Below are 57,174 nucleotides of genomic sequence, written 5' to 3'. Positions count from 1 at the left end.
CCGTGCCGGAGCGGGTGCTCGGTCAGGAGGCGGCCGTCTCCATGACGTTGGACATCCTCAAGCGGGCCGCGATGGGGCTCTCGGGCGCCCAGGCCACCAGCCCCGGACACCGGCCGCGCGGCGTGCTGTTCTTCGCGGGCCCCACCGGCACGGGCAAGACCGAGCTGGCCAAGGCCGTCGCCTCGGTGCTGTTCGACAGCGACCAGGCGTACCTGCGCTTCGACATGAGCGAGTTCTCCTCCTCGCACTCGGCGGACCGCCTGGTGGGTGCCCCGCCCGGGTACGTGGGGTACGAGGCGGGCGGGGAGCTGACGACGGCGGTGCGCGCCAACCCGTTCCGGGTGATCCTGTTCGACGAGATCGAGAAGGCCGACAAGGGGGTCCTCGACAAGTTCCTCCAGGTGCTGGAGGACGGCAGGCTCACCGACGGGCAGGGCGTCACCACGTACTTCAGCGAGTGCGTGCTGATCTTCACCTCCAACCTGGGGGTGCAGCGCACCGATCCGCAGACCGAGGAGCGGGAGTGGATCGTCCGCCCGGGAACCCCGTACCGGGAACTGGCCCGGACCGTGCGGCTGAACGTGAAGCGCCACTTCGAGCACGTCATCGGCCGGCCCGAGCTGATGAACCGGCTCGGCGGCAACGTGGTGGTCTTCGACTTCATCTCCGGCGAGGTGGCCGAACGGATCATGCGGCTCCAGATCGACAACATCCGGCGCCAGCTGCTGGCCGAGCACGACATCTCGCTCGAACTCTCCCCGCACGCGCGGGCCCAGCTGTCCGAGTACTGCACGCACGACCAGTGGAACGGCGGCCGGGGCATCGGCATGGCGCTGGAGACCCACCTGATCAACCCGCTGGCCCGGGTCCTGTTCGCCGACCCGGCGATCGGCACGGGCTGGACCGTCTCGGTGCGGGAGATCCACGAGCGCGCCGACGGCCTGGTGGAGATCCGTACCGACGCGTCCCCCGCCTTCGTGCCGGAACAGCGATGACCACGGCGCCCCGGTACGACGGGGACGGGGAGGACCCCGGCCGCCGGGACGACCCGGACGACCTGGACGACCTGTACGGCTGGGTGACCGTCTCGGAGGAGGAGGTGCGCGGGCCGGTCCTGGCACCACCGCCCCCGGACGCCGCCGGTGCGCGCTGCCCCGGCTGCGCGGCCCTCGTGCCGTCCGGGACCTCGCGCTGTCCGCGCTGCCTGGCCCCGATCGGGGACGGGAGCGGGGACGGGGGCGAGGGCACGGCGCCGGCCGGGGCCCCGGTGGTGCTGCACTTCGACACCCTGGCCCTGCGCCTGCCCGTGCGCCCCGGGGAACCGCTGCGCCTCGGCCGGGACCCGGACTGGGCCCCCCTCTCGGCCGGTGCGCTCAAGGACCTGTCCACCGTGTCCCGTCGGCACGCCAGTGTGACCGTCGGCCCCGACGGCACGGTCTGGATCGCCGAGGAGGCCGACGGCACCCTGAACGGCACCTGGGTGAACGACGGCCACCTCCTGCCCGGCGAACGGCACCGGCTGCGGCACGGGGACCGTGTCCGGCTGGGCCTCCGGGTCGGCTGCACCGTCCGCATCGCGGGGGACGGGCCCTGCTGACCCCGTCCCGGGCGCGACACCGGGGCGGGGTGCGTCAGGACGTGACGGCGTCGGGCGGCCACGGCGACGAGACGACGGCCCGGAGCGGGTTGAGCAGCCGGTTCGCCTCGGCCACGCCCTCGGGGGAGTCGAGCCGCAGTGCGCGCTCCGGATCGGCGGCCAGCGGCTCCTGCCCGCAGCGGTCGCCGAAGAGCTGCAGCGCGCTCCTGGGCCGGCACCGCTTCGACTCCCAGACCAGGCCGTGCACCCCGGCGGCGTGCTCGCGTATCAGCCGCACCCAGTAACGGGTCTTCGGGTAGTCGGCGGCCTCGGCGTCGACCAGCCAGGAGTCCTGCCAGACGGCGGCCAGCCCCTCGGCCGTGCCCAGTTCGACGAGCGACAGCTCACGGGTCGTGCGCAGCGCCGAGAGCGTGTACCGGGACGCCTGCGCCCACGGGATCAGCCGCACGGCCGTGCGGTCCGCGAAGTCGACCGAGCGCAGCAGGACTTCGCAGAGGGCGGTGACCGGGTCGAGCGCGGCGTAGAGGAAGGGGTAGGGGTCCTGTTCCGTGGCGTCGAAACGGTTGCCGCCGAAGTACGGGTGGGCGGTGTTGGGGTTGAACGACCCGGGGCCGAATTCGTGCTCGTGGCAGCGCCAGAGCTCGGTCCCCTCGGGCAGGACGCGCGGCAGGGGCCGCATGGTGACGCCGGTGGGCGGCATCCGGTCCATCAGCAGCCCCCCACCAGTTCGAGGGCGGCCCGTGCGAGGTCCTCGTCGGGGACGGTGCCGATGAGTTCGGCCGGGACGCCCGCCAGGCGGCCGTTGCCGCCGAGCCACCAGTCCGCGGCACCCCAGGGGTCCTGGTCGGCCATCAGGATGTGATTGACGCGGCGCACCACCGGCCGGGTCTGGGTCGTGCCGGGGACGAACTGGAAGCGGGGGTAACGGTCCCCGGCCCCGGGGTGGCTCAGCCTGATGAGACCGGCGGACGCGGGGTCGTCCGCGGCCTCCGGGCCGAGTTCCGCCCGGTCCAGGGCCGGGGCCCGCCACAGCCGTTCGTGGGCGGTCCGGAGCAGTTCCCCGGGATCGGGCGGGGGATCGGCGAACACGTCGAGGAGTTCGCCGAGCAGGGCCCGGTCGACGGCCGGGGCGGCCGGGGCCGGCGCGTAGCGGACCGTGCCGCTCAGCTCCCGGGAGACCGGGTGGTCGGAGGGCAGGGCCCGCAGTTGCATCCGCAGGGTGCGCAGGGCCCGTTCCACCGACTTGCGGTCACCGGCCCCCGCGAGGTCGCGCAGACCGTCGCGCATCCGTGCGCGCCGGTCGCCGTCGAGGGCGGCGAGGGTCATCGGCCAGTGGGTGTGGATCAGGCCGAGGAACGTATCGGGGGTCATCTCCGGGTTTCTCCTTCCGCGGTGACGGGGGTCTTCCCGCCGTGGGCATCGGCCCGGCGGGACGGCCCGGGATTGCCCTGGTGGATGAAGGCGGCCCAGACGAACGGCACCGAAAGGTCCAACTCCTCCGCCACACGGGACAGTTCGGGCTTCAGGCCGCGCACCGGCGACCGGCTGCCGGGCGGTGCCAGCATCCAGCGCTGGGCGGCCCGCAGCGCGTCCGGCGGGGCCAGTCCGGCGTCGAGCCGGTCGTGGAAGACGGTCATCAGCACCGAGGAGGCCACGTCCGGGACGGTCCAGCGGGAGCCCACCACGTCGGCGGCCAGCCGGTGCGCCAGGGCCGTGGTCAGCGTCAGCGCCTCGTCGTGGTCGCGGGCGCTGAGGTCCGTCTCGCAGGCGCTGAGCACGACCAGCGGGCCGCCCGCCCCCTCCGCGTGGTCGAACGGCGTGTCCAGCAACGCGGTGACCGTGAGGCGGCCCGCCTCCGGTTCGGCGTCCTCCGGCCAGCCGAGCTCCAGCGCGGAGGCCGCGGGGTCGGGCCCCGCCATCCCGTGGCAGGCCAGGTGGACGAGGGCGACGCGCCCGGTGCCGTCCCGGCCGGGGCCCGCCCCCAGCAGCGCCAGCACCTCTTCTGGGGTGCCCTCGGGCGGTTCCGGGACCAGTTCGCGGGTCATCAGGCTTCCGTACAGGGCGGCGTCCGGGTAGTAGGTGTCGGCCAGGGCCAGCACCTCGTCCTCGGCCCCGTCCAGATCCCAGCCCGGTACGCACACCAGCGCCTGCCCCAGGGCCATCGGCAGCCGGTCCCGGCCGGACGACCGGGCGAACTCCCGGCCGGACGCGGCGTACGAGAGGACGGCCACCTCGCACGCCCGGACCGTGGCGGGCCGGCCGGCCGCCCCCGGTTCCGGCCCCGCTCCGGGGGGAACCGTGAGCAGGGCCGCCTGCCAGGGCACCACACCGAGGTTCCCGCAGGCGATCAGGGTCAGCCTGACCGGCTCCGGCACGGGCTCCGCCGGGGCCCCGCCCGTCAGGCCGGACTCCGCGAGCGCCCTTTCCCACAGCCCGAGTTCGTCCAGGACGGGCCCCATCACGGCCTCGCCCGCCCAGGCGCACAGTTCGTCCAGCGCGACCTCCCAGCGCTGCTGCCCCCGCCGTGCGGTGGCGTGCCGGGCGGCGGCGTCCAGATAGCCGTCGAGCGGGAGCCGGCCCCCGGCCGACAGACCGGGCAGCGGCAGCGTCCACGGGTCGCGTCCCGGTGCCAGGAGTACGGCGGAGCCGTCCTCGTCCCCCTGCCCCGGCAGCAGGTACACCAGCGCGTCGATACCCGCCCGCCCGACGGCGGCGGTCAGCTCGGACGCGTCGGGGATCGCTCCATGGGCCCCCGCCCCGTCGGCGGGGCGGAGCAGTTCCAGGGCCCGGCGGCGCAGGGTGCTCGGCAGTTCCGGGGTGCCGAACGACTCGCCGAGCACGACCTCCGCCAGCTCCGACCGGCTGCCTCCCGCACGGGGAACGGTTCCTCCCCGCGCGGTCTCCCGGCGCCACTGGTCGGCCAGTTCGTGCTCGCCGCGCTCCGCCAGCCGGTCGGCGACCGTGGCGGAGGCCGCGGCCGCGCCGAGGACCAGGGCCCGGCCCTCCTCCAGACAGGCCACCGCGTCCGCGGGCCGCCCGGCACGGACCGCCCACCCGGCGGCGGCCAGCGCACGGCGGGCACCGGTCCTGGCGACCTGGAGACCGTGCTGGACGCCCTGCTGGAGCAGTACGTCGTCGGCGATGGTGCGCAGCGACTGCCGGGCCCACTCGACCGCCCTGACCAGGTCGTTCCCCTCGTGCCCGGCCCGCCGCCCGTACGCGTCGGCCAACGCCCAGAGCACCACGGCGACCGATGTCCCGCTCGCCGTCCTCAGCTCCTCCTCGGGGCAGTCCAGCTCGGTGATCATCTCGTCCAGGACGGCCGGGTCGCCGGTCATGCCGTACACCGCGTCCAGCGCCAGCCCGATCGCCTGGCGCGCCCGCACCCGCTGGTCGGCCATGGCGGGCACGCCCCGCAGGGCCGACCGCGCACGCCTGATGGCTTCCTGGAGCCGTTCCACGGAGGGTTCGAGGTAGGAGGCGAGGGTCAGCAGCGGTGCCCAGCTCATGTCGACCATCGGCTGGAGCATCGACTCGATCCCGGGGGTCTCCAGCGCCTGCTCCTGGTAGTGCACCGCGCTGCGCAGCGAGTCGACGCTGCCGGTGAGCCAGGCGAGGGCGAGGTGGACCAGGCCCAGTTCGTACAGCGGGACGAGAGCGGCCACGCCCTCGCCGGTGTCCTCGGCGTCCAGGATGTCGAGGAGGTCTCCCACGAACCCTTCGAGCGCCTCGGCGTCGCGGTCCTCGATCGCCCGGATCGTCTTCGCCTGGATACGCATGCACTGGGTGATCGTCACGATCTCGCTCGCGCCGGGGAGGTCCGGAAGGGCACCGGCGTCCGGACGTTCGCCGGCGGGCAGGAAGTCCTCCATGAGGGACTCCGCCCCCTCCAGGTCCTGGAGGCTGCCGCCGACCAGCATGGCGTTGAGCAGCACGGCGGGCAGCATGCCCCGCACCATCCAGGTCAGCGTCTCGTCCGTGCCCGCCGTCTCCTGGAGCAGCCGCAGCGCCCTCTGCGTCTCCTCCGGCCGGCCGGAGCGCAGGCCGGCCAGCATCGCCCCCATGGCGGCGAAGATCTGCGTACCGGGCTTCGCTCCCGGCGGGGGATTCGACAGCCGGGCCGTCAGCTCGTCGAGTTCCTTCGGCGAGAACAGACCGGGTCGGCTCATCTCGGCGAACAGGGCCACGATCTCGTTCTCGCCCTCGTCCCAGTCGCGCTGCGGCACCACGGCGTCGGCCCCGGTCCTCCCCGACGCCATCTCCTTCTCCGCCCGCTGCATCTGGGGCGCCACCGTTTCGAACACCGACTGGGCGTAGGAGCGCATCGGACCGGCCGGGACCAGGGATTCGAGGCCCTCGGAGTTCATCTTCTGCCACACGCCGGACAGCTTCCGGGGATCGTTGTCGGTGAGCGCCCGGGAGAGCTCGCTCATCAGTGCCATGCGCCGGAGCTGGGCCCGGAGCTCCGGGGTCTCTTCCATGTGTCCGGCGATCTCCTTCATCAGCCGGTAGGTCTCGGGAGCGGCCTCGACGACTCCGGCGCCGCCGTGGCTCTGCGGCCTTCCCATCCGGCTCATGAGCGACAGGCCCTCCAGGCCGATCGCGTTGTCGAACTGCCCGGGAGCGATACGTGCCGCCGGGCCCTGCAGCAGGACGACGAGGTTGCGCGCCGCCGTCAGGTGGTCCTCCGGGGAAAGGAGGCCGGAGGCGCGGACCTCGCGCAGCAGACGTATCGCCTCCTGCCGGTCCGGCTCCTCGTCACCTGCTGCCCAGCGCGAGCCGATCAGTGTCCCGAGCCGGAACCTCGCCTCCTGGAGGAGTTCCCCGTCCGGCTCGCTCTGCGTCAACTCGGATGCCAGTGAAAGGAGTTCGGCTATCAGCCCGTCACGCTCCGCGCCCTGCGGGCCGGTCGGCTCCGCGTGCACGGCGGGCACCGGACGCGCCCCCTCCGACCGCCGGACCGCATCGGCCACCCGTTCCCGCAGATCGGCGTCGCGGCTGTCGCCGGTGTCGTCGATGTCGTTCAACGCCCCTCCCTCCACCGCCCGTTCGGACGGTCATGGTGCCCCCGAGTCGGCGCGAGGCCCTGGTGCGGACATGATGCCCAGGCCCGTCCGCCTTCAGGGCCGTTTCGCGGCAGCCGCCGGAATACGTCCCACAATCGACCGGAAACCGGACAACACTCCTTTGGCCAGCGGCGATTCAGGTGTCGGGCGGCGCCGGGACACCGCCGCGCCACCTGCGGCGCACCGCCCCGCAGCCGCGGGGGCCGGAACACGGCCCGGCCCTCTGGCAGCATCGAAAACCGGACGCGCGTCGCCGACGACCGCCGCCGTCCATCGACATCCGCCGCCGACATCCGCCGCACCCGCCACCCGGGAGACGCCTCGTGCCCGAGCCCGCCCCGCCCCCACGGAACCCCCCGACGAACCCTCCGACGAACCCCGCCCGTGCGGGACGTGGGTCCGCCCTCCCGTACGAGGAGGTCACGGAGCCCGGCTACCCCGCCGCGTACACCGCGGGCCTGCTCATCGAGCCCACCGGGGACGGGGCCGTCCTGACCGGCACCTGCCCGCGCTGCCACTGCGCGACCGTCTACACCTGGACCCGTTCCGTCGTCCGGTCCGCGCCGCGCGTCGTGCGGTCCGGGACCCCCGGCACGGGGCTCGTGCCGGTGCCGGTGCTCTGCGTCTGCCGGACCGAGCACCCGGGCCGGCCCGGCGACGAGGAGGGCTGCGGGGCGTACTGGAACATCCTGCTGGAGAGGGCTCGGCGATGACCTGGCGCGCCGTACCGGGACCGGCCGGGACCCCGGCCGACCGGCTCGCGGCCCGCCACCACCGCACCCTGCTGCGCCGGGAGCTGCCCCGGGTCCGGGAATCGGCGCTGGCCTGGCGCAACGGCCTCGCCGCGCTCCTGGCCGGACTCGTCGGGTTCGGCCTCCTCCGGGGCCGCAGCGACATCGGCTCGCTCGCCGCCCCGTACGCCGTCACCGTCGGCGCCGTGCTGCTCCTCGCGCTGCTGTGCGGCGCCGCGGGGGGCCTGTCCCTGCTGCGCGCCGCCCACGGCAGACCGGCCGCCGCGGGCGACACCGCCGCGCTCCGGCTCGACGGCGTCGCCGCGGACCACGCCGAGGCCCTGCGCGCCGCTCAGGCCCTCGCCCGGGGCGTGCCGCTCACCCTCTGCTGCGCCGCGCTGCTCGTCGCGGCCGTGGGGATCACCTGGTACGGACCGTCGAAGGAGGGGCCGCTCGTCTCGGTCACCACCCCCGACGGCACGGTCTGCGGGAAACCGCTGCGCACCGCCGGGGGCAGGATGACGCTCGGAACCGACGCCGGCCGGGTCACCGCGGACCTCGGCCGGGCCACCGCGGTGCGCGCCGTGACGTCCTGCGCCCCGCTGCCGGCGGGCGGCTGACAGCGGGGCGGAAAAGTACCGGGCAAAGGCACCGGCGGGAGGCGCCGGACGAGGCGCCGGACGGCGCCCGCGCGGCGCCCCCGTTCATCCGACGGGCCTGGTGTCCTCATGGGTGTAGAAGATGTAGAACGCGCTGACGAACATCCCCAGCCCCACCGCGAGCCCGAGCGCCGTGGAACGCAGCACGCTCGAATCGGTCAGGCCGACCAGCAGGCCGATCGCCGCCGCCATCAGCGCGCCGTACGCCACCGCCCGCACCAGGGGCAGCAGCCTGCGCTGGATCCGGCCCAGCCCGTAGCAGAGGACCGTGAGGACCACCGCGGTGATCAGGCCGTACCAGAACTGCCGGGTGCCGCTCGCGCCGTTGTTGCGGAGGATGAAGGACGCGTAGAGGCCGTACGCCGCGCCCAGCGTGACGGGAATGGCCCAGGAGAGCACGCTGCGCCCGCGCGCGTGCGCCCTCCGTCCGCGGGCCGGCATCGCTGCATGTGTGGCCATGGCGGAGATCTCCTTCCGTCGCCCCTTGTTCCCTCCAGGGCACACCCGGCCGGGCCGACCGGCAACTCGGATGGCGTACGGGCCGGGGCGCGGCGCCCGCGCACGCGATTCCCTGGAGGGATGCGGACGCACCTGTCGACGGCCCTCTCGGTGGTACTGGTGGTGGTCCTGGCCGTCCTCGTACCGGTCGGGGCCCTGTCCGCCTGGGTCGATCTGGAGATCGACGACACCGACCGCTACGTCGAGGCGGTCGCGCCGCTCGCCTCCGACCCCGTGGTGCGCGAGACCGTCAGCGATCTCATCACCGACGGGGCGATGAAGCAGATCGACGCCGGACCGCTCCAGAGCACCGTGCGCGACTTCCTGCGCCGGGCGGTGCTGTCGTTCACCACCACCGACGCCTTCCGCACCGCGTGGAACACCGCCAACCGCACCGCCCACGAGGCCGTCACCGCCGCCCTGGACGGCGGCACCGGGGAGGCCGTGACCATCGATCTGGCGCCCGTGACCGCGCAGATCCGGCAGAACCTGGTGGACAACGGGGTGCCGTTCGCCGACCGCATCCCCGTCCAGCACACCGACATCACGCTCGTCTCCGCCGACCGCGCCGACCAGTTGCGCCAGTCCTTCCGGCTGCTGCGGGCCGGCGGTGTCCGGCCCGCCGTGGGCACGCTGGTGCTCGCCGCCCTGGCCGTGGCCGCGGCCAGGGCGCGCGGCGGCGGTCCGGGGCACCGGCGTTCCGGGGCCGCCGCGCTCTCGGCCGCGGCGGTGGCCGGGCTGGGCTTCGCGCTCGGGGCGCTCGTGCTGCGCGCGGTGCTCGCGGTCGCCCGCGGCCGGGTGCTGTCCGAGGTGCCGGACGGCGAGGCGGACGGGGCGGCGGCGGTGTACGACGCGTTGACCGCCTCGCTGCGCACGACGGTGTGGGTCGTGTTCGCCGCCGGGCTCGCGGTGGCGGTGTGCGCGGTGCTCGCCCGGCTCCTGGCCGCCCGGCACCGCACCGCCCCGCGACCGGAACGACCGGGACCGCCGGAGGAGAAGGGCTGAGCCCGGACGGCCGGGCGGGCCCGGAACACGAGGCCCGCCCGGGGCCGGGCGGGTTCGAAGTGCGGGGCCGGGCGGGCCGAAAAACAATGGTTCCCATGACTGCCGGATCGGGGGCGACTGAGAGGTCTTCCGCATGCGAGCCATAGCCGTCGGCGCGTTCCGGGCCGACCCCGCGCTGGTGGAGATGCCCAAGCCCGAGCCGGGCACCGGTGAGGTACGGGTCAGGGTCGAGTACGCCGCGCTCAATCCCCGCGACTGGCAGATCGTGCGGGGCGCCCCCGGGGCCCCGGCCACCGCCCGCGTCTTCCCCCTGGTCGTCGGCGTGGACTTCGCCGGCCGGGTGGACATGATCGGCCCCGGCGACAACCGCTTCCGGGTCGGCGACCAGGTCTTCGGCCGGGTCGCCGGGGACGCGTCCGGCAGCGGCACGTACTGCGACTACGTGGCCGTGCCGCAGGACTCCGCGATCACCCTCGTCCCGCCCGGCCTCCCCCTCCGGACCGCGGCCGCCCTGCCGACCGCCGGGATGGCCGCCGCCCAGATCCTGGAGGGCGCGGCGCTCCGCGGCCACGAGAGCCTGCTGGTCATCGGGGCCGCGGGCGGCGTCGGCAGCTGTCTGACCCAGCTCGCGTCGGCCCGCGACATCCGGGTGATCGCCGCCGTGCGCGGTGCCGAGCACGAGCGGATGGCGGCCCTGGGCGCCGCCGCCACCATCGACGTCACCGACCGCCCCCTCGACGAGGCCGTGCGCGAGACCTGCCCGGACGGCGTCGACGCACTCGTCGACCTGGTCTCCACCACGCCGGACGCCTTCGCCGCCCATGCCGCGCGGGTGCGCCCCGGCGGCATCGCCCTCACCACGCACGGCGTCGCCACCGGAGCCGCCCTGCCCCCGGGCGTGACCGGCGTCGACTTCCGGCTCGAACCCACCCCGGTCCTGCTCGACGTCCTGGCGGCGGGCGCCGCCGAGGGCATCCTGCGCGTGCCCATCGACATCGAACTCCCGCTGGAGAAGGCCCCGCAGGCCCTCGACCGGAACCGGACGGGCGGCGCCCGCGGCAAGACCCTCATCGTGATCTGAATTCCCCGCCCCGGACCGACCCGAAGGGCTCTCCCGCCCCCGGCCGGACGAAAAAGCCTGGCTGCGCGCTGTTGAGGTCCGGCCCGATCAGTGCTGGGATCTGCTGCAACAGCACCGCGCACCGAACGCGTCCGACGAGGCCGAGGGCCTCCGGTGCCGGAAGCGGAACCCAGGGGGACGCATTGACCGAGGCGGAGACCGGGAACGGGCGCAGGCGCACGGCCCCGCCCCCCTGGCTGCTGAGCGGACTGCGCCCCCAGCAGTCCACCCCCGTTCCCTGGGCCGCGGTCCTCCGCGCCTCCCTCGCGCTGGCGACGCCGCTCGCCGTCGGCTTCGCGCTCGACCGCCCGGCGTACGGGGCGCTCGCCTCCATGGGCGCGCTCTCCGGCGTCATCGGCGACACCGCCGACGCGTACCGCATGCGCATCCTCAACATCGCGGTGCCGCAGCTGTTCGGCGCGCTCGGCGTGATGCTCGGCACCCTGGTGTACGGGACCGGCTGGGCGGCCGTCGTCGCGCTGACACTGGTCGGCCTGGTCTCCGGGATGATGTCGACGATCGGCGCCGTCGCCTCCGTGTCCGGGCTGCTGCTCCTGCTCAACGCGATCGTCGGGGCCGGGCTCCCGCTGCCGGACCCCTGGTGGGTGGCGCCGCTGCTGCTCACGGTCGGCGGCCTGTTCGTCCTCGCCCTGACCCTGCTGGCCTGGCCGCTGCGGCGGGCGCTGCCGGAACGGGTCGCGGTCGCGAACACCTATCTCGCCGTCGCCGACCTGCTCGCCGCCGCGGGCGGCCCCGACTACGAGGAACGGCGCCAGGCCGTCACCCAGTCCCTCAACACCTCGTACGACCTGATCCTGGCCCGCCGGGCCCGCTACCACGGCCGCAACAACGCCATGGTGCGGCTGCTCGCCCAGCTCAACGTCGTGATCCCGCTCGTGGAGGCGGCCCCGGCGGTCCATGTGCGCCGGCTCACGCTCCCGGACGAGATCCCGGCGGCGGTGCGCGACCTGGCCGTCGCCGTCGAGGAGAGCCGCACCGGCCGCCCCGGACTCGCCCTGCCCGCCCCCGACTCGCCCGCGACCCGGGCCGTGGACAGCGCGCTGCGGCACGCCGCGGTCGTCGTGCACAAGGCCGACCCCGACCCGTACAACGTCGACGACCGGCTCGGCCGGCCCGCCGCGCTCGGGGTGCGGGTCCGGCGGACCGCCCGCGACGTGCTGTTCTCCGGGGCGTCCTGGCGGTACGGGCTGCGGCTCGCCCTGTGCGTCGGCCTGGCCCAGGCGCTGACCTCGCTGGTCCCGGTGCCCCGCTCCTACTGGGTGGCGCTGACCGTCACGTTCGTCCTCAAACCGGACTTCGGTTCGGTGTTCTCCCGGGCCGTGCTGCGCTCGGTGGGCACGGCGGCCGGTCTCGTGATCGCCGCACCGGTGCTGGCCGCGGTGCCGATCGGCTGGTGGGACGTGCCGGTGATGGTGGTGCTCGCGGCGCTGATCCCGGCGCTCACGGCGAAGGGGTACGCGTTCCAGACGGCGGCCATCACCCCGGTCATCCTGCTCCTGTCCGACCTGCTGAACCACCAGGGCTTCCACCTGGTCTGGCCGCGTTTCCTGGACAGCCTGATCGGCTGCGCCATCGTGCTGGTGGCGGGCTACCTGCTGTGGCCGGAGAGCTGGCACGTCCGGGTCGGCCACCGGCTCGCGGACGCGGTGACGGACATCGCCGACTACGTGGCGTGCGCGTTCGAACCGGGCAGCTCCGGCGACCGGGCGGAACGGCTGCGGGCCCGTCGCCGCATCTACCGCGACCTGTCGGTCGTACGGTCCGAGTTCCAGCGCGCGCTGACCGAACCGCCCCCGGTCGGCGCCCGGGCCGCCGCCTGGTGGCCGCTGGTCGTCGCGGTCGAACGCATCGTGGACGCGGCGACGGCGGCCCGGGTCCGGGTCAACCACGGGGCGCCTGCGCCGCCGCGGGAAGAAGTGGCCGAGATCCGTCGGCAGCTGCTGGAACTGGCCGACGGAATCCGGTCGAGCGAGGTCCTGGTGGAGGTGCGCACCGAGCTGCCGGGCGACGAGGAAGGCGTACTCGCCCCGCTGCGCCAGGAGGTGGCGGCGGCCCGGGCGATCGCCTCGCCCCAGCCGTAGCGACCGCCGGAGCGACCGCCCCGGCGGCAGGGCGGTCAGCCGCCGGTGGGGCCGCTGCCCCGCAGCCGTTCCATCTCGCGCCGGTCCCGCTTCGTCGGCCGCCCCGCGCCCCGGTCCCGTACCGGAACCTGGATCGCCACCTCGCGCGGCGGCAGGGGCGGGCTGTTGTCGACGAAGCACTCCACCGCCACCGGTGGGCCGACCCGCTTCTTCACGATCTTCGACACGACCACGATCCGGTCCCGGCCCGCGTGCCGGAGCCGCACCTCGTCGCCGACGCGCACCGTCTGAGCGGGCTTGGCGCGCTCACCGGCGACCTTCACATGACCCGCGCGGCAGGCGGCAGCGGCCTGCGACCGGGTCTTCGTCAGCCGGACCGACCAGATCCAGACATCGACCCGAACGCTGCCCTCCGCCTGCGGCGCCTCACCGGAAACCATGGGTCCGACTGTAGTGCGGCGACACGGGGGCGGGGCGGGCCGGATCGTTCACCGGCCCGCCCCGCCCCGTCCCCTGCCCGCTTCGGGCCCGTGCCTCAGCCGAAGCCGTTGATGACGTCGGACATGCTGTAGCCGTACAGCTCGCGCTCGCACGCCCCGCACTTGCTCGGCGCGTGCTCGCTCAGCGACCACAGCTTCGGCGCGAAGCCGTCACCGCGCCCGTGCGCGAGGTAGAGGTCCTCGGGCCCGAACGACGACTCCAGGACCTTCGTGTTGCCGACGAGCTGGTCGACCCCGTCGACCGTGCCCGGCGTGGCCTGGAGCAGCCGCCCGTTGTCGTAGCCGTTGCTGCGGTGGAAGTACCACTTGCCCTCGTACCGCATGACGCCCTGGATCTTGTGCCACAGCGCCTCGTCGCCGAACTTGGCACCGGTCGGCAGACCGTAGGCCAGGTCGGCGGAGGCGGTCTTGCCGGTGTCGCCCTCGACCGCGGCCACCAGATCGGCCATCGGGTACGTGCCGACCCGGCCGGGGCTCGTCCCGCCGTTGTTGGTGTTGCAGTACTCGCCGAGGACCATGTGGTCGGTGCCGGTGCGGTCCAGCGAGATGTACGAGGCCTTCGGGCGCCCGGTGGCGTAGCACTGGTTCTTGCTGGTGCTGCCGCCGTTCTTCGCCGTGGTGAACTTCAGCGTGGCGACCTGCGGCATGACGTAGCGGTAGCCGTAGCCGTACCAGACGTTGTTCTGCCGGCCGACCCGCCGCTTGTCCGTGACGTTGCTGGTCAGGCCGTCCGGCGTCGGGTCGTCGACGTCGGTCTTGTTGTCCGGGTTGAGGTCCATGATCTTGCGCAGGTCGAAGACCCGCATGCCGTTGGCGGTGTCGGCGACGTACAGGTAGTTGCCGTACCAGACCATGCCACCGGCGTGGATGCCGTTCTGCGCGGCGCAGGAGGACGTCACCTCGCCGATGCACTTGCCCTCGCGCGCGTGCAGCGCGTCGAAGGAGATGTGGTCCTTGGAGTTCATGTACGGCCAGACCAGCAGCACGTGACGGTACATCTTGGTCGCCTGGTTGAAGAAGCTGACCCGGATGCCCTTCTCGTTGCAGGCGTCACTGGTCGGGCTCAGCAGACAGTTGTCCTTGCCCGACAGGTAGTCGCTGCGGCCCGGGTTCTCCGCGTCGTAGCCGGCCACGGCGATCGGCTCGGCGTTGGACGTGCCCCAGTCCTCGTCCTCCTGCGCGTCCGAGACACCGGTGATGGCCTGCGGGACCCACTCCGAGGAGATGGCGTCGTCGCTCTTCCAGCAGACCCGGGGGGCGGCGGTCAGATCGGGGCCGTAGATGCCGGTGTCCCCGCAGTCGCTCCCCCAGCCGGCGGGCCGGTTGGCCTGTTCCATCAGCTCGGTGAGGCCCTGCGTGGGCAGCCCGGCGTACAGCTTTCCGACAAGGGCGGAGATGTCGGTGCCCTTGGCCAGCTTGAAGTCGGCGGCCCGGCCGGGAACGGGGGCCGCGGCGAGCGACGCCCGCGGGGCGGCCGAGGCCGTTCCGGCCTCCGTCCCCGCGAAGTCGTCCTGCTCGCCCTCGTCCTCGTTGTCGAAGCCGTCGTCCGGCATGCCCTCGTTGCCCGGTACGGGCTCGTCCGCCGCCGGTGCGACGGACGGCCGGGAGGCCGTCGGGACGGCGGTGGCGCCGGCCGCCGGAACGAGTACGGAAATCAGCGCACCGGTCGCGACGGCACAGGCCGCAAGACGTGTTCGACGAGAGGGTTTCCCCATGTGAAGGCCCTTCCTGGCAATGCTGGTGAATAACGGACAACGGTGCGCCTGACTTCACGTCAAGCGCACCGGCCGATCACGTTAACAAGGCAATGAGACGCTTTGTCAGTACGTTTGGACGAAGCACATCAGGCCCGCACGACATGCGCACAGGACCCGGCGGAGACTCCCCCAGGACTCGGCGGGGAATCGTTCGCCGCTCGTTCGCGCATCGGTTTTCCCCAGGGCGGGCCGTGCCGACGAGGGGCCGGATCCGGCCGCTAACCTTACGTATCCGCCCTGGCCAGGGATCAATTCCCACAGGTCGGACATTTATCGCACCCAACTCACGCGAAAGGCCTCGCCCATGGGCATTCGGAGCTTGCTGCGCAAGGTGTTCGGCCGTGACCGCGCGGAGCAGGACGCGCCGACGGCCACGGTCCCGCCCCAGACCGAACGCACCGCGCCCGCGGAGTCGGAGCCGGCCGCGGAGTCGAAGCCGGTCGCGGAACCGGCGGCCGAACCGGAAGCGGCGGCGGCCCCGGTGAGCGACCCCGCCCCGGCCACCGGGGTCACGATCCCGGCCCCCGCCTCGCCCCGGTCCACCGAGAACGACGGCAGCACCGGTCTGGCCTCGGACCTGGTGGCGGCCGCCTTCGACAAGCCTTCCGTCCCCACGGTGCCGGCACAGGGTTCGGCCCCGGACGAGAAGACGGACGAGCCGAAGCCCGAAGCCGAACCGGAACCGGTCGCGGCGACGGAGCCCGAACCGGAACCGGAACCGGCCCCCGAGCCGAAGCCCGCAGAGGCAGAGGCTCCTGAGGTCGCCGAGGCCACTGAGGTCACCGAGGTCACCGAGGTCACCGAGCCGAAGGCCGCCGAGACCGAAACTCCCGTCAAGACCGAGGTCGAGCCCGAGATCGAGGTCAAGGCCGAGACCGAGACGCAGGCCGAGCCCGAGACCGCTCCTGAGCCCGAGGCGACGTCCGTACAGCCGGAGCCGGAGGCGGAGTCGGCACCGGAGCCCGAGCCGGCACCGGTGGCCGAAACCGCAACCGAACCCGCCGCGACCGAGCCTGCCGCCGCGCCCGCCGAGCTCACCGAGCCCGAGGCCACCGAGACCCCCGAGCCCGAACCGGCCGCCGAAACCCCGGCCCCCGAAGCCGCCTCCCCGGCCCCGGCGATCGAAACCCCGGCCGCCGAAGCCCCGGCCCCCAAGCCCGCCCTCTCCCTCGCCCGGGTCAAGTCACGCGCTCCCGGCCTCGTCGCCCCGTACAAGGCCGCCCAGGCCGGGCTGAAGGCGCACGGCCTGACCGGGCTGCGCGCCACCGTCTACCTGGTCCTCGACCGCTCCGGCTCCATGCGGCCGTTCTACAAGGACGGCAGCGCCCAGCACCTGGGCGACCGCGCCGTGGCGCTCGCCGCACACCTCGACGAGGAGGCGACCGTTCCCGTCGTCTTCTTCTCGACGGAGATCGACGGCACCGGCACGGTCGGCCTCGCCGACCACGAGGGCCGGATCGACGAACTGAACGCGGGCCTCGGCCGCCTCGGCCGGACGAACTACCAGGCCGCCGTCGAAGCGGTCGTCGCGCACCACGAGGGCTCCGGGGCCACCGGTCCCGCCCTGGTGATCTTCCAGACGGACGGCCCGCCGGACGCCAAGCAGCCCGCCAGGCAGGCACTGGCCGACGCGGCCCGGCTGCCGCTGTTCTTCCAGTTCGTCGCGTTCGGCGAGCAGGACGCCAAGGGCTTCGACTTCCTGCGGAAGCTGGACGCCCCGAACGCCGGGTTCTTCCACGCCGGCCCCGCTCCCCGCGAGGTCCCGGACAGCACGTTCTACCGCGAGGTGCTCGCCGCGCTCCCCGCCTGGCTCGCCGCCCGCGAGACGGCGCCCGACGCCTGATCCACCGGCAGCCGTACGGTCACGGCGAGCCCGCCCCCGGGGCCCGGCACCGCCGTGACCGTACCGCCGTGCGCCAGCGCGATGGACCGCACGATCGACAGGCCGAGGCCGGAACCGCGCCCCATCCGGTCCCGGCCCTCGCCCCGCCGGAACGGTTCGAACAGCCCCGGGATGTCCGCCGCTTCCACCACCGGCCCGGTGTTGCGCACCTCCAGCAGCGCCCCGCCGCCGTCCGCCGTCAACGACACGTCCACCGACCCGTCGGGCACGTTGTAGGTGACCGCGTTGGCCAGCAGGTTCGCCACCAGCTGTGCGAGCAGCAGCCGGTTGCCCCGGACCACCGCGCGGGACCCGGCCCCGACCCGCACCCCCGGATGCCGGGCGGTCTCCTCCGCCACCACCTGGGCCAGGTCCACCGCCTCCCGCTCGCCCTCCGCGAGCCCGCGCTCGCTGCGCGCCAGCACCAGCAGCCCCTCGATGAGCCGCTCGCTGCGCCGGTTGTTGTCCAGGAGCGTCTGCCGGGTCCGTACGAGGTCCTCCGGGGACGGGTCGTCCAGCCCGATCTGGATCGCGGCCCGCTGGGTGGCGAGCGGCGTCCGCAGCTCGTGGGAGGCGTTGGCGATGAACCTCCGCTGGCTGTCGAACGCCTTCTCCAGCCGGGCCAGCAGCGCGTCGAGCGTGTCGCCCAGCTCCTTCAGTTCGTCGTCCGGGCCGCTGGACGCGATCCGCTCGTGCAGATTGTGCTCGGAGAGCCGCCGCGCCTTCGCGGTCATGGCGTGCACCGGGCGCAGCACCCGCCCCGCCGTCCACCAGCCCACGCCGACCGCGCACGCCGTCATGACGAGCAGCGCGGCCACGGACCACATGAGCAGCTGGTGCCCGGCCGCGTCGCTGACGTTGTCGGTGAGGTCGTAGACGGTGGGCGGCCCGAGGCTGCGCCGGGTGACCAGCGGACCGTTCACCGCGTAACCGGGCTGGACCACGGCCGCGGTGCGGGCGATGTCGCGCGCCTGGGAGTCCGTGCCGGCGCGGGAGGCCAGGTTGACGGTGGTGAGCAGCGCCGTGCCGAGGATCAGGAACACCCCGCCGTACACCAGCGCGATACGGGCCCGGATCCTGGAGTGCGGCACCCCCGACAGCCACTTCACAGCGCGTACCCCACGCCCTGCACCGTGCGTATCACGGCCGGTTCCCCGAGCTTCCCGCGCAGCTTGCTCATGCAGACGCGGACCGCGCCGGTGAACGGGTCGGCGTTGGCGTCCCAGGCCCGTTCCAGCAGTTCCTCCGCGCTGACGGCCCCGCCGTCGGCCTCCAGCAGCAGCTGGAGCACCGAGAACTCCTTCGGCGAGAGGTCCAGCTCCCGCCCCTCCCGGGAGGCGGTGCGCCGCACGGTGTCGAGCCGGATGCCGTGCCGTTCCAGCTGCGGCGGCACGGGGCGGGCGCTGCGGCGGCGCAGCGCCCGTACCCGCGACACCAGCTCGGGGAACTCGAACGGCTTGCCCAGGTAGTCGTCGGCACCCAGGTCGAGCCCGGCGACCCGGTCCTCCATGGAACCGGCGGCGGTGAGCATCAGGATCCTGGTCCGGGAGCCGGCGGCGACCAGCCGCCGCGCCACGTCGTCGCCGTGCACCCGCGGCAGGTCGCGGTCCAGGACGACGACGTCGTAGTCGTGCAGCCCCAGGTAGGCGAGGGCGGCGTCGCCGCTGTACACCGTGTCGACGGCGAAACCCGCGCGCCGCAACCCGGTGGCGACCAGCTCCGCCAGGATCTCCTCGTCCTCGGCGACCAGTACCCGCATCGTGATGTCCCCTGCCTCGTGCATGCGCGTCCACTCCCTCCCAGGATGCGTCTTTGCTACGGGAAGGCATGTTTCGCAAAGGTCTCCGCACCCGTGACCGGGTTTATCGGTGTGAATCGATCTCCCGCAGGCCGTTAGGATTTCGACCATGGCGGCCACTGGATCCGAGAAGCAGGGGGCGACGGCGTACTACGTCTCGACCCCCATCTACTACGTCAACGACGCTCCTCACCTGGGCCACGCCTACACGACCGTCGCAGGCGACGTGCTCACGCGCTGGCACCGCCAGCGCGGCGAGAAGGTGTGGTACCTCACCGGCACGGACGAGCACGGTCAGAAGATCATGCGCACTGCCGAGGCGAACGGCGTCACCCCGCAGGAGTGGTGCGACAAGCTCGTGGAGGAGGCGTGGAAGCCCCTCTGGGAGCACCTGAACATCGCGAACGACGACTTCATCCGTACGACGGAGAAGCGCCACACCGACCGGGTGCAGGAGTTCGTGCAGGACCTGTACGACAAGGGTGAGATCTACAAGGGCGGCTACGAGGGCCCGTACTGCGTGGGCTGCGAGGAGTACAAGCTCCCCGGCGACCTGATCGAGGACGAGGCCGGCGTCAAGCTGTGCCCGATCCACAAGAAGCCGGTGGAGATCCTCAAGGAGGAGAACTACTTCTTCAAGCTGAGCTCCTACGGCCCGAAGCTGATGGAGTTCTACGCGGACAACCCGGACTTCATCCAGCCCGAGTCCGCCCGCAACGAGGTCGTGAACTTCGTCAAGCAGGGCCTCCAGGACCTCTCCATCTCCCGCTCGACCTTCGACTGGGGCGTCCCCGTGCCGTGGGACGAGAAGCACGTCATCTACGTGTGGGTCGACGCCCTGCTGAACTACGCCACGGCGGTCGGCTACGGCGCCAACCAGGACAAGTTCGACGGGACCTTCCCCGCGAACGTGCACCTGGTCGGCAAGGACATCCTCCGCTTCCACGCGGTGATCTGGCCCGCGATGCTGATGGCGCAGGGTCTGCCGCTGCCCGGCCGGGTCGCGGCCAACGGCTGGCTGATGGTCGGCGGCGAGAAGATGTCGAAGTCGAACCTGACGGGCATCAAGCCGCAGGACCTGACCACGCACTTCGGCGTGGACGCCTACCGCTGGTACTTCCTGCGCGCCATCGCGTTCGGCAGCGACGGCTCGTTCTCCTGGGAGGACTTCTCCGCCCGCTACACCTCCGAGCTGGCCAACGACTACGGCAACCTCGCCTCGCGCGTCGCCGCCATGGTCGGCAAGTACTTCGACGGGGCGCTCCCGGAGGCCACCGCCGCGGGCGAGGCCGAGAAGGCGGTCCAGGACGGGCTGGCGAAGGCCGTCGCCACGGCCGACCGGAAGATCGGCGAGGAGCTGGACTTCCAGGGCGGCATCCTGGCGATCTTCGACTTCGTGAAGCAGGTCAACGGCTACATCACGGAGCAGGAGCCCTGGAAGGTCGCCAAGGACGACTCCCCCGAGGGCCGGGCCCGCCTCGCGACGATCCTCTACACGGCCGCCGAGTCGCTGCGCGGTGTCGCGGTCCTGCTGAACGCCGTGATGCCGGAGACCTCGCAGAAGCTGTGGGACTCCCTCGGCGCCGAGTCGTCCCTGGGCGCGCTGGCCGACCAGCGCGTGCAGGACGCCGGCACCTGGGGCCGTCTCCCGGCGGGCACGACGGTGACGAAGGGCGCGGTGCTCTTCCCCCGCCTGGAGGAGAAGCCCGCGTAGGCGACCCCCGCACGCACGGAAAGGGCCGGCCCCCGCACCCGCGGGGACCGGCCCTTTCCGGTGTCCGGGTGTCCGGGTCAGCGGACCCAGCTCTTCAAGGGTTCGGTGTCCAGCTCGATGCCCACCGGGTCGGGCAGCTCGACGGTCTTCCCGTAGGGCACGGTCACCACCTGCTCGTACCGCACCCCGTCGGGCTGCGAGTGCACCTTGACCTCACAGGTGTCGCGGTCGATGAGCAGGTGGACGGGAATGCCGGTCTCGGCGTACGCACGCGGCTTCTCGACCCGGACCCGGCGGTCGGTGTCCTCGTCGTACGAGGTGACCTCGACGACCATCAGGACACCGGCGGGGTCGGCCCATTCGCCCTGGCCGACGAAGGTGTCGAGCGGGGCGAGCGCTCCGTCCGGACGAGCGTTTCCCCTGCGGTACGAACCGACGTACAAACCTTGTGCCGCGAACAGCCAATTGCCCGGGTCGGCCTGCGAGCACAGGCGCGTCAGCCACTCGACGATCCGCCCACGGGCTCCGTCCCACCGGGCTTTGGGCACCGGCTTCCCGTTCACGAATTCCAGCCAAGGCTCTTCCTCGACCCGCAGGGCCTGCCGGGCGAGCGCCTCGAAGGGCTCACGGGGAGGCGCGCTCTCCTCGACCACGGTCATCACTGCCTCCCGGAAGGGAACCGGCCGTCCTCAGCGTACGGGCCCGTCCCCCGGCCCGTTTCCGGTTCATCGTTCCAGGGCCTCCACGTCGCCCATCACGACGACGGGCTTCTTCGCCGGGTCGAGGACGCTCAGGAGTTCCCGCATCCGGTCCTCGGGGAGCGAGATGCAGCCCTGGGTGGGGCCGCCGTGGTCGACGTGGATCCAGATGCCGCCGCCGCGCTCCTGGCCGAGCGGGCGTTCCCGGTCCAGGGGGGTGACGCCGGGGACGCGGTTGTAGTCGATGGCGACGACGTAGTCGAAGGACCCTTCGAGCGACTCGCCCTCGAACCCCTCGCCGCTCACCGCGAACAGCGGGTCCTGGTCGTAGGGGAACGCCGTCCGGGGCGGGTCGAGGAGGCCGCCCGCGTGTGTCAGCCCGTAGACGCCGACCGGGGAGCGGAGGTCGCCCTCCCAGTGCTCGTCGGTCCAGCCGTTCAGGGCGTTGTGGGCGGGCCAGCGGGACGTGACGGGCTGCCAGCCGAGGGCCGGGTTGTCGCGGGTGTAGAGGACCGCGCTGGACCGGCTGGAGTCGTAGTCCTCACCGGTGACGACGAACACCTGCCCGGCATCCGCCGGGATCGAGGCCCGGGTCCTCGGCCCCAGGGCGGGGATCTCGCGCGGCCGGACGATCGGCGCGCGCGGCCCGGGGGCCGCCCGTTTCCGTACTCCGTCGCCCTGCGGGCCCGCGACACCGGCGGACGCCTCGGCACTCGCCCCGGCGGCCGTGTCGGGAGCGGCGGTGGTGCCGGAGGTGTGGCCGCAGGCCGTGAGCAGCAACAGCGCGGCGGCACAGGCGCCGAGGTGGACGGCGTACGGGGCACGCCGGACAGCCGACGGACGGGTCACGGACACGGGAACTCCTCAGCGGTCGGTCATGGGTGGGGACAGCACCGGCGACCTCCCCGTCACGCCTCGTGCTGCCGACCCCAGTTAACGCCGCGTCGCACGAGCGCGAACCCGCACGAGGGCCATACGGCTGTACCGCCCGCCGTTTCCGCGCGCCGGAAAGTCCCCGGCCGGTCGCTTGCGTGTAGGTTCCGGGCCTTTCCCGTTCCGCGAGGAACCGGAGGGCGGCTGAGGCCGGGTCAGGGACCGGTGCCACCACGGCAGACGTCCTCCGCGCGGGTGGCGGCACAGGACACGGGTACGGCACGGCGTCGGAGCACGGCGGGTCCGGGTCCGGGACCGGCTTTCCCGCATGCCGCGTCTCGTGTTCGATGGCGGTCATGAGGACCGAGGACGAGGCCCCGAGGACCGAGCGCGTCCTGCTCGTGGAGAGCCGTGCCGATCCGGGCGCGCTCACGGGCATGGGCCGGGGGCTGCCCCGGCCCGCCGGGAACGAGGTCACCCTCTTCCTCTCGTACAACTACGCGGAGGTGCCGGTCGGTCGGCGCTTCGGCTGCTGCTTCCGGCGCGCGGACGAGAGCGACGTCGTCCGGGTCGCGGTCACCGTCGTCGCCGTGACCCAGCAGTTCGGGGTCGTGTGGGACGAGATCCCGCACGGCTGGAAGACCCTGACCGTGCTGAGGTTCGAGCCGGAGGTCCCGGCCATGGTCCGCGACCTGCCGGAGGCCGGTGTGTGGTTCGATCGGCCCGTCTCCGTGTACATCTCCGACACGGCCACCTGGGAGGCCCGGACGGTGTCCGGGCCGGAACGCTGAAACAGCCCCCGGCCGAAGCGGCCGGGGGCTGTTTCACGTGGAACCGAAGCGGAACGGGTGCCGCTTACTTCGCGCCGGTGTCCCGTGCCACGGAGTCCTTGGGGTCGGCCTTGTCCTTCGCCGTCGCGGCGACCGGCTTGCGGAGCTGGATGTTCAGCTCGCGCAGGCGGGACTCGTCCAGCTCCGTCGGGGCACCCATCATCAGGTCCTGGGCGTTGCCGTTGAGCGGGAAGGCGATCGTCTCGCGGATGTTGGGCTCGTCGGCCAGCAGCATCACGATGCGGTCGACGCCCGGGGCGATGCCGCCGTGCGGCGGGGCACCGAGGCGGAAGGCGCGGAGCATGCCCGCGAACTCCTGCTCGACGGTCTCGCGGTCGTAACCGGCGATCTCGAACGCCTTGAGCATGACCTCGGGCTCGTGGTTCCGGATGGCGCCGGAGGACAGCTCGATGCCGTTGCAGACGATGTCGTACTGCCAGGCGAGGATGTCCAGCGGGTCCTTCTCCTCCAGGTCCTTCATGCCGCCCTGCGGCATCGAGAAGGGGTTGTGGGAGAAGTCGATCTTGCCGGTGTCCTCGTCCTTCTCGTACATCGGGAAGTCGACGATCCAGCAGAACCGGAAGACGTCCTCCTCGAAGTGGCCGGCGCGCTTGGCGGCCTCGACCCGGACGACGGACATGATCTTGGAGACCTCGTCGAACTCGCCCGCGCCGAAGAACACGGCGTGACCGGGGACGAGGGAGAGCCGCTCGGTGAGGGTCTTGACGTCGGTCTCGGTGAGGAACTTGGCGATCGGACCGGCCAGCGTGCCGTCCTCACCGACGCGGACCCAGGCCAGCCCCTTGGCGCCGTGCTGAACGGCGTAGTCGCCGAGGCCGTCGAAGAACTTGCGGGACTGCCCGGCGGTGTCCGGGACCGGCAGGGCGCGGACGTGCTTGCCGGCGAACGCCTTGAACTCCGAGTCGGCGAAGACGTCGGAGATGTCGACCAGCTCCAGCTTGGCGCGCAGGTCGGGCTTGTCGTTGCCGTACTTCAGCATCGACTCGCGGAACGGGATGCGCGGGAACGGCGAGGTGACGTGACGGCCGTTGCCGAACTCCTCGAAGAGCTCGGTCATCAGCTTCTCGATCGGCTGGAAGACGTCCTCCTGCTCCACGAACGACATCTCGACGTCGAGCTGGTAGAACTCGCCGGGCGAACGGTCCGCGCGGGCGTCCTCGTCGCGGAAGCACGGCGCGATCTGGAAGTAGCGGTCGAAGCCGGAGATCATCAGCAGCTGCTTGAACTGCTGCGGGGCCTGCGGCAGGGCGTAGAACTTGCCCGGGTTCAGCCGGGACGGGACGACGAAGTCACGGGCGCCCTCGGGAGAGGTCGCGGTGAGGATCGGGGTCGCCATCTCGTTGAAGCCGAGGGCCACCATCTTGGAGCGGATGGCGGCGATGACGGCCGAGCGCAGCATGATGTTGCGGTGCATGCGCTCGCGGCGCAGGTCGAGGAAGCGGTACTCCAGGCGCCGCTCCTCGTTGACCCCGTCCTCGGTGTTGATCGTGAAGGGCAGCGGGGCGGCCTCGCCCAGCACCTCGACCTCGGTGACCTCGATCTCGATCTCACCGGTCGGGAGCTCGGGGTTGACGTTGTCGGCGCCGCGCGCGGAGACCTTGCCGTCGATCCGTACGACGGTCTCCTTGGTGAGCTTCGCCAGCGCCTCGTTGCCGGGGGTGCCGGGGCGGGCCACGAGCTGCACCAGACCGTAGTGGTCGCGCAGATCGATGAAGAGGATGCCGCCCAGGTCTCGGCGATTGTGCAGCCAGCCGCTCAGCCGGACGTCGGTGCCGACGTCAGAGGCGCGGAGCTCGCCGCAGGTGTGGGACCTGTACCGATGCATCGTCGTTCATCCAGTCTTCGCGATTCGGGGTGGATTCAGCCTCCCCAGGCTACCGCCCGCACCCGCACCGATTCATTGACATTGACATGGCCAAGATCATCCGGCGCGGCACGGGCCGCCCCGGAGGCGGTGCGGACCGGCCCCGGACGGCCCCCGCGACCGTCCCCCGCGCTCCTCCGCGACCGCCCCCGGGCGGCCGCCCTCGGTGGCGTCCGCGGAGCAGACCTTCTTAAAGTGGGGCAATGCGCACCGAGGACGTCCTGGCCGCGACGGGGACCGGCCTGTGGCGCTGGGACAGCGGAGCCGGGACCGTCACGCTCGACGCGGAGGCCGCCCGGCTGCTCGACATGCCCTCGGCCGCCGGTGTCTTCCGCGAGTCCGCGGTGCGTTCCCGCTTCCATCCCGTGGACTGGAACGAGATCCACGGCCTGGTGGGCCTCGCGTTCGCGGAGGGCACCCTCGCCGAGGCCCGGCTGCGGATCGTGGACGACCGGGGCAGGGTGCTGCGCACCGTGCGCAGCCGTTCCCGGCCCCTTCTGCCCGAGGAGGTGGACGGCACGCACTACGTGCTGGTCGGCACCCTCCAGGAGGTCACCGAACCGCAGCCCGGCGTCACCGGGGTGCCCACACCCGTCACCGGCGACTGGCGCCGCTCCCGCGAGGCGTTCCTGCTGGACGCGGGCCGGGCGCTGGCCGAGGCCCGGTCCACCGCGGAGGTGCTGCGGGTGGCCTCCTCGCTCTCCATGCCCGGGTTCTCGCCGGACGGCCTGGCGGTCTTCGGCGTCGCGGGCGACCGGCTGACGATCATCGGGCACCACGGACACAGCTCGGGCGACGAGGCCCCGTTCAACGACATGCCGCTGGAGACGGACTACCCGGCCGCCGAGGTCGTACGGACGGGGCGGGCGATCTATCTGCCCTCGCCGGAGAAGTACCGCCACCGCTACCCGGCCACCTGGCCGCTCGCCGACCGGTTCGGACGCCGGTCCTGGGCCTTCCTGCCGCTGATCGTGGCGGGTCGCACCATGGGCGCCTGGATGGCGGGGTTCCGGCACCCGGTGTCGTTCTCGCCGGACGAGCGGTCCGTGCTGACGACCGTGGCCCGGATGCTCGCGCAGGCGCTGGCCCGCGCCGGGGTCGCCGAGACCGAGCGGGAGCTGTCGCTGGGGCTCCAGCGCTCGATGATGCCCTCCCTCGGTCCGGAGATCCCGGGCATGACGGTCGCCGCCCGCTACATCCCGACCGGCGGCGGGCTCCGGGTCGGCGGCGACTGGTACGACATGATCCCGCTGCCGAACGGCCGTATCGCCCTGGTCATCGGTGACGTCCAGGGCCACGACGTGCGGGCCGCCGGGCTGATGGGGCAGCTGCGGATCGCCCTGCGCGCGTACGCCGCCGAGGGGCACCGGCCGGACGCGGTGCTCTCCCGGGCCTCGCGCTTCCTCTCCGGGCTCACCGACGCGTACGAGGACGGGGAGTCGATCGGGCCGCGCTTCGCGACCTGCCTGTACGCGGAGGTCGACCCGGAGACCGGCACGCTGGACATCGCCCGGGCGGGCCACCCCGATCCCGTGGTGACGACCGCCGACGGAACCGCGCTGATCCGCCAGACCGAGGGCGGGCTGCCGCTCGGCGTCGAGGCGGACGCCGACTACCCGACGAGCCGGCTCACCCTGGAACCCGGGGAGACGATCATGCTCTGCACGGACGGGCTGATCGAGACCGGCGGCCACGACATGTTCTCCGGCTGGCTGCGGCTGCGGCCGATCATGGAGCGGAACACGGCCGACCTGGAGAAGCTCGCCGACGCCCTCCTCCAGGTGGTGCACGGACCGGCGGCGCGCTACCTGACGGGCCCGCTGGCGGACCGCCGGGAGGACGACATCGCGTTGCTGCTGCTGCGGCGCGACGAGGGGGCGGCCCGGCAGACGGCGCCCCGGCGCACCGCGCTGACCATCGCGCAGGCCGAGCCGGAGCAGGTCGCGGCGGCCCGCCGGCAGCTGCGGGAGCTGCTGCACGACTGGGCGGACCCGGAGCAGGTCGACGCCGCGGTGCTGATGATCTCCGAGATGGCCACCAACGTCCTCGTCCACACGGACGGGGACGCGCGGATGGTCGCGCAGGCCACCGGGGAGCACGGCGAGCGGCGGCTGCGGGTGGAGGTGGCCGACGGCAGCGACGAACTGCCGCACAAACGGCGGCCCGGAGAGATGGCCTCCAGCGGCCGGGGACTGGTCCTGATGGAGATGCTCGCCGACGCCTGGGGGGTCGATCCCCGGGGCGCGGGGAAGTCGATCTGGTTCGAGCTGTACGAGTCGGAGCCGAAGGGGGAAGCGGACTCCGTACCCTCCGCGCCCGAGGACTGAGCCGGTCCCGGGGCCCCGAAAGGCCCCGCCTCAGCCGGCGGACGGACCGGGGGCCCCGCCCCCGGAGGTCCCGTCCCCCGCAGGCCCGTCCTCGCCCGGAGCGCCCGATGGCGGCCCCGGACGGCCACCGCGCAGTTCGCCGATGACGCCGAAGACCGCCGCGCAGAGCGGGACCGCGAGCAGCATGCCCAGCAGCCCGGCCACACTGGCCCCCGCGGTGATCGCGATCATGACCATGGCGGGGTGCATCTGGACCGTACGGCTCTGGATCACCGGCTGCAGGACGTGCCCCTCCAGCACCTGCACGGCGAGCACCACCCCCAGCGCCCAGAGCGCGATCACCAGCCCCCGGTCGGCGAGCGCGACCAGGACCGCGACGGCGCCGGAGATGAAGGCCCCCAGGTAGGGGATGTAGGCGCCGACGAAGACCAGTGCCCCCAGTCCCACCGCGCCGGGCACCCGCAGGATCAGCAGGCCGACGGTGATGCACACGGCGTCGATCAGCGCGATGAACGTGGTGCCGCGCATGAAGCCCTCGACGGCCTCGAAGGCCCGCCGCCCCATGGCCTCGATCAGGTCCCCGGTGCCGCGCGGCGCGATCGCGTGGGCGAGGCTCGCGGCCCGGTCGGAGTCGCGCAGGAAGAAGAAGGTCAGCAGGAGGGCGAGGACACCGGTGGCGACGAGCGAGCCGACCAGGCTGAGCCCGGAGAGGATTCCGCCGGCCGCGCTCGCGCCGAACTTCTCGATGATCTTCCGGGCGTTGGCCACGAGGCCGTTCGCGTCGGTGGCCCCGCCGATGCCGAAGTGGTCGATGATCCACTGACCGGCGTCCTTCAGCGACCGGACGATCTGGTCGCCGGTGTCCACGAGCGCGGTGACGACGATGTACCCGGCGCCGCCGACCACCGCGACGAGCAGGACGCAGGTGAGGCCCGCCGACAGCGAGCGCTTCAGACCGGCGGCGGTCAGCCGGCGGTCGACCGGGCCGAGCAGCGCCGTGCCGAGCAGCGCGAGCAGCACCGGGGTGACCGCCGTCTTGAGGACGATGCACAGCCAGATGACGACTGCGGCGACCCCGGTGACGAGCAGCGCGACGACGCACCAGGCGGCCGTGCGCCGCGCCGCGTCGGGCAGCAGGGGTTTGTCGGTCTGCACCCTCCCACCCGACCACGGCGCGGGGGGCGTGTCCCGCCTGCGGAGCCGTACGGGTGACGGGTCGTCACACGCCGGTGCCGGGCGCCCCCGTCGAGGGCGCCCGGCACCGCGGGCCGCGGGCCGGACCCGTCACCCGGGCCCGTGACCCGTCACGGACCGTGGACGTCACATGCCGTGGACGGCGGGCACCGTGCCGAGGCGGCCGGCCTGGAAGTCCTCGAACGCCTGCTTGAGCTCGGCCTGGCTGTTCATCACGAACGGCCCGTAGTGCGCCATCGGCTCGCGGATCGGGCGGCCGCCGAGCAGCACGACCTCCAGGTCCGGGGTGTTGCCGTCCTGCTTCTCGTCCGCGCGGACGGTCAGCGAGGAACCGGCACCGAAGACCGCCGTCTGCCCCATGTGCACGGGGCGGCGCTCCGCACCGACGCTGCCGCGGCCCGCCATCACGTACGCGAGGCCGTTGAAGTCCTCGCGCCACGGCAGGGTCACCTCGGCGCCGGGGCGCACGGTGGCGTGGATCATCGTGATCGGGGTGTGCGTGATGCCGGGGCCCTCGTGCCCGTCGAGCTCACCGGCGATGACGCGGAGCAGCGCGCCGCCGTCCGGGGAGGCGAGGAGCTGGACCTGGCCGCCGCGGATGTCCTGGTAGCGGGGGGCCATCATCTTGTCGGCCCGGGGCAGGTTCACCCAGAGCTGGAGGCCGTGGAAGAGGCCGCCCGACATCACGAGGGACTCCGGCGGAGCCTCGATGTGCAGGAGGCCGGAGCCGGCGGTCATCCACTGGGTGTCGCCGTTGCGGATGGTGCCGCCGCCGCCGTTGGAGTCCTGGTGGACGAAGGTCCCGTCGATCAGGTACGTGACGGTCTCGAAGCCGCGGTGCGGGTGCCAGGGCGTTCCCTTCGGCTCGCCCGCCGCGTACTCCACCTCGCCCATCTGGTCCATCATGATGAACGGGTCGAGGTGCTTGTAGTTGATCCCGGCGAACGCACGGCGAACCGGGAAGCCCTCGCCCTCGAACCCGCTCGGCGCCGTGGTGACGGCGAGCACGGGACGGGCCGTGGCGTCGCCCGGGGCGGCGACCTTGGGCAGGGTCAACGGGTTTTCGACAGTCACTGCGGGCATGGGAGCCACCTCCGGCTTGGTCTTCCCCCAATTTAGTTGAATGGTGAACATCCTGCAAGGCCCCCGTCATTCCCGCCCACGACGAGAGGGGCCCGCACCGATCGGTGCGGGCCCCTCTTCCAACGATTCCGGCCGCGCGCACGGCCGCGGACGCGCGACGCGTCAGCCGTACATGCGGCGCATCGCGAAGTCCACCATCTGCTCCACGGCCTTCGCGTCGAAGACCATGCGGTGCTCGCCCTCCATGTCGAGGACGAAGCCGTAGCCGGTCGGCAGCAGGTCGATCACCTCGGCGCCGGTGATCACGAAGTACTTGGACTCCTTGCCCGCGTACCGCCGCAGTTCCTTGAGCGTGGTGAACATCGGGATCACCGGCTGCTGGGTGTTGTGCAGCGCCAGGAACCCGGGATTGTCACCGCGCGGGCAGTAGACCTTCGACGTCGCGAAGATCTGCTGGAAGTCCTCGGCGGACAGCGAGCCGGTCGTGAAGGCACGCACCGCGTCCCCCAGGGACGGCGGCGAGGGCTCCGGATACAGCGGCTGCTCGCCGTAGCCGCCACCCATCTGCTGCTGTGCGCCCGGGTTCTGGTCGTAGCCGTACATGCCGCAAAGAGTAATCGGACACATCGGGGCCTTGAGGGGTTGCGTCTTATTACTGACGGGTAGCATCATCGGAGAGGTCAGCTGATATACGCACGCCGGCTCGTCGCCCGTCCGGCCCGCACCCCGAACCCCGGGGCGCCGCGCGCCACCGCTATTGATTACGGAGCCTTCCATGGGGCACTACAAGTCGAATCTCCGCGACATCGAGTTCAACCTCTTCGAGGTCCTCGGTCGCGACAAGACGTACGGCACCGGTCCGTTCGCCGAGATGGACGTCGAGACGGCGAAGAGCATCCTCGACGAGGTCACCCGCCTCGCGGAGAACGAGCTGGCCGATTCCTTCGCCGATGCCGACCGCAACCCGCCGGTCTTCGACCCGGAGACCAACACCGCGCCGGTCCCGGCGGCCTTCAAGAAGTCGTACAAGGCGTTCATGGACTCCGAGTACTGGCGTCTGGGCCTGCCCGAGGAGATCGGCGGCACCACCTCGCCGCGCTCCCTGATCTGGGGCTACGCGGAGCTGCTGCTCGGCGCCAACCCGGCCATCTGGATGTACTGCTCCGGCCCGGCGTTCGCCGGCATCCTCTTCGAGGAGGGCAACGAGGCGCAGAAGAAGATCGCCGAGATCGCCGTCGAGAAGCAGTGGGGCTCGACGATGGTGCTGACCGAGCCGGACGCCGGTTCCGACGTCGGCGCGGGCCGCACGAAGGCCGTCGAGCAGGCGGACGGCTCCTGGCACATCGAGGGCGTGAAGCGCTTCATCACCTCGGGCGAGCACGACATGTCCGAGAACATCCTCCACTACGTGCTGGCCCGCCCCGAGGGCGCCGGCCCCGGCACGAAGGGCCTCTCGCTCTTCCTGGTCCCGAAGTTCGAGTTCGACTGGACCACCGGCGAACTGGGCGAGCGCAACGGCGTGTACGCGACCAACGTCGAGCACAAGATGGGCCTCAAGGCGTCCAACACGTGCGAGATGACCTTCGGCGACAAGCACCCCGCCAAGGGCTGGCTGATCGGCGACAAGCACGACGGCATCCGCCAGATGTTCCGCATCATCGAGTTCGCCCGCATGATGGTCGGCACGAAGGCGATCGCGACCCTGTCGACCGGCTACCTGAACGCGCTGGAGTACGCCAAGGAGCGCGTCCAGGGCACGGACCTGTCGCAGTTCATGGACAAGACCGCCCCCAAGGTCACCATCACGCACCACCCCGACGTGCGCCGCTCCCTCATGACGCAGAAGGCGTACGCGGAGGGCATGCGCTCCCTCGTGCTGTACACCGCCACCGTCCAGGACGCGATCCAGGAGAAGGAGGCCGCGGGCGAGGACGCGAAGGCCCTGCACGGCCTCAACGACCTGCTGCTCCCGATCGTGAAGGGCTACGGCTCCGAGAAGTCGTACGAGCAGCTGGCGCAGTCGCTCCAGACCTTCGGCGGCTCCGGGTACCTCCAGGAGTACCCGATCGAGCAGTACATCCGTGACGCCAAGATCGACACGCTGTACGAGGGCACGACCGCGATCCAGGGCCAGGACTTCTTCTTCCGGAAGATCGTCCGCGACCAGGGCGCCTCGCTGAACGCCCTCGCCGAGGAGATCAAGAAGTTCCTCGCCGGCGCCCAGGGCAACGAGGAGCTGGCCGGTGCGCTGGACTCGCTCGCCAAGGCGGCCGTCGACCTGGAGGCGATCGTCGGCACGATGATCACCGACCTCACCGCGACCGGCGAGGACGTCAAGAACATCTACAAGGTGGGCCTCAACACCACCCGCCTGCTGATGGCCTCCGGCGATGTCGTCGTCGGTTACCTGCTGCTCAAGGGTGCCGCCGTCGCGGCCGAGAAGCTGCCGACCGCGACCGGCAAGGACGTCGCGTTCTACCAGGGCAAGATCGCCGCCGCGAAGTTCTTCGCCGCGAACGTCCTGCCGGGCGTCTCGGCCGAGCGCGCGCTCGCCGAGGCCGTCGACAACTCGCTGATGGAGCTGGACGAGGCCGCCTTCTAGTCCCCGTTCAAGATCGTCAACACGCACCGCCACCCGAACACGCTTTCGGGTGGCGGTGCTGTCGTATCAGCTGGGTACGCTGACGGCAGGGCTCAGAATCCCGTCCATGGGAGGAACCATGACCGCCGAGGCACTGCCCGAAGCGTCGCAGTCGCGGCGCGACGATTCCAAGTGGCCGGTCCCACCGCCGGACGGCTACACCGTGGACGAATTCTTCACGCTCGACCTCCCGCCGCACGCAGAGCTGATCGACGGGAGTCTGGTTTTCGTGAGTCCGCAGCGAGAATTCCACACGCTGGTGATGGACCTGCTGGTCAACGGTCTTCGTGTGCACGTCCCGGAGCATCTGCGCGTCCGCCGGGAGATGGCGGTTGTTCTCGGCAAGAGGAACGCGCCTGAACCGGACATCGTCGTGGTCAGGGCCGAAGGCGTCACGGACCGCCGCCAGACCCGCTACGAGGCCGCCGACGTCCTGCTCGCCGTCGAGGTGGTCTCCCCCGACTCCGAGGACCGCGACCGCGACACCAAGCCCCACAAGTACGCGGCGGCGGGCATCCCGCACTTCTGGCGGGTCGAGATGGACGGCGAGCACGACCGGCCCGTGGTGTGGACGTACGAGTGCGACGCGGTGAGCGGGACGTACGCCCCGACCGGGGTCCACCGCGACCGGCTGAAGCTCTCCGTCCCGTACGACATCGACATCGACCTGACCGCCATCGACCGGCTGTAGCCCTGGTGCGGCCCCGCCGCACCGGCCCTCTCTAGTATCGGACGTCCAGCAGCCGGAGGGGGCGGGTTCACTCGTGGGTGGCAAGGGTTTCGCGAACATACGGGGTGCACGGGGGAGCCGGGGGCTCCTGGTGGCCGGGGCGGCGCTGCTGCTGCTCGCGGGCTGCGGAGGCGGCGACGGCGGGGCGGCGGCGCTCGACCGGAAGCAGGTCGCCTCCGTGCTGCCGGACGCGAAGGCCGTACCGGGCTGGCGGATGTACGTGAAGCCCGACGCCCAGAAGCCGGTGGCCGGGTTCCCTCCCTCGGTGTGCATGGCCGCCACGAAGAAGAAGCGGAAGACGGCCTGCGACACCGTCACGTCCTGGGGCGCCTCGGCCTTCGTGCGGCAGCCGGACGTGACCACGCTGAACTTCTGGGTCCTCGCCTACAAGGACGAGGAGACCGCGGACGCCGCCTACGACGTCCTGATCGAGTGGTACGGCGGGGACCGGGTCGGCCGGGGCGCCCGGAAGGTGGACCTGGGCGACATCGGCGACGACCGGGAGGCCAACCGCGCCGCCGTCGGCACCATGGGCGGACCGGCCACGATCGCGCAGGTCCGGGTCGGGACGACCGTCCTGGGCATCAGCACCGGCACCCAGGGGAGGACGGCCGTCCCCGACGAGCAGGTCGAGGCGTTCGCCGCCGTGATCGCCGAGCGGGCGAAGCAGGCACAGAGCGGCGAGAAGCCCTCCGCGAAGGTCTCCGGGAACTGACCGGGCGTCGGCCGGACACAGGGCGGGTACGGGCCGGGCACGGGCCGGACACCCTGCCGGGACGACGGTGAGGCGCGCCGGTCCGGCCTCGTTACAGTGAGGAACATGAGTTCCTCCCTCCGCTTCGACCGCGGCCACACCGACGATCTGCAGGCCTTCCTGATGGCCTCCCCCTCCCCGTACCACGCCGTGGCCACCGCGGCCGAGCGTCTGGAGAAGGCCGGATTCCGGCAGGTGGAGGAGACCGCCGCCTGGGACGGCAGCACCGGGGGGAAGTACGTCCTGCGCGGCGGCGCGATCGTGGCCTGGTACGTACCGGAGGGCGCGGGGGCGCACACCCCGTTCCGGATCATCGGGGCGCACACCGACTCGCCGAACCTGCGGGTCAAGCCGCTGCCCGACACCGGGGCGCACGGCTGGCGGCAGGTCGCCGTGGAGATCTACGGCGGAACGCTGCTCAACACCTGGCTCGACCGGGACCTCGGCCTCGCCGGCCGGATCTCGCTGCGGGACGGCACCCACCGGCTGGTGAACATCGACCGGCCGCTGCTGCGCGTGCCGCAGCTGGCCGTGCACCTGGACCGGTCGGCCAACTCCGAAGGGCTGAAGCTGGACCGGCAGAAGCACATGCAGCCGATCTGGGGGCTGGGCGAGGTCTCGGAGGGCGACCTGATCCGGTTCGTCGCCGAGGAGGCGGGCGTCGACGCCGAGGACGTGACCGGCTGGGACCTGATGCCGCACGCCGTCGAGCCCCCCGCCTACCTGGGCCGGGACCGTGAGCTGCTGGCCGGGCCCAGGATGGACAACCTGCTCTCGGTGCACGCGGCGACCGCCGCGCTCGCCGCCGTCGCCGGGCAGCCGGACGACGAGCTCCCGTACATCCCGGTCATGGCCGCCTTCGACCACGAGGAGAACGGCTCGCAGTCCGACACCGGCGCCGACGGCCCGCTGCTCGGCACGGTCCTGGAGCGCTCCGTCTTCGCGCGCGGCGGCGGTTACGAGGACCGGGCGCGGGCCTTCGCCGGGACCGTCTGCCTCTCCTCCGACACCGGTCACGCGGTCCACCCCAACTACGCCGAGCGCCACGACCCGACCCACCACCCGGTGGTCAACGGCGGACCGATCCTCAAGGTCAACGTCAACATGCGGTACGCGACCGACGGCAGCGGCCGGGCCGTGTTCGCGGAGGCGTGCCGCAAGGCGGACGTGCCGTGGCAGACGTTCGTCTCCAACAACTCGATGCCGTGCGGCACCACGATCGGCCCGATCACCGCCGCCCGGCACGGCATCCAGACGGTGGACATCGGTGTCGCGATCCTCTCCATGCACAGCGCCCGTGAGCTGTGCGGCTCGGACGACCCGTACCTGCTGGCCAACGCGATGACGGCGTTCCTGCGGGGCTGACCCCCGCCCGCCGGTGCCCCCCGGCCCCGCCGCCCGGCCCGTCGGCGCCGGGCGGCGGGCGGGGTCCGTCGGCGCCGGGCGTCCGGCCCGCGCACGAGGGTTACCGAACCTGCCGGAATGTGACATTCCGCTTTCGTGGCGGTAACCGGCGCCACCCGTCGTCGATGCCTCGGGAGCCTCGATATCCTGGGACTTTCCCGCTGCCCGGCCATGGGCGCGTCCGGCCCGGAAGGAAAGCCGCTCGTGGAGTTCCGGCTGCTCGGCACCGTCTCCGTCGACACGTACACCGGGCCCCTGCCGCTCGGCCCCGCCAAGCGCCGCAGCCTGCTCGCCGCGCTGCTGCTGTCCGCGAACACCCCCGTCTCCATAGCGAGACTGACGGACTCCCTGTGGGACGACGAGCCTCCGCTGCACGCCCGCAGCGTCATCCAGGGGCACGTCTCCCGGCTGCGCGCCCTCCTGGTCGGCGCGGACGCGGAGGCGTACGGGGTGGAGCTGGTCACCCTCGGCGACGCGTACGTGCTGCGGCTGCCGGAGACCCTGCTGGACTCGCAGCGGTTCGAGGAGTTGCTGACGCTGGCGCGGGGACAGCGCAACCCCGCCGACGCCGTGCTGATGTTCAAGGAGGCGCTGTCCCTGTGGCAGGGCCCCGCGCTCAGCGGCGCGTTCGCCGGGCCGCCGCTCCAGGCCGCCGCGCACTCCCTGGAGGAGTCGCGGCTGGCCACGGTCGAACAGCTGGCGCGCGCCTACTCGGAGCTGGGGGAGCACAACCGGGCCGCGGCGGTGCTGCGGGCGGAAGCGGTCACGCACCCGATGCGGGAGTCGCTGGCGGCGGGGCTGATGACGGCGCTGTACCGGGCGGGGCGCCAGTCCGAGGCGCTGGACTGGTTCCACCGCACCCGGCGGCTGCTCGCCGACGAGCTGGGCATCGACCCGGGACACGAGCTGGCCGACGCGTACGCGCTGATCCTGCGCGGCGACCCGGGACCGGACGCCGCGCGCAACACCTCCGAGGGCCGGGGCGCGGCGGCGCCCGGACCGGCCCGGACGGACGGCGGCCCCGGCCGGTCCGGCGCCCGTGCCGAGGACGCTGCCGCGACCGGGACCACGAGCGGCCCGGCGGCCACCGCGCAGGCCGCTCCGGACTCCGGGGCCCCAGCGACGGGGACCGATGCCGGTCCGACGGCCCGGCCCCCCGGTCCCGCGAGCGCCGGTACGGGCGGCGACACGGCCGTCGCCCTCGCGCCCGCGGCGGCCCGGCCCCTCCAGCTGCCGCCCCTCGGCGCCACCCCGCACCCCGCCGACCTGCTGCCCCGCGCACCCCGCGGCTTCCAGGGCCGGACCGCCGAGCTGGCCGCGCTGACCCGGGCCGCGGCGGGCGAGGCACCCGTCTGCCTGGTCACCGGACCGGCCGGGGTGGGGAAGACCGCGATGGCCGTGCAGTGGGCGCACCGCAACTCCGCCACCTTCCCGGACGGACGGCTCTTCGCCGATCTGCGCGGGTTCAGCGACACCGGCGAACCCGCGGCCATCGAGGTGCTGCGCGAGTTCCTGCTGGCGCTCGGGGTCGCACCGCGCCGCGTCCCGGAGTCCGTCGCCGCCGCGGCGGCGCTCTTCCGCTCGCTGACCGACGGGCGCCGGCTGCTCGTCGTCCTCGACAACGCCCGCGACTCCGCCGCCGTCCGGCCGCTGCTGCCGGGCGGCAGCGACTGCGTCACCCTGGTCACCAGCCGGAACCGGCTGGAGGGCCTCATCGCCTCGGACGCCGCCCGCCCCGTACCGCTCGACGTCCTCGAACCGCCGGACGGCACCGCCCTGCTGGCCGGGGTGCTCGGCGAGGACCGGGTCCTGGCCGAACCGGTCGCGGCCCGCCGGCTCGCCGAACTCTGCGGGGGACTGCCGCTCGCGCTGCGGGTCACGGCGGCCCGGCTGGCGGGGCGCCCGACCCGGACCCTGGCCGGTCTCGCCGACGAACTGGCCGACGAGCGCAGCCGGCTGACGTACCTCGACGTGGACGACACCGGCGTCTCGGCCGCGCTGCGGCTGACCGTGCAGCAGCTGCCGCAGGACGCCGTGCACCAGCTCGCCCGGCTCGGCCACCACCCGGGCAGCCACTTCGACCCGTACACGGCCGCCGCGCTCGCCGGAACCGACCCGGTCACCGCCGCCGCGGCGCTGGAGCGGCTCGCCACCGCCCACCTCGTCGCCGAGACCGCGCCCGGCCGCTGGGGGCTGCACGACCTGGTGCGCCTCTACGCCCGCGGCATGGACCCCACGAGCGGGCCCGAGGCCCTCATCGGCGTCCTCGACCACTACATCGCCACCGCGCTGGCCGCCGCCGACACGGCCGAACCCGGCGGCGAGCCCTGCTTCGTCCTGCCGGACGACTACCACCGCCCCGCCGCCGTGCGGGACTTCGCCGACCGGGCGACGGCCATGCGCTGGCTGGTCGCCGAGCGCGACGACCTGGCGCTGGCCGCCGTCGCCGCCCGGACCGCCGGATTCCACGACCGGGCGTGGCGGATCATCCTGCTCCAGTGGCCGCAGGTGGTCTGGCGGGTGCGGGACAACTGGTCCCCGCTGCTGGAACTGGCGCTGGACTCCGCCCGCGCCCACGCCGACACGTACGCCGAGTCGCGGGTGCTCAACCTGCTGGGCTGGGTACTGACCGAGGAGGGCCGGACCGCCGAGGCGATGGCCCTGCTGGAGCGCTCGCCCGGCCTCGCCCGGCAGTCCGGCGACCGGCTCGGCGAGGCGACCGCGCTGATCAACCTGGCCGTCGTCCAGGCCGAGCAGGGGGAGCTGGACACCGCGCTGGAGAACTGCGAGCAGGCCGTCGCGCTGGCCCGTGCGGAGAAGGACCCGCACACCGAGATGCTCGCCCTCCAGCACCTGGCCCGGATGCAGCTCACGGCGAACCTGCCGCTGGAAGCCCTGGAGTCCGCCCGGACCGCGCTCGACCTCGGCCCCGAGCACGAGGAGGTCGCCCGCAGGGTGCTGCTGCTGACCACCAGCGGCGAGGCCCACCTGGCGCTCGGCGCGGAGGAGGAGGGCATCCGGCTGCTGGACCGGGCGGCCGGGGAGGCGGAGCGCACCGGTTACGACGGGGGCGCGGTCCGGGCCCTCGAAGCACTGCTGCGGGTGACGGCCCGGCCGGAGTACCGCAAGCGGTACGAGGAGGCCACCCACCGGCTCACCGCCGACGGGTGACACCGTGCGTGCGCGGGGGCCCGCTCCCTCGCGCACGGGCGGGTCCTGCGGCCCCGCGCCCCGCACGCCCGGCCGCGGCCCGTGCGTCGGATGCCGTGCGCCGGGTGCCGTGCGTCGGACCGGGTGCGCCCGGCCCCCGTACATCAGCGGAACGTCAGGATCACGACAGCGGAACGTGAGCGGCGGCGCCCAGAATCGTCGATGCCGACGAGGCGGGGGACGGGTCCGCCGATGCCCGCTCTCCGCCGTCCGTGCCGTACGCGCGGCCGCACGACGGCACGGACGGCCTCGGAACTGTCGGGCCCCGACCCAGCGGGTCCCGACGGAACAGGTCCCGACCGGCAGACCCCGAACTGCCGGTCGGGACCACCGGAGCCGGATCGCACCGGGGGGTGGGATCCGGACGCCCGGGGGGGGGCGGGGTCCGGACCGGCAGGGCCCGAACCCGCCGGTCCGGAGGCCCGGCCCGGTGCCTCAGACCTGTTCCTGTTCGTCCATTCCCGCCAGCACCAGCGGCAGCCGGGGCGCTCCCCCGGCACTCACCCGGACCGGGACGCCCCAGTCCTGCTGGTGGACGTGACAGGCCGGGTACTCGTTGGCCGGGTCGTCGTCGCAGGAGGCCGCCATCGCCGACACGTGCAGCACGCCCTCGGTGGCGCCGTCGGCGAGTACCAGGTCGCGGAACAGGTCGGTGCCGGCCCCCGCGCCCCCGGCCAGCAGCCCGGGCGGGGTCGCCGAGACCAGCAGCCGGGTCGAGGGACCGTACCGGGTGTCCAGCTTCTGTCCGGCGGGGGCCTGGAAGACCACGTCGAGCCGGAGCGTGCCCGGGGCGATCTCGGTGGCCGCGCGCTGGGTGCGGTGCGCCTGTTCGGCGACGCGCACGGCCTCCTCGGGCAGGCGCAGCCGGGTCAGCCGGTGCCGGGCGGACTCGACGACGACGAGGTCGCCGTCGACCAGCACGGCGTCACTGGGCTCGCGCAGGTCCGTGGCCAGGGTGGTGACCTCGTCGCCCGCGGGGTCGTAGCGCCGCAGCGCGTGGTTGTACGTGTCGCAGACCGCCACGGACCCGTCGGGCAGCGCGGTCACCCCCAGCGGGTGCTGGAGCAGGGCCTGTCCGGCGGCGCCGTCGCGGTGCCCGAAGTCGAAGAGCCCGGTGCCGACCGCCGTACGGACGGCGAAGCCGGTGCCGTCGCGCTCGACGTACCGGAGGGCGGACGTCTCCGAGTCGGCGACCCAGAGCCGGGTCCCGTCGGCGGACACGGCGAGCCCGGACGGCTGGGCGAACCACGCCTCGGCGGCCGGTCCGTCGACCAGCCCCTCGTTGGTCGTCCCCGCCTCGACGCGCACCGTCTCCGTCCCGGGGTCGTACGTCCACAGCTGGTGCACGCCCGCCATGGCGATCCACAGCCGGTCCGCGAACCAGGCGACGTCCCAGGGGGAGGAGAGGCCGACCTCACGGGCCGGGCCGGAGACCGGCGAGCCCTGCCACCACTGGCGGCCGGTACCGGCGAGCGTCGTGGTCGTACCGGTGGCGGGATCGAAGGCGCGCAGGGCGTGGTTGACCGTGTCGGCGACCACGATCCGCCCGTCGGGCAGCGCGGCGAGCCCCTGCGGCTCGGAGAACCGGGCCTCCTCGGGCCCGCCGTCGGCGAACCCCCGGTCCCCCGACCCGATGTGCCGGCGCACCGCCTCGCCGTCCGGTTCGAGCTCGACCAGGCGGTGGCGGGTGGTGTCGGAGACGAGGAAACCGCCGTCGGGCAGGAGCAGCGCCTTGCCGGGGAAGCGCAGGTGCGTGGCGACCGGCTCGGGCGCGACGTACGGGCCGTCGCCGCGGCGCAGCGTGCCCTTCGCGCCGTGCTCGGCCTCCAGCTCCTCGACCAGCTTCTCGATGGCGTGCGCATGGCCCTCGCCCGCGTGCTGGGCGACGACGTAGCCCTCGGGGTCGATGACGACGAGCGTCGGCCAGGCCCGTACGGCGTACTGCTTCCAGGTGGTCAGCTCCGGGTCGTCGAGGACCGGGTGGTGCACCCCGTACCGCTCGACGGCGTCCACGACGGCTCGGTGCTCGGCCTCATGGACGAACTTCGGCGAGTGCACACCGATGATCACGACGGTGTCGCGGTGCTTCTCCTCCAGCTCGCGCAGCTCGTCGAGCACATGCAGGCAGTTCACACAGCAGAAGGTCCAGAAGTCCAGGATCACAATGCGTCCTCGCAGGTCGGCGAGGGTGTACTGCTGGTCGCCTGTATTGAGCCAGCCGCCCTTGCCGATCAGCTCGGGGGCCCTGACGCGCGCACGTGTTGCCATGTGGACAGTCAACATCACCGCGGCCCGCGCGCATTCCGGAGGGTCCGGGCCTTCCGGGGGTTCCTGGGGGAACCTGTGGCCCATGAGATTCCTGGTGCGCGAACGGCTCTTCGCCGTCGGTGACGACTACTGGATCGAGGACACGGACGGTCGCAAGGTCTTCCTCGTCGACGGCAAGGCCATGCGGGTGCGGGACACCTTCGAGCTGAAGGACGCCTCGGGCCGGGTCCTGGTCCGGAGCCGGCAGAAGCTGCTCAGCCTGCGCGACACGATGGTCGTCGAGCGCGACGGCGAACAGCTCGCCGAGATCAGGCGCAAGCGGCTGTCGCTGCTGCGCAACCACTACCGGGTCACGCTGGTGGACGGCACCGTGCTCGACGTCAGCGGCAGGATCCTGGACCGCGAGTTCGCCATCGAGTACGACGGGGAGCTGCTGGCCCAGATCTCCCGGCGGTGGCTGACCGTCCGGGACACCTACGGCATCGACATCGTGCGCGAGGACGCGGACGCGGCGCTCCTGCTCACCGTGGCGATCTGCGTCATCGTCCTCGCGGACAAGGAACGCGACGGCTGAATCCGGCCGATCCTGCGCCGCCCGACCGATCTCGCAGTGACCGCTTCGCGGTGACCGGCCGGTTCGCGGTGACCGGGCCCGGCCGTTTCACGTGAAACGGCCGGGAGGCCGGGTCAGCGGCCCAGGCGGCGGTCCTTGAGGGCCGGGAACTGTTCACGGGTCTCCGCCACCATTCCCGGGTCGAACTCCACGTCGAGCACTTCCTCGTCCGCGCCCGCCTCCGCGAGCACCTCGCCCCAGGGGTCGACGACGAGGCTGTGCCCGGCCTGCTCGACACCGGCATGGGTGCCCGCGCAGCCGACGGCCAGGACGTACGACTGGTTCTCCACCGCGCGGGCGCGGGCCAGCAGCGTCCAGTGGGCGCGACGGCGCTCGGGCCAGCCCGCCGCGACCACCAGCGTCTGGGCGCCCGCGTCCACCAGCCCCCGGAACAGCTCGGGAAAGCGCAGGTCGTAGCAGGTGGCGAGGCCGAGCGTGGTCTGCGGCAGGGCGACCGTGACCAGCTCGTCCCCGGCGCCCATCATGACCGCCTCGCCCTTGTCGAAGCCGAAGCGGTGCACCTTGCGGTACGCGGCGGCCAGCTCGCCCTCGGGGGTGAGGACGAGCGAGGTGTTGTAGAGGGTGCCGTCGGCGGCCCGCTCGACGACGGAGCCCGCGTGCAGCCAGACCCCGGCGTCGGCCGCGGCCTTCGCCATGATGTCGTGGGTGGGGCCCCGGAGCGGTTCGGCCTCCTTCTCGAACTCGGCGTACGAGAAGGCACCGACCGGCCAGAGCTCGGGAAGGACCACCAGGTCCGCGCCGCGGCGGGAGGCGACCAGCGAAGCCGCGCGCCGCCTGCGGGAGTCGACGGATTCGTCCGGGTCTACTGCGATCTGGATGAGGGAGGCGCGCACACTACCACCGTCCTGGCGTTCAAGCCGTCAACACGGCCTACGATCGTCACACGAAAGCACTGCCGGGGTGCCTGCTCGCAGCGTAACTTAGCGATCGAACCTCCCACGCAGTCCGCCGCCGCCCGCGCCCAGCACTCCAGCCCATGCACCGCAGAACCGCACGAGGGGTCCCGTGACCGTCCATCCCAGCCTCCAGACCTACGCCGATGCCTGGACCCACTCCATCGAGTCGATAGCCGAGCTGGTGAAGTCGCTCCCCGAGGGGGAGTGGAATCGCAGGACACCGTGCCCCGCCTGGTCGGTGCGCGATGTCGTCTCGCACATCATCGGCATGGAGTGCGAGCAGCTCGGCGACCCCCGCCCGATCCACTCCCTGCCCCGCGACCTCTACCACGTGCAGAGCGACTTCGCCCGCTACATGGAGATGCAGGTCGACGTGCGGCGCCACCACACCGCGCCGGAGATGACCTCCGAGCTGGAGTACACGATCATTCGCCGCGCACGTCAGCTGCGCAACGAGACGCGCGCCCCCGAGACCATGGTCCGGGCCCCGCTGGGCGCCGAGCAGAGTCTCGAACTGGCACTGCGGATGCGGGCCTTCGACGTCTGGGTGCACGAGCAGGACCTGCGGACGACGCTGGGCCGGCCCGGCAACCTGGACTCCCCCGGCGCCACCGTCGTCCGGGACACCCTGCTCGACGCGCTGCCGAAGGTGGTCGCCAAGGACGCGGGGGCGCCGCCCAGTTCGGCGATCGTGCTCGATGTGAACGGACCGCTGGAGTTCCTGCGCACCGTCAGGGTCGACGCGGAGGGCCGCGGTTCGGTGGACGGTTCGCCCTCGCTCGGCCCCGCGGTGACGCTGGCGATGGACTGGGAGACGTACTTCCGTCTCGCCTGCGGGCGGGTGCGGCCGGGCGCGGTCGCCGACCGGATCAAGATCGAGGGCGACCAGGACCTGGCGGACGCGATCCTGCGGAACTTCGCCGTCACCCCGTGAGTCGCTCCCCGGTGCGGCGGGCGCGGCGCGGGACACGGCACCGCGCCGCACCGCACCTCGTCGCACCGGGCGGCGGACGTCACACCGGTACGTGCACGGCCTCCACACGGCTGACGACGTGGTGCTCCCGCTCCCGGTGCGCGGCCCTGGAGCGCAGTCGCAGGATCTGCACGACGCCGAGCGCCTCCAGCACGAAGACCGAGGAGAACGCGATCCGGTAGTTGTCGCCGGTCGCGTCGAGCAGGACGCCGACGGCGAAGAGCGTGGTCATCGAGGCGATGAAGCCGCCCATGTTGACGATGCCCGAGGCGGTGCCCTGCCGCTCCGGGGGGTTGGCGGGCCGGGCGAAGTCGAAGCCGATCATCGAGGCAGGGCCGCACGCGCCGAGCACCGCGCACAGCACGATCAGCAGCCACATCGGCGCGTGGTCGGCCGGGAAGAAGACGGCCGAGGCCCAGAGCAGCGCCGTGGCCGCGACCGTGCCCAGGGCCAGCGGGGCGCGGGCGGCGTGGTGCCGGGCCACGATCTGCCCGTAGACCAGCCCGAACGCCATGTTGGAGAGCACCACCAGGGTGAGCAGCTCACCGGCGACGGACCGGCTCAGCCCCTGTGCCTCGACCAGGAACGGCAGCCCCCACAGCAGCAGGAACACCATGGCCGGGAACTGCGTGGTGAAGTGCACCCACATGCCGAGCCGGGTACCGGGCTCCCGCCAGGCGTCCGCGATCTGCCCGCGCACATAGGCGGCGCCCGCCCGCTCCACGGGCGGCGGCTCGTGGCCCTCGGGGTGGTCCTTCAGGAACAGCAGCAGGAGTACGAGGACGACGACGCCGGCCATCGAGCTGCCGACGAAGGTGGTGGTCCAGCCGAGCCCGTGCAGGGAGCGCGCGATCAGGAGCGTCGAGACGAGGTTGCCCGCCATCCCGAAGAGCGCCGCGACCTGCCCGATCAGCGGACCGCGCCGGGCCGGGAACCAGCGCGCCCCGAGCCGCAGCACGCTGATGAACGTCATCGCGTCGCCGCAGCCCAGCAGCGCCCTGGACGCCAGCGCCATGCCGTACGAGGGGGACAGCGCGAAGCCGAGCTGCCCGAGGGTGAACAGGACGGCCCCCAGGGCGAGGACCTTCTTGGTGCCGAGGCGGTCGACCATCAGGCCGACGGGTATCTGCATGCCCGCGTAGACGAGCAGTTGGAGGATGGAGAAGGTGGCGAGCGCGGAGGCGTTGACGTGGAACCGGTCGGCGGCGTCGAGCCCGGCGACGCCCAGGCTGGTGCGGAAGATGATGGCGACGAAGTAGACCGCGACGCCGATGCCCCAGACCCGCACGGCACGTCGGCCGCCGGGGGGATCGCCGGGCAGGGGCAGGGTGGGAGCGGCGGAACTCACCGGTCCTCACCCCTGACCAGCACCTTGACCCGGCCGACATGGCGGCGCACGACCTGTGCGGCGCCCTCCGCGTCACCGGCCCTGATCGCCTCCAGCAGCTCCCCGTGCTCGGTGATGTTGGCGGCGATCCGGCCCGGGTGCGCCTCCATCACGGCGACGCCCATCCGCAACTGCCGGTCGCGCAGCTGGTCGTAGAGGCGCGAGAGGATCTCGTTGCCTGCGTTGCGCACGATCTCGGCGTGGAAGCAGCGGTCCTTCACCGACACCGCGGCCAGGTCCCCGGCCTCGGCCAGCACACGCTGCTCCGCCAGGAGTTCCTCCAGCCGGGCGATCAGCCGGGGGGAGGCGGGCACGGCCTTGCGGGCCGCGAACTCCTCGACGAGCAGCCGGGTCTCCACCACGTCCGCGATCTCCTGTGCGGACACGGCGAGCACCAGGGCGCCCTTCTTCGGGTACAGCTTGATCAGCCCCTCGACCTCCAGCCGCAGCAGCGCCTCGCGCACCGGGGTGCGGGAGACGCCGACGGCCTCGGCGAGGTCGCCCTCGGTGAGGAGCGTGCCGCCCTCGTAACGGCGGTCCAGGACCGCCTCCTTGATGTGGGTGTAGACGCGCTCGGCGGCGGGCGGCCGCTTCACGGCCGTTCTCGCGACGGTCTTCTCGGAGGGCTTCACGGTCGAGGGCGCGGCAGGCATGCACACAGCATAGATACAACATGCGTGCATGCCGCAACCCGTCCAGGATGCGGACCGGCCACCACCCGGCCGGCACCTTGCCCCGCCTCCACCCGACCCGGCCGGAAATCGCCCGCAGCCCGAAATTGCCCCAGGAATCGGCACATCCATCCCCCCGTCTCATGAGTCTCATCACCGAGCGGCACCTTCATGTGGCCGCATTCAAGGGGCATTTGGAGTTTTCAGTTGAAAATCGGCATCAAGGGCATAAACCGCATCAGCGCCTCCGCCACCGTGGCCCTGACAGCGGGTGCCGTCATCGCGAGCGGCTTGTTCGCCTCCACGGCTCAGGCCGCCACGCCGCCCACCCCGAAGATCACCGCCCCCGGCGGTTACACGATGAACAACGGCACCGCGAAGTCCCTGTTCTCCAAGGCCGCGGACACCCGTCGTTCCACCGGCTCCACCACCAAGATCATGACGGCCAAGGTGGTGCTGTCGCAGAAGAACCTGAACCTGGATTCCAAGGTCACGATCCAGAAGGCGTACAGCGACTACATCGTCTCCAAGGGCGCCTCGTCGGCCCGCCTCATCGTGGGTGACAAGGTCACCGTCCGCCAGCTCCTGTACGGCCTGATGCTGCCGTCCGGCTGCGACGCCGCCTACGCGCTGGCCGACAAGTTCGGCTCCGGCACCACCCGCGCGGCCCGCGTGAAGTCGTTCATCGGCAAGATGAACGCCCAGGCCAAGTCCCTCGGGCTGAAGAACACCCACTTCGACTCGTTCGACGGCATAGGGAACGGCTCGAACTACTCGACGCCGCGCGACCTGACGAAGATCGCCAGCAGCGCGATGAAGAGCTCCACCTTCCGCTCGATCGTCAAGACCAAGTCGACCAAGCAGAAGGTCACCACGAAGTCCGGCGGCTACCGCTACATGTCGTGGACCAACACCAACACCATGCTCAGCAGCTACAGCGGTGCGATCGGCATCAAGACCGGCTCCGGTCCGACGGCCAAGTACTGCCTGGTCTTCGCCGCCACCCGCGGCAGCAAGACGATCGTCGGCACGGTGCTCGCCTCCACGAGCGCGACCAACCGTTCCGCGGACATGAAGAAGATCATGGACTACTCCTTCAAGAAGTAGCCCGGTCGATCACCGCACCACGCAGAGGGGCCCCGCACCGCGCGGGGCCCCTCTTCCGTGCCCGGCCGTCCCCGTCCGCGCGGCGTTCGCCCTCGGCCGATCCGGTCGCGACCGGCGGCGGACCGGCGACACGATGTCCGTATGCGACCGGTCTTCGTCCTCGTCCACAGTCCGTCGGTGGGTCCCTCCACCTGGGCCCCGGTGGCCGCACGGCTGACCGCCGCGGGGCACCGGGTGCGGGTGCCGTCCCTGCTGCACGTGGGAGCCGGCGGACCGCCGTACTGGCCCCGGGTCGTCGACGCCGTCCGGGACGGCCTCGACGGAATCCCGGCGGAGCACCCCCTCGTACTGGTCGCGCACAGCAACGCGGGGCTGTTCCTCCCGGTCGTCCGCGCCGGGCTCGACCACCCGGTGACCGCCTCGGTCCTCGTCGACGCGGCGCTGCCGGCCCGTACCGGGCCCACCCCTGTCGCCCCGCCCGGCCTGCTGGAGTTCCTCCGCCCCCTGGCGGTCGACGGCGTGCTGCCGCGCTGGACCGACTGGTGGGACGAGGCCGACATCGCGCCGATGTTCTCCGACCCCGAGGTGCGGCAGCGGGTCGTCGCCGAGCAGCCGAGGCTGCCGCTCGCCTACTACGAGCAGCACGTCCCCGTCCCGGCGGGCTGGGACGACCACCCCTGCTCCTACCTGCTCTTCGGGCCGCCGTACGAGGAGACGGCCGCCGAGGCACGCGACCGCGGCTGGCGCGTCGCACACCTGCCCGGCGAGCACCTGCACCAGCTCGTCGACCCCGCCGGCACGGCCCGGCACATCCTCGAACTCTCCGGGGGCGGCGCCTGAACGACCCCGAGAACGCTCAGTCGAGACAGAACTCGTTGCCCTCGACGTCCTGCATGTTGATGCACGACTCGTTCTCCTCGTCGGCATACAGCACCTTCGTGCACACCGCGCCGAGCGCCACCAGCCGATCGCGTTCGGCCTCCAGCACGGCCAGCCGCTCCGCCCCCACGAGCCCGGTGCCGGCCCGCACGTCGAGGTGCACCCGGTTCTTGGCGACCTTGCCCTCGGGCACCTGCTGGAAGTACATCCGCGGGCCTTCCCCCGCGGGGTCGGAGCACACGGCCCACGTGCCCTCCCCCTCGGAGGGCAGCGTCAGGGAGTACCCCAGCACCTCGCACCAGAAGCGGGCGACACGTTCGGTATTCGCGCAGTCGAAGGTGACCTGGAACTTCTTGACCGATGACATCCGGCCACCCTAACAGCGCACCTCAGCGCCCCGATTTCCGGCAGGAACCGACGAATTGCCCGATGCGCGCCCCCTCCCGGAGCGCCCGAGGAATCACCGGCCCTCGTGCCGCCACCAGCTCGGGGCCGGCGGGCCATGGCGCCTCCCACCAGGAGGAACGAGACCGGCGGGGCCAGGACTCGGCCCCGGAACCCCACCGGCCGTGCGGTGGTCGCGTCGGCAGCGGGACGGATGCGGGAGCGTCCTTCGTACGGCAAGGAAGTACGCGGCGCCGCCGGTCAGCTCGCCCGCCCCGGATCGACCGGGCGCAGGTACCACGTCCAGGGCGGCATCCAGCCACCCGTCTCCGCCAGTACCTCCAGGCGGGTGCGGTACGCGCCGACGTCCGGGCTGGTGCTGTCGAACCAGTGGGTCACCGAGCGCCAGGCCGGGCGGGCCGGTTCGCCCTCCGTGACCAGCCACACGGGCGGGTCCGGCATGCCGAGATCGGCCCCGTCGACGACGTGGAACGCGTACGCCTGGTGCGCGACCAGCACCAGCAGCCCGGCCGGGTCCCGGAGAACCGCACCGTCTCCGGGCACCAGGGCGGCCTGTGCGTACCGCTTCGCGTCCCCGCCGACCGCGTCCACCCCGAGCGCGCTGCCGACCTGCCACAGCCCGTGGCGCACACCGATCAGCCGCAGCACCTCACGGACAGCGACGGGCACCGTCGTGACGCCCTGCGCGACGGCGTACGCCTCCACCTGCTCGTCCGTGGCGCCCTCCACCGAATCCGGCGCCAACCCCTCGGCCATGCACCGGTCGAGGACCGCCCGGATCGCCGCTCCGGCCTCCTGGCCCCGGCTGTCCACTCAGACCGACGATCGCCCCGGCCCGGCCCGGAAGGCGTCCCAGGCGGCGGGGCCCAGGACGACGACGGGGCCGACGGGGTTCTTGGAGTCGCGGACGGCGGCGGCACGGGGGACGTTGCGGGCCACCTCGACGCACTCGCCGTTGCCGCTGCTGTAGCTGGACTTGACGAACTCGAAGTGCGGCACGACTACAACTCCTTGCGAATACGCCCCATCAGAGCGATGGAATCGCGGGGAGCGAGCCCGCTTCTGGCGATTCGACCGAACGTGACGTTGTGGCGCGCGGCATCCGACTCGCTCTCGAACCACAGCGTAGACGACGTGGTGTCCATGTAAACCATGTCCATCGCACCGGGCTCGGCGAACGACACGATGCACCGCGCGGCTGGTGCGGGAGTGGGGGTGCCCGGGGCCGGCTCCTGCGGGTGCGGCTCGCGCTCACCGCGGCCACGCTCCGGGTCGCGGTCAGCGATCCATGGGGCGAACGGCTGCCGGTTCCGCGCGAGGAGTGCTACGGCCGGGGGCTCCTGATCGTGGCGTCGATCGCCGATCGGTGGGGCGTCGAGTCGCGCACCGTCGGCAAGACCGTGTTCGCCGAACTCGCCCTGCGGAGGGGGCCGGACGCGCCGATGGGCCCGCGCGAACTTCGCGCGGGCCCATCTCATGCACGTACTGCCGGAACGGTCACGCCCAGGTGATCAGGCGCTTCGGCTGTTCCAGGATCGCGGCGACGTCGGCCAGGACCTTGGAGCCGAGTTCGCCGTCGACCAGGCGGTGGTCGAACGACAGGGCCAGTGTGGTGACCTGACGCGGCTTCACCTTGCCCTTGTGGACCCACGGCTGGAGCTTGATCGCGCCGACCGCGAGGATCGCGGACTCACCCGGGTTCAGGATCGGGGTGCCCGTGTCGACGCCGAAGACGCCGACGTTGGTGATCGTCACCGTGCCGCCCGCCATCGCGGCCGGGGACGTCTTGCCGTCCCGGGCCGTGGAGACCAGCTCGCCCAGGGCCGCCGCGAGCTGCGGCAGGGTCATGTCGTGCGCGTCCTTGATGTTCGGCACGATCAGACCGCGCGGGGTGGCCGCGGCGATGCCCAGGTTCACGTAGTGCTTCTGGACGATCTCCTGGTTGGGCTCGTCCCAGGCGGCGTTGATCTCCGGGTTCCGCCTGATCGCGACCAGGAGGGCCTTGGCGATGATCAGGAGCGGGTTGACCCGCACCCCCGCCATGTCCTTGTCCTCCTTGAGCTCCGCGACCAGCTTCATCGTGCGCGTCACGTCGACGGTGACGAACTCGGTGACGTGCGGGGCCGTGAAGGCGCTGCCCACCATCGCCTGCGCGATGGCCTTGCGCACGCCCTTGACCGGGATGCGGGTCTCGCGGGCGTCCGCCACCGTCGTACCGGACACCGCCGGGGCCTCGGCGGCGGCCGCGGGTGCGGGCGCCTGGACCGGAACGGACACGGGAGCCTGCGCCGGTACGGGCGTGGCCGCGGCGTGCACGTCCTCGCGGGTGATGATCCCGTCCTTGCCGGTCGGGACGACGGTCGCCAGGTCGATGCCCAGGTCCTTGGCCAGCTTGCGCACCGGCGGCTTGGCCAGCGGACGGTCCTTCGGGGCCGCGAGCGCGGCGCCGTGGCCGTTCATCTCGCCCTGGATCGCCGCGGCGGCGGCCGGCACGGGGGCCGCCGTGCCCTTGCGGGCGCGCCGCTTCGTGGAGGTCTCGGCCACGCCGTAACCCACCAGGACGGGCTGGCGGCCCTTGGGCGCCTCGGGCTCCGGTTCGGCCGGGGCAGGAGTCCCGGCGGCCGGCGCGGTGACCTCGGCGGCCGGCGCGGGAGCAGCGGCCGCCGCCCCGGCCGGGGCCGCGTCACCGCTGCCCGGGGCCACGTCCACCGCGATGATCACCTGGCCGACGTCGACGGTCGTGCCCTCGGGGAAGCGCAGCTCGTGCACCACCCCGTCGAACGGGATCGGCAGCTCCACGGCCGCCTTCGCGGTCTCGACCTCGCACACGACCTGACCGTCGGTGACGGTGTCGCCGGGCTGGACGTACCACTTGAGGATCTCCGCCTCGGTGAGTCCCTCGCCCACGTCGGGCATCTTGAACTCACGGAAGCGGGCAGCGTTGGAAGTGTCGGTCATCGTTGTCACGTCCCAGTCCTCAGTACGCCAGCGAGCGGTCGACGGCGTCGAGCACACGGTCGAGACCCGGCAGGTACTCGTCCTCCAGCCGCGCCGGCGGGTACGGGGCGTGGTAGCCGCCCACCCTCAGCACCGGCGCCTCCAGGTGGTAGAAGCACCGCTCGGTGATCCGGGCGGCGATCTCCGCGCCGGAGCCGTAGAACACCGGGGCCTCGTGGACCACCACGAGCCGGCCGGTCCGCTCCACCGAGGACTGGATGGTGTCGAAGTCGATCGGGGACATCGAGCGCAGGTCCAGGACCTCGATCGACTTGCCCTCCTCCTGGGCGGCCTCGGCCGCCGCCAGGCAGACCTTCACCATCGGCCCGTAGGCGGCGAGCGTCAGGTCGGAACCGGTGCGCACCACCGACGCCCTGTGCAGCGGGCCGGGGATGGCGTCGGTCTGGACCTCGCCCTTGTCCCAGTAGCGCCGCTTCGGCTCGAAGAAGATCACCGGGTCGTCGCTCTGGACGGCCTGCTGCATCATCCAGTAGGCGTCGCTCGCGTTCGACGGCGAGACCACCTTCAGGCCCGCGACGTGCGCGAACAGGGCCTCGGGCGACTCGCTGTGGTGCTCGACCGCGCCGATGCCGCCGCCGTAGGGGATGCGGACGACGACGGGCAGCTTGATCTTGCCGAGCGCGCGGGCGTGCATCTTCGCGAGCTGGGTGACGATCTGGTCGTACGCGGGGAAGACGAAGCCGTCGAACTGGATCTCCACGACCGGCCGGTAGCCGCGCAGGGCCAGGCCGATCGCCGTGCCGACGATGCCGGACTCGGCGAGCGGGGTGTCGATCACCCGGTCCTCGCCGAAGTCCTTCTGGAGCCCGTCGGTGATCCGGAAGACACCGCCCAGCTTGCCGACGTCCTCACCCATGATGAGGACCTTGGGGTCGGTGTCGAGGGCCTTGCGCAGCGACTCGTTGAGCGCCTTCGCGATGGACATCTTTTCCATGGCCATGGCTGCTTACTTGCCCTTCTCGGCTGAGTCGGCGAACGATGCCTGGTACGCGGCGAACTGGGCGCGTTCCTCGTCGACGAGCGGGTTGCCGTCGGCGTAGACGTTGTCGAAGATCGCGATCGGGTCCGGGTCGGGCATCGCCCGCACCACTTCGCGCACCCGCTTGCCGAGCGCCTCGCTCTCCTCGTCCAGCGCGGTGAAGAACGCCTCGTCGGCGACGCCCTGCTTCTCCAGGTACGTGCGCAGCCGCAGGATCGGGTCCTTCGCCTCCCAGGCGGCCCGCTCCTCGTCCCGCCGGTACTTCGTCGGGTCGTCGGAGGTGGTGTGCGCGCCCATCCGGTAGGTGAACGCCTCGACGAGAGTCGGGCCCTCGCCCCTGCGGGCCCGCTCCAGCGCCGACCTGGTGACCGCCAGGCAGGCGAGCACGTCGTTGCCGTCCACCCGGATGCCGGGGAAGCCGAAGCCCTGCGCGCGCTGGTAGAGCGGGACGCGGGTCTGCCGCTCGGTCGGCTCGGAGATCGCCCACTGGTTGTTCTGGCAGAAGAAGACGACCGGGGCGTTGTAGACCGCGGAGAAGGTGAACGACTCGGCCACGTCGCCCTGGCTGGAGGCGCCGTCGCCGAAGTACGCGATCACGGCCGAGTCCGCGCCGTCCTTGGCGACGCCCATGGCGTAGCCGGTGGCGTGCAGGGTCTGCGAGCCGATGACGATCGTGTACAGGTGGAAGTTGTTGCTGTTCGGGTCCCATCCGCCGTGGTTCACCCCGCGGAACATCCCGAGCAGGTTGGTCGGGTCGACCCCCCGGCACCAGGCGACGCCGTGCTCCCGGTACGTCGGGAAGACGTAGTCGTCGTCGCGCAGGGCCCGGCCGGAGCCGATCTGGGCGGCCTCCTGGCCGAGCAGCGAGGCCCACAGCCCCAGCTCGCCCTGGCGCTGCAGCGCGGTGGCCTCGGCGTCGAAGCGGCGGGTCAGGACCATGTCCCGGTACAGACCGCGCAGCTCGTCGTCGGTCAGGTCGATCGAGTAGTCCGGGTGCTCGACGCGCTCGCCCTCGGGCGTCAGCAGCTGGACGAGCTCGGGCTCGGAACGCTGCGGTGCCCCCGCGGCCGTCTTCGTGGCGGCCGTCCTCGCAGCGGTCTTCTTCGCGGCGGTCTTCTTCGCGGGCGCCTTCGCGGTCGTCCCGGCGGACTTCTTCGCGGGCGTCCTCGCCGGCTTCTTCGCGGGCGCCTCAGCGGGTGCCTTCGCGGTCGTCTCCGCTGCGCTGCTCCGCTTGCTGCTGCGTCGCGGTGTGCGCGCGGCAGTGCTCTCCACGGTCACGTGCGTGCTCCTCCGTCGGTCCGGCCCCCGGGGTCTGCCGGGAAGCCAGTGCGGCTCGCCTGGGTCCGTACCCGTGCACGGGGTGGGTGCCGCTCGGTTCGGGAACAGGCGTGACAGGTGCCCCGGCGAGCGCCCTGCCAAAAGCACGTTACCCAGTGCGACGCATAACTGCGAAACCCCATCTGACCTGCGATTTTGCTTGGATTTCCAAGTAAATCGAAAAAGTCGGGAACTCTCGCTGGTCACAGCCTTGGTAACGGCCCCGCAGGTCACCGGAACAACCGCACGTTATCCCGCCGTTCGGCGGCAGGGAAGAGGTGAGTGTGTGAGACTGCATTTTGTGCGCGAACAAGGAAAAATCACCGTTTTCCTGCTGGACGACCACGAAGTCGTCCGGCGTGGAGTCCATGAATTGCTCTCGGTCGAGGACGACATCGAGGTCGTCGGCGAGGCCGGCACGGCGGCGGACGCCCTGGTGCGCATCCCGGCGACCCGGCCGGACGTGGCGGTGCTCGACGTACGGCTTCCGGACGGGAGCGGCGTGGAGGTGTGCCGGGAGATCCGCTCCCAGGACGAGAACATCAAGTGCCTGATGCTCACCTCGTACGCGGACGACGAGGCCCTGTTCGACGCGATCATGGCGGGGGCCTCGGGGTACGTGCTGAAGGCGATCCGGGGCAACGAACTGCTGAACGCGGTACGGGACGTGGCGGCCGGCAAGTCGCTGCTGGACCCGGTGGCGACCGCCCGGGTCCTGGAGCGGCTGCGCGACGGGAAGAAGGACCGGGACGACGACAGGCTCGCCGCCCTCACCGACCAGGAGCGCAAGATCCTCGACCTGATCGGCGAGGGGCTGACGAACCGGGTGATCGGCGAGCGGCTGCACCTCGCCGAGAAGACCATCAAGAACTACGTCTCCAGCCTGCTCTCCAAGCTCGGCATGGAGCGGCGCTCGCAGGCCGCCGCGTACGTGGCCAGGCTGCAGGCACAGAAGCGCTGAGCGGGGACCGCTGAGCGACCACCGCCGAGCGGGAGTACCGGGCAGGGCTGCCGAGCGGGACTTTGGTCCCGGCGCAACCGGGGCCGCAGCCTCTGTCGGCGGTCTCGCCCGGTGACGGAGAGTGGAGGCCATGTCCTCCGAGGAACTCCAGGCGATCGAACTGCTCGGCCGCGTCCCGTACGGTCGGCTGGCCACGAGCATGCGGGCCCTTCCGTTTCTGATGGTGGCGCGCCACGTCGTGATCGACGGCCGGGTGCTCCTGCGGCTGCACGGCGGCTTCCGCTACCACGACTCCTGCGACGGGGCGGTCGTGGCGTACGGCGCCGACAATTTCAACGCGGTGGCCCCGGGGACGGGGAGCATGCTCCCGGGGATGGACGACGGCGCGGCGAGGACGGTGGTCCCGGGGATGGAGACCGTGGTCCCGGGGGCGGGGGGCGGCGAGGTCGTGGGCGGCGGCGATCTGTGGGCCGTGCAGTTCACCGGGCCCGCCCAGGTCGTGCACCCGACGGCCGATCAGCGGGAACTCTTCGGCACGGCTCCGGCCCGGGTGAACGGCGAGCCCTTCGCCCCGGCGTACCTCCGGATCGACCCGCACTTCGCCTCTGTGCACACTCTGGGCTTTCACGCAAGTGGACCAAAGCAACACGTAGCGTGATCTAACATTTGGTGAGTGCCGCGCTCATCTGTCACCCTTTCTTCCGCTTTGCCGGTAACCCTCTCCTCCGCCCCACCGGTCGGCGAACCGCCGCGCTCGTCCACGCCCCACCGTCCGGGGCGCCCGGTCCCCCCGGTGGACGAGGTACTGCGCCGCTACCCGGACGCGGGCGAGCCCCTGACCTGCAAACCCGTCACCCAGGGGCTGCTCAACCACGGCTACCGCGTCTCCACCACCCGCGGCTCCTTCTTCCTCAAGCACCACCTCGACGACACCACCGGCGACCGCGCCACGATCGTCCGCCAGCACCGCGCCACCCAGCGCCTGCAGTCGCTCGGCGTGCCCGTGGCCCCGCCCGTGGCGGACACCGAGGGCGGGACGGTCACGGAGATCGGCGGCCGGTGCTATGCCCTGCACCCCTGGGTGGACGGGCTGCACCGGGCGGGCGACCAGCTCACCACCGCCCAGTCGGAGCGTCTCGGGTCCCTGCTCGGGGCCGTGCACACCGGGCTCGAACAGGTCATGGAGGAGGGCACCGGCCCCGCGCAGCGGACCGGCGGCCATCACAGCCCCGACCCCGTGGAAACGTTCACCCTGATCGACGAACTGCTCGCCGCCGCGCGTCGGCGCCGGCCCCGGGACGCCTTCGACGAGCTGGCCGAGCACCGCCTCCTGGAGCGGCGCGTCCTGCTGGAACAGCACGCCGACCGCAGACCGCCCACGCCCGGCCTCCCGGCGACGGGCTGGGTGCACGGCGACTTCCACCCGCTGAACGTCCTGTACCGGGGCGCGGACCCGGTCGCGATCCTCGACTGGGACCGGCTGGGCATCCAGCCGCGCGCCGAGGAGGCGGTGCGGGCGGCGGCGATCTTCTTCGTGCTCCCGGCCGGGAGGCTGGAGCTGGAGAAGGTGCGGGCGTACGCGCGGGCCTACCGGCGGGCGGCCGGCGCCGGGGCGGCGGAACTGGCCGCCGCGGTGCACCGGGTGTGGTGGGAGCGGCTCAACGACTTCTGGATACTGCGCTGGCGGTACTGCCTGCACGACCGGAGGGCCGACCCGCAGTTCCCCGCGGTGTCGGCCCTGGCGGTCTGGTGGACGCGCGAGTACGAGGCGGTGCGCGAGGCGTTCACGGGGTGAGCCCGGCGGGGCCGGGGCCGGGGGCTGAGTGCGAGCGACGGTTCCGATTCCGGTTCCGGTTCCGAGAACGGCCACGGGCCCGGGGCGTGGACCGGAGAGTGTCCGGCCCGGGCCCCGGGCCCGTCGGGTCGTTCAGGTCACTGGCCGGCGCCCGACGCGGCGCCGGCCGCGGCCGATGCGCCGACCGAAGTGCCCGCGGTCGCCCCGGTCGACTCGCCGGTGCCGCCGTTGTCCGTGCCCGTACCGCCGTTGTCCGTACCGGTGCCGCCGTCGTCGGTGCCCGTGCCCCCGTCGTCCGTACCGGTGCCGCCGTTGTCGGTGCCCGTACCGCCGTTGTCCGTGCCCGTACCGCCGTTGTCCGTGCCCGGCGTGGACGGTCCCGTGGGCGGCGGCTCGTACGGCTGGCTCGGGGTGGTGGACGGGGAGTAGGTCCGCGAGGGGGGCGTGTCCTCCTGGTTGCCGGTGGAGTTCTCCGGCGGCTGGTTCTGCTCGGTCTCCTCGTCGCTCGGCTCGGAGGAGTCCTTGGTCGGGGACGGCGAATCGGAGTTCGTCACCGGGGGCTTCTTCTGCTTCGTGCCGCCGTCGTCCGCCGCGTTGACCGCGATGGCGACGCCGGCGCCGATCGCGATCAGCGCGAGCACCACGAACAGCCACAACTTGCCCCGGCCGCCGCCGGAACCGCCCTGGCCGCCCTCGTAACCGCCGTCGTCGGGGTTCATCGGCGGCAGGATCGGGCCCTGCGAGGTGTCCCCGTAGTGCGGCGGGTGGCCCATCGCCATCGTGCCGCCGGTGACGCCCGCGGGCGGGGTGTGGCCGCCCTCGTGCACCGCCACCGGGCCGGTGTTCCACGTGTGCGTGTGGCCGCCCTGCACCTGGAGCATCTGCAGGCCGTACTGGACGAGGCCGCGCATCTCCTCGGCGCTCTGGAACCGGTCGTCCGGGTCCTTCGCGAGCGAGCGCATGACCAGCCCGTCCAGCTCCGGCGGCACCGAGTTCAGCACCTCGGACGGCGGGACCGGGATGTCCTGGACGTGCTGGTACACGACGGAGAGCGGCGTCTCGCCCGTGAAGGGGGGCCGCAGCGCCAGGAGTTCGTACAGCAGACAGCCGGTGGCGTAGAGGTCGGAGCGGTGGTCGACGGCCTTGCCCAGCGCCTGCTCGGGGGAGAGGTACTGCGGCGTGCCCATGACCATGCCGGTCTGGGTCATCGTCGACTGCGCGCCGTGCAGGGCCCGCGCGATGCCGAAGTCCATCACCTTGACCGCGCCCGAGTTGGTGATGATCACGTTGGCGGGCTTGATGTCACGGTGGACGATGCCGTGCTGGTGCGAGTACGCGAGGGCCTCCAGCACCCCCGAGACGATGATCAGCGCCTGCTCGGGCGGCGGGGCCTCGGCGCTGATCAGCAGATCGCGGATGGTGCGGCCCTCGACGAGCTCCATCACGATGTAGGGGACGGTCTGCCCGCCCACCACGTCCTCGCCGGAGTCGTACACGGCGACGATCGCATGGTGGTTCAGGCCCGCCACGGACTGTGCCTCGCGCGTGAACCGGGCCTTGGAGACCGGGTCCTCCGCCAGGTCGGAGCGCAGCAGCTTGACCGCGACCGTGCGGCCGAGCCTGACGTCCTCGGCCGCGAAGACCTCCGCCATTCCGCCCCGCCCGAGGCGGTGGGTCATCCGGTAGCGTCCGTCGCCGACGACGCCGTCGATGCCCCAGGAGTCGGTGCCATCCGAGACTCCGCCGCCGTTTGCTTCGGAATCGGGTGCCATCAGTCCTCGCCGTCGTATCTGTCCGCGCGTCCGCGGTGCTCACGGTGTCTGGGG

General features: G+C 72.5%; 50 protein-coding genes (1 of these 50 only partly in view). 24 read left to right on the top strand and 26 right to left on the bottom strand.

What is annotated here, in order from left to right:
• Both ACFYW1_RS08175 and ACFYW1_RS08170 read left to right on the top strand, forming a co-directional pair.
• A protein-coding gene (locus tag ACFYW1_RS08175) for an AAA family ATPase (protein WP_388988837.1) crosses the window boundary here: on the top strand, positions 1-995 show its 3' end. The gene continues 1,108 nt to the left of window position 1, outside the view; the window shows 995 of its 2,103 coding nt (coding positions 1,109-2,103); the start codon falls outside the window, past its left edge; its stop codon occupies positions 993-995.
• The gene (locus tag ACFYW1_RS08170; RefSeq protein WP_388988834.1) at positions 992-1,597 is read left to right on the top strand and encodes an FHA domain-containing protein; all 606 of its coding nucleotides are present in this window, start codon (positions 992-994) and stop codon (positions 1,595-1,597) included. The genes ACFYW1_RS08175 and ACFYW1_RS08170 overlap by 4 nt, the downstream gene beginning before the upstream one ends.
• Before the next feature lie 34 nt (positions 1,598-1,631).
• On the opposite strand, the gene ACFYW1_RS08165 is transcribed toward ACFYW1_RS08170, so the two are convergent.
• The 3 genes from ACFYW1_RS08165 to ACFYW1_RS08155 are packed head-to-tail and all read right to left on the bottom strand — an operon-like array spanning position 1,632 to position 6,624.
• Positions 1,632-2,306, bottom strand: a complete 675-nt coding sequence (locus ACFYW1_RS08165; RefSeq protein ID WP_388988831.1) for an RES family NAD+ phosphorylase — start codon at positions 2,304-2,306, stop codon at positions 1,632-1,634.
• Positions 2,306-2,968 carry a hypothetical protein gene (locus ACFYW1_RS08160; protein ID WP_388988828.1) on the bottom strand — a complete coding sequence of 221 codons (663 nt, stop codon included), beginning with the start codon at positions 2,966-2,968 and terminating at the stop codon, positions 2,306-2,308. The genes ACFYW1_RS08165 and ACFYW1_RS08160 overlap by 1 nt, the downstream gene beginning before the upstream one ends.
• Positions 2,965-6,624 carry a CHAT domain-containing protein gene (locus tag ACFYW1_RS08155; RefSeq protein WP_388988825.1) on the bottom strand — a complete coding sequence of 1,220 codons (3,660 nt, stop codon included), beginning with the start codon at positions 6,622-6,624 and terminating at the stop codon, positions 2,965-2,967. The genes ACFYW1_RS08160 and ACFYW1_RS08155 overlap by 4 nt, the downstream gene beginning before the upstream one ends.
• Before the next feature lie 362 nt (positions 6,625-6,986).
• Here ACFYW1_RS08155 and ACFYW1_RS08150 point away from each other — a divergent pair, with 362 nt between their 5' ends.
• Together ACFYW1_RS08150 and ACFYW1_RS08145 are read left to right on the top strand one after the other, a co-directional pair.
• Positions 6,987-7,376, top strand: coding sequence for a hypothetical protein (locus tag ACFYW1_RS08150; protein ID WP_388988823.1), 390 nt, complete (start codon positions 6,987-6,989; stop codon positions 7,374-7,376).
• Complete coding sequence (locus ACFYW1_RS08145) at positions 7,373-8,014, top strand: hypothetical protein (protein ID WP_388988820.1); 642 nt, start codon at positions 7,373-7,375, stop codon at positions 8,012-8,014. Before ACFYW1_RS08150 ends, ACFYW1_RS08145 begins: the two co-directional genes overlap by 4 nt.
• 84 nt (positions 8,015-8,098) lie before the next feature.
• Here the strand turns inward: ACFYW1_RS08145 and ACFYW1_RS08140 are convergent, their stop codons facing one another.
• Complete coding sequence (locus tag ACFYW1_RS08140; protein ID WP_388988818.1) at positions 8,099-8,512, bottom strand: hypothetical protein; 414 nt, start codon at positions 8,510-8,512, stop codon at positions 8,099-8,101.
• Between the two features lie 120 nt (positions 8,513-8,632).
• Between ACFYW1_RS08140 and ACFYW1_RS08135 the strand changes: the two genes are divergently transcribed.
• The 3 genes from ACFYW1_RS08135 (at position 8,633) to ACFYW1_RS08125 (ending at position 12,778) form a co-directional block, all read left to right on the top strand.
• The gene (locus ACFYW1_RS08135; RefSeq protein ID WP_388988816.1) at positions 8,633-9,556 is read left to right on the top strand and encodes a hypothetical protein; all 924 of its coding nucleotides are present in this window, start codon (positions 8,633-8,635) and stop codon (positions 9,554-9,556) included.
• Between the two features lie 133 nt (positions 9,557-9,689).
• Positions 9,690-10,637: an NADP-dependent oxidoreductase gene (locus tag ACFYW1_RS08130; protein WP_388988813.1), complete on the top strand. Its 948-nt coding sequence runs from the start codon at positions 9,690-9,692 to the stop codon at positions 10,635-10,637.
• Positions 10,638-10,876: 239 nt separating this feature from the next.
• Positions 10,877-12,778 (top strand): FUSC family protein, encoded by a 1,902-nt coding sequence (locus ACFYW1_RS08125; protein WP_388989308.1) that lies wholly within the window; start codon positions 10,877-10,879, stop codon positions 12,776-12,778.
• Between the two features lie 35 nt (positions 12,779-12,813).
• Here the strand turns inward: ACFYW1_RS08125 and ACFYW1_RS08120 are convergent, their stop codons facing one another.
• Together ACFYW1_RS08120 and ACFYW1_RS08115 are read right to left on the bottom strand one after the other, a co-directional pair.
• Complete coding sequence (locus ACFYW1_RS08120) at positions 12,814-13,218, bottom strand: RNA-binding S4 domain-containing protein (protein ID WP_388988810.1); 405 nt, start codon at positions 13,216-13,218, stop codon at positions 12,814-12,816.
• A gap of 95 nt (positions 13,219-13,313) precedes the next feature.
• A complete protein-coding gene (locus ACFYW1_RS08115) occupies positions 13,314-14,993 on the bottom strand; it encodes a hypothetical protein (protein ID WP_388988807.1) in 1,680 nt (559 codons plus the stop codon).
• 346 nt (positions 14,994-15,339) lie between these two features.
• On the opposite strand from ACFYW1_RS08115, the gene ACFYW1_RS08110 reads away from it, so the two are divergent.
• Positions 15,340-16,878 (top strand): VWA domain-containing protein, encoded by a 1,539-nt coding sequence (locus tag ACFYW1_RS08110; protein ID WP_388988804.1) that lies wholly within the window; start codon positions 15,340-15,342, stop codon positions 16,876-16,878.
• Here ACFYW1_RS08110 and ACFYW1_RS08105 read toward each other — a convergent pair.
• Complete coding sequence (locus tag ACFYW1_RS08105; protein ID WP_388988801.1) at positions 16,812-18,026, bottom strand: sensor histidine kinase; 1,215 nt, start codon at positions 18,024-18,026, stop codon at positions 16,812-16,814. The two genes, ACFYW1_RS08110 and ACFYW1_RS08105, sit on opposite strands and share 67 nt — an antisense overlap.
• Positions 18,023-18,676, bottom strand: a complete 654-nt coding sequence (locus ACFYW1_RS08100; RefSeq protein WP_356930238.1) for a response regulator transcription factor — start codon at positions 18,674-18,676, stop codon at positions 18,023-18,025. Before ACFYW1_RS08100 ends, ACFYW1_RS08105 begins: the two co-directional genes overlap by 4 nt.
• 148 nt (positions 18,677-18,824) lie before the next feature.
• Here ACFYW1_RS08100 and metG point away from each other — a divergent pair, with 148 nt between their 5' ends.
• A complete protein-coding gene (gene metG, locus ACFYW1_RS08095; RefSeq protein WP_388988798.1) occupies positions 18,825-20,429 on the top strand; it encodes a methionine--tRNA ligase in 1,605 nt (534 codons plus the stop codon).
• Between the two features lie 77 nt (positions 20,430-20,506).
• Here the strand turns inward: metG and ACFYW1_RS08090 are convergent, their stop codons facing one another.
• Both ACFYW1_RS08090 and ACFYW1_RS08085 read right to left on the bottom strand, forming a co-directional pair.
• Positions 20,507-21,088 carry a Uma2 family endonuclease gene (locus ACFYW1_RS08090; RefSeq protein ID WP_388988795.1) on the bottom strand — a complete coding sequence of 194 codons (582 nt, stop codon included), beginning with the start codon at positions 21,086-21,088 and terminating at the stop codon, positions 20,507-20,509.
• Positions 21,089-21,154: 66 nt separating this feature from the next.
• Positions 21,155-21,982: a L,D-transpeptidase family protein gene (locus tag ACFYW1_RS08085; protein WP_388988792.1), complete on the bottom strand. Its 828-nt coding sequence runs from the start codon at positions 21,980-21,982 to the stop codon at positions 21,155-21,157.
• Between the two features lie 374 nt (positions 21,983-22,356).
• Here ACFYW1_RS08085 and ACFYW1_RS08080 point away from each other — a divergent pair, with 374 nt between their 5' ends.
• Positions 22,357-22,791 (top strand): hypothetical protein, encoded by a 435-nt coding sequence (locus ACFYW1_RS08080; protein WP_388988789.1) that lies wholly within the window; start codon positions 22,357-22,359, stop codon positions 22,789-22,791.
• Between the two features lie 64 nt (positions 22,792-22,855).
• On the opposite strand, the gene aspS is transcribed toward ACFYW1_RS08080, so the two are convergent.
• A complete protein-coding gene (gene aspS, locus ACFYW1_RS08075) occupies positions 22,856-24,676 on the bottom strand; it encodes an aspartate--tRNA ligase (protein ID WP_388988787.1) in 1,821 nt (606 codons plus the stop codon).
• Positions 24,677-24,918: 242 nt separating this feature from the next.
• Here aspS and ACFYW1_RS08070 point away from each other — a divergent pair, with 242 nt between their 5' ends.
• Positions 24,919-27,042: a SpoIIE family protein phosphatase gene (locus tag ACFYW1_RS08070; protein ID WP_388988784.1), complete on the top strand. Its 2,124-nt coding sequence runs from the start codon at positions 24,919-24,921 to the stop codon at positions 27,040-27,042.
• 30 nt (positions 27,043-27,072) lie between these two features.
• Here ACFYW1_RS08070 and ACFYW1_RS08065 read toward each other — a convergent pair whose 3' ends face one another.
• From ACFYW1_RS08065 to ACFYW1_RS08055, 3 genes are all read right to left on the bottom strand, one after another.
• The gene (locus tag ACFYW1_RS08065; protein WP_388988781.1) at positions 27,073-28,197 is read right to left on the bottom strand and encodes an AI-2E family transporter; all 1,125 of its coding nucleotides are present in this window, start codon (positions 28,195-28,197) and stop codon (positions 27,073-27,075) included.
• A 165-nt stretch (positions 28,198-28,362) separates the two neighbouring features.
• Positions 28,363-29,319: a pirin family protein gene (locus tag ACFYW1_RS08060; protein WP_388988779.1), complete on the bottom strand. Its 957-nt coding sequence runs from the start codon at positions 29,317-29,319 to the stop codon at positions 28,363-28,365.
• Positions 29,320-29,481: 162 nt separating this feature from the next.
• Entirely contained in the window at positions 29,482-29,922 is a 441-nt protein-coding gene (locus ACFYW1_RS08055; protein WP_148836880.1) for an SseB family protein, read from the bottom strand.
• A 172-nt stretch (positions 29,923-30,094) separates the two neighbouring features.
• Between ACFYW1_RS08055 and ACFYW1_RS08050 the strand changes: the two genes are divergently transcribed.
• The 5 genes from ACFYW1_RS08050 (at position 30,095) to ACFYW1_RS08030 (ending at position 38,019) form a co-directional block, all read left to right on the top strand.
• A complete protein-coding gene (locus tag ACFYW1_RS08050) occupies positions 30,095-31,921 on the top strand; it encodes an acyl-CoA dehydrogenase (protein WP_388988774.1) in 1,827 nt (608 codons plus the stop codon).
• 106 nt (positions 31,922-32,027) lie between these two features.
• On the top strand, positions 32,028-32,651 hold the full coding sequence (locus ACFYW1_RS08045) for a Uma2 family endonuclease (protein ID WP_388988771.1): 624 nt from the start codon (positions 32,028-32,030) through the stop codon (positions 32,649-32,651).
• A gap of 130 nt (positions 32,652-32,781) precedes the next feature.
• Positions 32,782-33,405 (top strand): hypothetical protein, encoded by a 624-nt coding sequence (locus ACFYW1_RS08040; protein ID WP_388988767.1) that lies wholly within the window; start codon positions 32,782-32,784, stop codon positions 33,403-33,405.
• A 105-nt stretch (positions 33,406-33,510) separates the two neighbouring features.
• Complete coding sequence (locus tag ACFYW1_RS08035) at positions 33,511-34,809, top strand: M18 family aminopeptidase (RefSeq protein ID WP_388988764.1); 1,299 nt, start codon at positions 33,511-33,513, stop codon at positions 34,807-34,809.
• Positions 34,810-35,052: 243 nt separating this feature from the next.
• A complete protein-coding gene (locus ACFYW1_RS08030) occupies positions 35,053-38,019 on the top strand; it encodes a BTAD domain-containing putative transcriptional regulator (RefSeq protein ID WP_388988761.1) in 2,967 nt (988 codons plus the stop codon).
• Between the two features lie 474 nt (positions 38,020-38,493).
• Here the strand turns inward: ACFYW1_RS08030 and ACFYW1_RS08025 are convergent, their stop codons facing one another.
• Complete coding sequence (locus ACFYW1_RS08025) at positions 38,494-40,326, bottom strand: NHL domain-containing thioredoxin family protein (protein WP_388988758.1); 1,833 nt, start codon at positions 40,324-40,326, stop codon at positions 38,494-38,496.
• Between the two features lie 82 nt (positions 40,327-40,408).
• Between ACFYW1_RS08025 and ACFYW1_RS08020 the strand changes: the two genes are divergently transcribed.
• Entirely contained in the window at positions 40,409-40,900 is a 492-nt protein-coding gene (locus ACFYW1_RS08020) for an LURP-one-related/scramblase family protein (protein WP_388988755.1), read from the top strand.
• Positions 40,901-41,013: 113 nt separating this feature from the next.
• Here the strand turns inward: ACFYW1_RS08020 and ACFYW1_RS08015 are convergent, their stop codons facing one another.
• Complete coding sequence (locus ACFYW1_RS08015; protein ID WP_388988752.1) at positions 41,014-41,793, bottom strand: carbon-nitrogen family hydrolase; 780 nt, start codon at positions 41,791-41,793, stop codon at positions 41,014-41,016.
• A gap of 172 nt (positions 41,794-41,965) precedes the next feature.
• Between ACFYW1_RS08015 and ACFYW1_RS08010 the strand changes: the two genes are divergently transcribed.
• On the top strand, positions 41,966-42,790 hold the full coding sequence (locus ACFYW1_RS08010) for a maleylpyruvate isomerase family mycothiol-dependent enzyme (RefSeq protein ID WP_388988749.1): 825 nt from the start codon (positions 41,966-41,968) through the stop codon (positions 42,788-42,790).
• 79 nt (positions 42,791-42,869) lie between these two features.
• On the opposite strand, the gene ACFYW1_RS08005 is transcribed toward ACFYW1_RS08010, so the two are convergent.
• Together ACFYW1_RS08005 and ACFYW1_RS08000 are read right to left on the bottom strand one after the other, a co-directional pair.
• Positions 42,870-44,177 (bottom strand): nitrate/nitrite transporter, encoded by a 1,308-nt coding sequence (locus ACFYW1_RS08005; RefSeq protein ID WP_388988745.1) that lies wholly within the window; start codon positions 44,175-44,177, stop codon positions 42,870-42,872.
• Complete coding sequence (locus tag ACFYW1_RS08000) at positions 44,174-44,869, bottom strand: GntR family transcriptional regulator (protein WP_388988742.1); 696 nt, start codon at positions 44,867-44,869, stop codon at positions 44,174-44,176. Before ACFYW1_RS08000 ends, ACFYW1_RS08005 begins: the two co-directional genes overlap by 4 nt.
• Before the next feature lie 225 nt (positions 44,870-45,094).
• Between ACFYW1_RS08000 and ACFYW1_RS07995 the strand changes: the two genes are divergently transcribed.
• Entirely contained in the window at positions 45,095-45,994 is a 900-nt protein-coding gene (locus ACFYW1_RS07995; protein WP_388988739.1) for a D-alanyl-D-alanine carboxypeptidase family protein, read from the top strand.
• Positions 45,995-46,135: 141 nt separating this feature from the next.
• Complete coding sequence (locus tag ACFYW1_RS07990) at positions 46,136-46,834, top strand: alpha/beta hydrolase (RefSeq protein WP_388988736.1); 699 nt, start codon at positions 46,136-46,138, stop codon at positions 46,832-46,834.
• A gap of 16 nt (positions 46,835-46,850) precedes the next feature.
• Here ACFYW1_RS07990 and ACFYW1_RS07985 read toward each other — a convergent pair whose 3' ends face one another.
• From ACFYW1_RS07985 to ACFYW1_RS07970, 4 genes are all read right to left on the bottom strand, one after another.
• Positions 46,851-47,240, bottom strand: a complete 390-nt coding sequence (locus ACFYW1_RS07985; RefSeq protein ID WP_388988732.1) for a VOC family protein — start codon at positions 47,238-47,240, stop codon at positions 46,851-46,853.
• Positions 47,241-47,518: 278 nt separating this feature from the next.
• A complete protein-coding gene (locus ACFYW1_RS07980; protein ID WP_388988729.1) occupies positions 47,519-48,091 on the bottom strand; it encodes a hypothetical protein in 573 nt (190 codons plus the stop codon).
• Positions 48,092-48,277 (bottom strand): DUF397 domain-containing protein, encoded by a 186-nt coding sequence (locus tag ACFYW1_RS07975; protein ID WP_388988726.1) that lies wholly within the window; start codon positions 48,275-48,277, stop codon positions 48,092-48,094. It lies immediately after the preceding gene.
• 2 nt (positions 48,278-48,279) lie between these two features.
• Positions 48,280-48,462, bottom strand: coding sequence for a Scr1 family TA system antitoxin-like transcriptional regulator (locus ACFYW1_RS07970; protein WP_388988723.1), 183 nt, complete (start codon positions 48,460-48,462; stop codon positions 48,280-48,282).
• A 54-nt stretch (positions 48,463-48,516) separates the two neighbouring features.
• On the opposite strand from ACFYW1_RS07970, the gene ACFYW1_RS07965 reads away from it, so the two are divergent.
• Positions 48,517-48,789 (top strand): ATP-binding protein, encoded by a 273-nt coding sequence (locus ACFYW1_RS07965; protein WP_388988720.1) that lies wholly within the window; start codon positions 48,517-48,519, stop codon positions 48,787-48,789.
• On the opposite strand, the gene ACFYW1_RS07960 is transcribed toward ACFYW1_RS07965, so the two are convergent.
• Genes ACFYW1_RS07960 through pdhA form a run of 3 tightly spaced genes read right to left on the bottom strand, consistent with a single transcriptional unit; the run spans position 48,776 to position 52,553 of the window.
• Complete coding sequence (locus tag ACFYW1_RS07960; RefSeq protein WP_388988717.1) at positions 48,776-50,245, bottom strand: dihydrolipoamide acetyltransferase family protein; 1,470 nt, start codon at positions 50,243-50,245, stop codon at positions 48,776-48,778. The two genes, ACFYW1_RS07965 and ACFYW1_RS07960, sit on opposite strands and share 14 nt — an antisense overlap.
• 10 nt (positions 50,246-50,255) lie before the next feature.
• Positions 50,256-51,236, bottom strand: coding sequence for an alpha-ketoacid dehydrogenase subunit beta (locus tag ACFYW1_RS07955; RefSeq protein ID WP_388988714.1), 981 nt, complete (start codon positions 51,234-51,236; stop codon positions 50,256-50,258).
• 6 nt (positions 51,237-51,242) lie between these two features.
• Complete coding sequence (gene pdhA, locus ACFYW1_RS07950; protein WP_388988711.1) at positions 51,243-52,553, bottom strand: pyruvate dehydrogenase (acetyl-transferring) E1 component subunit alpha; 1,311 nt, start codon at positions 52,551-52,553, stop codon at positions 51,243-51,245.
• A 340-nt stretch (positions 52,554-52,893) separates the two neighbouring features.
• Between pdhA and ACFYW1_RS07945 the strand changes: the two genes are divergently transcribed.
• The 3 genes from ACFYW1_RS07945 (at position 52,894) to ACFYW1_RS07935 (ending at position 55,348) form a co-directional block, all read left to right on the top strand.
• Positions 52,894-53,553 carry a response regulator gene (locus ACFYW1_RS07945; RefSeq protein ID WP_388989305.1) on the top strand — a complete coding sequence of 220 codons (660 nt, stop codon included), beginning with the start codon at positions 52,894-52,896 and terminating at the stop codon, positions 53,551-53,553.
• A gap of 130 nt (positions 53,554-53,683) precedes the next feature.
• The gene (locus ACFYW1_RS07940) at positions 53,684-54,211 is read left to right on the top strand and encodes a pyridoxamine 5'-phosphate oxidase family protein (RefSeq protein ID WP_388988708.1); all 528 of its coding nucleotides are present in this window, start codon (positions 53,684-53,686) and stop codon (positions 54,209-54,211) included.
• A 135-nt stretch (positions 54,212-54,346) separates the two neighbouring features.
• A complete protein-coding gene (locus ACFYW1_RS07935) occupies positions 54,347-55,348 on the top strand; it encodes a phosphotransferase (RefSeq protein WP_388988705.1) in 1,002 nt (333 codons plus the stop codon).
• Positions 55,349-55,485: 137 nt separating this feature from the next.
• Here the strand turns inward: ACFYW1_RS07935 and ACFYW1_RS07930 are convergent, their stop codons facing one another.
• Positions 55,486-57,120, bottom strand: coding sequence for a protein kinase (locus ACFYW1_RS07930; protein WP_388988702.1), 1,635 nt, complete (start codon positions 57,118-57,120; stop codon positions 55,486-55,488).
• Positions 57,121-57,174: the final 54 nt, after the last annotated feature.

It is taken from the genome of Streptomyces sp. NPDC002669 (genome assembly GCF_042889165.1).
In the GTDB taxonomy this organism is placed as follows: Bacteria; Actinomycetota; Actinomycetes; order Streptomycetales; family Streptomycetaceae; genus Streptomyces.
This window is presented reverse-complemented; position numbering and strand designations above follow the sequence as displayed.

Coding starts and splice junctions, on each gene's coding strand:
- ACFYW1_RS08170 (WP_388988834.1), top strand. CDS start 992: ATGACCACGGCGCCCCGGTACGACGGGGACGGGGAGGACCCCGGCCGC.
- ACFYW1_RS08165 (WP_388988831.1), bottom strand. CDS start 2,306: ATGGACCGGATGCCGCCCACCGGCGTCACCATGCGGCCCCTGCCGCGC.
- ACFYW1_RS08160 (WP_388988828.1), bottom strand. CDS start 2,968: ATGACCCCCGATACGTTCCTCGGCCTGATCCACACCCACTGGCCGATG.
- ACFYW1_RS08145 (WP_388988820.1), top strand. CDS start 7,373: ATGACCTGGCGCGCCGTACCGGGACCGGCCGGGACCCCGGCCGACCGG.
- ACFYW1_RS08140 (WP_388988818.1), bottom strand. CDS start 8,512: ATGGCCACACATGCAGCGATGCCGGCCCGCGGACGGAGGGCGCACGCG.
- ACFYW1_RS08135 (WP_388988816.1), top strand. CDS start 8,633: ATGCGGACGCACCTGTCGACGGCCCTCTCGGTGGTACTGGTGGTGGTC.
- ACFYW1_RS08130 (WP_388988813.1), top strand. CDS start 9,690: ATGCGAGCCATAGCCGTCGGCGCGTTCCGGGCCGACCCCGCGCTGGTG.
- ACFYW1_RS08120 (WP_388988810.1), bottom strand. CDS start 13,218: ATGGTTTCCGGTGAGGCGCCGCAGGCGGAGGGCAGCGTTCGGGTCGAT.
- ACFYW1_RS08115 (WP_388988807.1), bottom strand. CDS start 14,993: ATGGGGAAACCCTCTCGTCGAACACGTCTTGCGGCCTGTGCCGTCGCG.
- ACFYW1_RS08110 (WP_388988804.1), top strand. CDS start 15,340: ATGGGCATTCGGAGCTTGCTGCGCAAGGTGTTCGGCCGTGACCGCGCG.
- ACFYW1_RS08100 (WP_356930238.1), bottom strand. CDS start 18,676: ATGCGGGTACTGGTCGCCGAGGACGAGGAGATCCTGGCGGAGCTGGTC.
- metG (WP_388988798.1), top strand. CDS start 18,825: ATGGCGGCCACTGGATCCGAGAAGCAGGGGGCGACGGCGTACTACGTC.
- ACFYW1_RS08090 (WP_388988795.1), bottom strand. CDS start 21,088: ATGACCGTGGTCGAGGAGAGCGCGCCTCCCCGTGAGCCCTTCGAGGCG.
- ACFYW1_RS08080 (WP_388988789.1), top strand. CDS start 22,357: ATGAGGACCGAGGACGAGGCCCCGAGGACCGAGCGCGTCCTGCTCGTG.
- aspS (WP_388988787.1), bottom strand. CDS start 24,676: ATGCATCGGTACAGGTCCCACACCTGCGGCGAGCTCCGCGCCTCTGAC.
- ACFYW1_RS08070 (WP_388988784.1), top strand. CDS start 24,919: ATGCGCACCGAGGACGTCCTGGCCGCGACGGGGACCGGCCTGTGGCGC.
- ACFYW1_RS08060 (WP_388988779.1), bottom strand. CDS start 29,319: ATGCCCGCAGTGACTGTCGAAAACCCGTTGACCCTGCCCAAGGTCGCC.
- ACFYW1_RS08055 (WP_148836880.1), bottom strand. CDS start 29,922: ATGTACGGCTACGACCAGAACCCGGGCGCACAGCAGCAGATGGGTGGC.
- ACFYW1_RS08050 (WP_388988774.1), top strand. CDS start 30,095: ATGGGGCACTACAAGTCGAATCTCCGCGACATCGAGTTCAACCTCTTC.
- ACFYW1_RS08045 (WP_388988771.1), top strand. CDS start 32,028: ATGGGAGGAACCATGACCGCCGAGGCACTGCCCGAAGCGTCGCAGTCG.
- ACFYW1_RS08035 (WP_388988764.1), top strand. CDS start 33,511: ATGAGTTCCTCCCTCCGCTTCGACCGCGGCCACACCGACGATCTGCAG.
- ACFYW1_RS08025 (WP_388988758.1), bottom strand. CDS start 40,326: ATGGCAACACGTGCGCGCGTCAGGGCCCCCGAGCTGATCGGCAAGGGC.
- ACFYW1_RS08020 (WP_388988755.1), top strand. CDS start 40,409: ATGAGATTCCTGGTGCGCGAACGGCTCTTCGCCGTCGGTGACGACTAC.
- ACFYW1_RS08000 (WP_388988742.1), bottom strand. CDS start 44,869: ATGCCTGCCGCGCCCTCGACCGTGAAGCCCTCCGAGAAGACCGTCGCG.
- ACFYW1_RS07990 (WP_388988736.1), top strand. CDS start 46,136: ATGCGACCGGTCTTCGTCCTCGTCCACAGTCCGTCGGTGGGTCCCTCC.
- ACFYW1_RS07985 (WP_388988732.1), bottom strand. CDS start 47,240: ATGTCATCGGTCAAGAAGTTCCAGGTCACCTTCGACTGCGCGAATACC.
- ACFYW1_RS07955 (WP_388988714.1), bottom strand. CDS start 51,236: ATGGCCATGGAAAAGATGTCCATCGCGAAGGCGCTCAACGAGTCGCTG.
- ACFYW1_RS07940 (WP_388988708.1), top strand. CDS start 53,684: ATGTCCTCCGAGGAACTCCAGGCGATCGAACTGCTCGGCCGCGTCCCG.
- ACFYW1_RS07930 (WP_388988702.1), bottom strand. CDS start 57,120: ATGGCACCCGATTCCGAAGCAAACGGCGGCGGAGTCTCGGATGGCACC.